This window comes from Asaia sp. VD9 (assembly GCF_037150015.1).
Lineage (GTDB): Bacteria > Pseudomonadota > Alphaproteobacteria > Acetobacterales > Acetobacteraceae > Asaia.
In genome coordinates this window covers 1-57,511 of record NZ_JBBCQM010000014.1, presented here as the reverse complement: position 1 = coordinate 57,511, position 57,511 = coordinate 1, and the positions used below count along the sequence as shown (strand labels likewise).

At 59.2% G+C, this 57,511-nt stretch carries 51 protein-coding genes and 1 tRNA gene (1 of these 52 cut by a window edge); 17 read left to right on the top strand and 35 right to left on the bottom strand.

The genetic code is table 11. The features are described from left to right. Both WFJ47_RS14600 and WFJ47_RS14595 read left to right on the top strand, forming a co-directional pair. Positions 1–576: the 3' portion of an NAD(P)-dependent alcohol dehydrogenase gene (locus tag WFJ47_RS14600; protein ID WP_336763940.1), read on the top strand. The gene continues 456 nt to the left of window position 1, outside the view; only the last 576 of its 1,032 coding nucleotides appear in the window; its start codon lies off the left edge, out of view; it ends in the stop codon at positions 574–576. Positions 577–651: 75 nt separating this feature from the next. Continuing rightward, the gene (locus tag WFJ47_RS14595; RefSeq protein WP_336763939.1) at positions 652–1,194 is read left to right on the top strand and encodes an SIS domain-containing protein; all 543 of its coding nucleotides are present in this window, start codon (positions 652–654) and stop codon (positions 1,192–1,194) included. A gap of 98 nt (positions 1,195–1,292) precedes the next feature. On the opposite strand, the gene WFJ47_RS16575 is transcribed toward WFJ47_RS14595, so the two are convergent. After that, entirely contained in the window at positions 1,293–1,718 is a 426-nt protein-coding gene (locus tag WFJ47_RS16575) for a hypothetical protein (RefSeq protein WP_408868668.1), read from the bottom strand. A 262-nt stretch (positions 1,719–1,980) separates the two neighbouring features. Between WFJ47_RS16575 and WFJ47_RS14590 the strand changes: the two genes are divergently transcribed. Then, entirely contained in the window at positions 1,981–2,352 is a 372-nt protein-coding gene (locus tag WFJ47_RS14590; RefSeq protein ID WP_336763937.1) for a hypothetical protein, read from the top strand. A gap of 276 nt (positions 2,353–2,628) precedes the next feature. Here WFJ47_RS14590 and WFJ47_RS14585 read toward each other — a convergent pair whose 3' ends face one another. The 5 genes from WFJ47_RS14585 to miaA all read right to left on the bottom strand — a co-directional run bounded on the left by WFJ47_RS14585 (position 2,629) and on the right by miaA (position 8,338). Further along, positions 2,629–3,828: a cation:proton antiporter gene (locus WFJ47_RS14585; protein WP_336763936.1), complete on the bottom strand. Its 1,200-nt coding sequence runs from the start codon at positions 3,826–3,828 to the stop codon at positions 2,629–2,631. 136 nt (positions 3,829–3,964) lie between these two features. Next, positions 3,965–4,984 carry a ketol-acid reductoisomerase gene (gene ilvC, locus WFJ47_RS14580; RefSeq protein WP_188425747.1) on the bottom strand — a complete coding sequence of 340 codons (1,020 nt, stop codon included), beginning with the start codon at positions 4,982–4,984 and terminating at the stop codon, positions 3,965–3,967. After that, on the bottom strand, positions 4,984–5,511 hold the full coding sequence (gene ilvN, locus WFJ47_RS14575) for an acetolactate synthase small subunit (protein ID WP_127101603.1): 528 nt from the start codon (positions 5,509–5,511) through the stop codon (positions 4,984–4,986). Before ilvN ends, ilvC begins: the two co-directional genes overlap by 1 nt. Next, entirely contained in the window at positions 5,511–7,307 is a 1,797-nt protein-coding gene (gene ilvB, locus WFJ47_RS14570; protein ID WP_336763932.1) for a biosynthetic-type acetolactate synthase large subunit, read from the bottom strand. The genes ilvN and ilvB overlap by 1 nt, the downstream gene beginning before the upstream one ends. A 32-nt stretch (positions 7,308–7,339) precedes the next feature. Next, a complete protein-coding gene (miaA, locus tag WFJ47_RS14565) occupies positions 7,340–8,338 on the bottom strand; it encodes a tRNA (adenosine(37)-N6)-dimethylallyltransferase MiaA (RefSeq protein ID WP_336763931.1) in 999 nt (332 codons plus the stop codon). A gap of 41 nt (positions 8,339–8,379) precedes the next feature. Here miaA and serB point away from each other — a divergent pair, with 41 nt between their 5' ends. Further along, the gene (gene serB, locus WFJ47_RS14560; RefSeq protein WP_336763930.1) at positions 8,380–9,270 is read left to right on the top strand and encodes a phosphoserine phosphatase SerB; all 891 of its coding nucleotides are present in this window, start codon (positions 8,380–8,382) and stop codon (positions 9,268–9,270) included. A 62-nt stretch (positions 9,271–9,332) separates the two neighbouring features. Here the strand turns inward: serB and WFJ47_RS14555 are convergent, their stop codons facing one another. Continuing rightward, on the bottom strand, positions 9,333–9,521 hold the full coding sequence (locus WFJ47_RS14555) for a helix-turn-helix transcriptional regulator (RefSeq protein WP_336763929.1): 189 nt from the start codon (positions 9,519–9,521) through the stop codon (positions 9,333–9,335). Beyond that, positions 9,518–9,898, bottom strand: a complete 381-nt coding sequence (locus WFJ47_RS14550) for a hypothetical protein (protein WP_336763928.1) — start codon at positions 9,896–9,898, stop codon at positions 9,518–9,520. The genes WFJ47_RS14555 and WFJ47_RS14550 overlap by 4 nt, the downstream gene beginning before the upstream one ends. A gap of 338 nt (positions 9,899–10,236) precedes the next feature. Here WFJ47_RS14550 and WFJ47_RS14545 point away from each other — a divergent pair, with 338 nt between their 5' ends. Further along, the gene (locus WFJ47_RS14545; RefSeq protein ID WP_336763927.1) at positions 10,237–10,731 is read left to right on the top strand and encodes a hypothetical protein; all 495 of its coding nucleotides are present in this window, start codon (positions 10,237–10,239) and stop codon (positions 10,729–10,731) included. Between the two features lie 84 nt (positions 10,732–10,815). Here WFJ47_RS14545 and WFJ47_RS14540 read toward each other — a convergent pair whose 3' ends face one another. Further along, complete coding sequence (locus WFJ47_RS14540) at positions 10,816–11,967, bottom strand: alpha/beta fold hydrolase (RefSeq protein ID WP_336763926.1); 1,152 nt, start codon at positions 11,965–11,967, stop codon at positions 10,816–10,818. A 609-nt stretch (positions 11,968–12,576) separates the two neighbouring features. Between WFJ47_RS14540 and WFJ47_RS14535 the strand changes: the two genes are divergently transcribed. From WFJ47_RS14535 to WFJ47_RS14525, 3 genes are all read left to right on the top strand, one after another. Next, positions 12,577–14,073 (top strand): CoA-acylating methylmalonate-semialdehyde dehydrogenase, encoded by a 1,497-nt coding sequence (locus WFJ47_RS14535; RefSeq protein ID WP_127101619.1) that lies wholly within the window; start codon positions 12,577–12,579, stop codon positions 14,071–14,073. Positions 14,074–14,250: 177 nt separating this feature from the next. Then, a complete protein-coding gene (locus tag WFJ47_RS14530) occupies positions 14,251–14,523 on the top strand; it encodes a DUF3297 family protein (RefSeq protein ID WP_127101621.1) in 273 nt (90 codons plus the stop codon). 21 nt (positions 14,524–14,544) lie between these two features. After that, positions 14,545–15,489 carry a nucleoside hydrolase gene (locus WFJ47_RS14525; protein WP_336763923.1) on the top strand — a complete coding sequence of 315 codons (945 nt, stop codon included), beginning with the start codon at positions 14,545–14,547 and terminating at the stop codon, positions 15,487–15,489. 98 nt (positions 15,490–15,587) lie between these two features. Here the strand turns inward: WFJ47_RS14525 and WFJ47_RS14520 are convergent, their stop codons facing one another. Continuing rightward, positions 15,588–17,762, bottom strand: coding sequence for a TonB-dependent siderophore receptor (locus WFJ47_RS14520; protein WP_408868667.1), 2,175 nt, complete (start codon positions 17,760–17,762; stop codon positions 15,588–15,590). A gap of 204 nt (positions 17,763–17,966) precedes the next feature. Then, positions 17,967–18,623: an SGNH/GDSL hydrolase family protein gene (locus tag WFJ47_RS14515; RefSeq protein WP_336763919.1), complete on the bottom strand. Its 657-nt coding sequence runs from the start codon at positions 18,621–18,623 to the stop codon at positions 17,967–17,969. 585 nt (positions 18,624–19,208) lie between these two features. Here WFJ47_RS14515 and WFJ47_RS14510 point away from each other — a divergent pair. Next, the gene (locus WFJ47_RS14510) at positions 19,209–20,396 is read left to right on the top strand and encodes an outer membrane beta-barrel protein (RefSeq protein WP_336763982.1); all 1,188 of its coding nucleotides are present in this window, start codon (positions 19,209–19,211) and stop codon (positions 20,394–20,396) included. Positions 20,397–20,506: 110 nt separating this feature from the next. Here the strand turns inward: WFJ47_RS14510 and WFJ47_RS14505 are convergent, their stop codons facing one another. Continuing rightward, positions 20,507–21,553 (bottom strand): low specificity L-threonine aldolase, encoded by a 1,047-nt coding sequence (locus WFJ47_RS14505; protein ID WP_336763917.1) that lies wholly within the window; start codon positions 21,551–21,553, stop codon positions 20,507–20,509. A 77-nt stretch (positions 21,554–21,630) separates the two neighbouring features. Here WFJ47_RS14505 and folD point away from each other — a divergent pair, with 77 nt between their 5' ends. Then, positions 21,631–22,527, top strand: a complete 897-nt coding sequence (folD, locus tag WFJ47_RS14500) for a bifunctional methylenetetrahydrofolate dehydrogenase/methenyltetrahydrofolate cyclohydrolase FolD (protein ID WP_127101631.1) — start codon at positions 21,631–21,633, stop codon at positions 22,525–22,527. Further along, positions 22,524–23,282 (top strand): methylenetetrahydrofolate reductase, encoded by a 759-nt coding sequence (locus WFJ47_RS14495; RefSeq protein ID WP_336763915.1) that lies wholly within the window; start codon positions 22,524–22,526, stop codon positions 23,280–23,282. The genes folD and WFJ47_RS14495 overlap by 4 nt, the downstream gene beginning before the upstream one ends. A 12-nt stretch (positions 23,283–23,294) precedes the next feature. On the opposite strand, the gene WFJ47_RS14490 is transcribed toward WFJ47_RS14495, so the two are convergent. After that, positions 23,295–24,386: a putative zinc-binding metallopeptidase gene (locus WFJ47_RS14490; protein WP_127101635.1), complete on the bottom strand. Its 1,092-nt coding sequence runs from the start codon at positions 24,384–24,386 to the stop codon at positions 23,295–23,297. A 41-nt stretch (positions 24,387–24,427) separates the two neighbouring features. Then, complete coding sequence (locus WFJ47_RS14485) at positions 24,428–25,279, bottom strand: transglutaminase family protein (RefSeq protein ID WP_127101637.1); 852 nt, start codon at positions 25,277–25,279, stop codon at positions 24,428–24,430. Positions 25,280–25,610: 331 nt separating this feature from the next. On the opposite strand from WFJ47_RS14485, the gene WFJ47_RS14480 reads away from it, so the two are divergent. Further along, complete coding sequence (locus tag WFJ47_RS14480) at positions 25,611–27,077, top strand: circularly permuted type 2 ATP-grasp protein (protein ID WP_127101639.1); 1,467 nt, start codon at positions 25,611–25,613, stop codon at positions 27,075–27,077. Next, the gene (locus tag WFJ47_RS14475; RefSeq protein ID WP_233582216.1) at positions 27,074–28,105 is read left to right on the top strand and encodes an alpha-E domain-containing protein; all 1,032 of its coding nucleotides are present in this window, start codon (positions 27,074–27,076) and stop codon (positions 28,103–28,105) included. The genes WFJ47_RS14480 and WFJ47_RS14475 overlap by 4 nt, the downstream gene beginning before the upstream one ends. Positions 28,106–28,194: 89 nt before the next feature. Here WFJ47_RS14475 and WFJ47_RS14470 read toward each other — a convergent pair whose 3' ends face one another. The 4 genes from WFJ47_RS14470 to WFJ47_RS14455 form a co-directional block, all read right to left on the bottom strand. Further along, entirely contained in the window at positions 28,195–29,397 is a 1,203-nt protein-coding gene (locus WFJ47_RS14470) for a heparan-alpha-glucosaminide N-acetyltransferase domain-containing protein (RefSeq protein WP_336763911.1), read from the bottom strand. 2 nt (positions 29,398–29,399) lie between these two features. Further along, positions 29,400–31,832 carry a TonB-dependent receptor domain-containing protein gene (locus WFJ47_RS14465; protein ID WP_336763909.1) on the bottom strand — a complete coding sequence of 811 codons (2,433 nt, stop codon included), beginning with the start codon at positions 31,830–31,832 and terminating at the stop codon, positions 29,400–29,402. A 548-nt stretch (positions 31,833–32,380) separates the two neighbouring features. Then, positions 32,381–33,424, bottom strand: coding sequence for a recombinase RecA (gene recA / locus WFJ47_RS14460; protein WP_127101007.1), 1,044 nt, complete (start codon positions 33,422–33,424; stop codon positions 32,381–32,383). A gap of 182 nt (positions 33,425–33,606) precedes the next feature. Further along, positions 33,607–35,055: a gamma-glutamyltransferase gene (locus WFJ47_RS14455; protein WP_336763906.1), complete on the bottom strand. Its 1,449-nt coding sequence runs from the start codon at positions 35,053–35,055 to the stop codon at positions 33,607–33,609. A 200-nt stretch (positions 35,056–35,255) separates the two neighbouring features. Here WFJ47_RS14455 and WFJ47_RS14450 point away from each other — a divergent pair, with 200 nt between their 5' ends. Next, complete coding sequence (locus WFJ47_RS14450; RefSeq protein WP_336763904.1) at positions 35,256–36,026, top strand: DsbA family protein; 771 nt, start codon at positions 35,256–35,258, stop codon at positions 36,024–36,026. 124 nt (positions 36,027–36,150) lie between these two features. Here the strand turns inward: WFJ47_RS14450 and WFJ47_RS14445 are convergent, their stop codons facing one another. Together WFJ47_RS14445 and WFJ47_RS14440 are read right to left on the bottom strand one after the other, a co-directional pair. Beyond that, entirely contained in the window at positions 36,151–37,053 is a 903-nt protein-coding gene (locus WFJ47_RS14445; RefSeq protein ID WP_233581959.1) for a PPK2 family polyphosphate kinase, read from the bottom strand. Continuing rightward, a complete protein-coding gene (locus tag WFJ47_RS14440; protein ID WP_127101003.1) occupies positions 37,046–37,798 on the bottom strand; it encodes an SDR family NAD(P)-dependent oxidoreductase in 753 nt (250 codons plus the stop codon). Before WFJ47_RS14440 ends, WFJ47_RS14445 begins: the two co-directional genes overlap by 8 nt. A 124-nt stretch (positions 37,799–37,922) precedes the next feature. Here WFJ47_RS14440 and WFJ47_RS14435 point away from each other — a divergent pair, with 124 nt between their 5' ends. Continuing rightward, positions 37,923–38,507: a YqgE/AlgH family protein gene (locus WFJ47_RS14435; RefSeq protein ID WP_127101001.1), complete on the top strand. Its 585-nt coding sequence runs from the start codon at positions 37,923–37,925 to the stop codon at positions 38,505–38,507. 6 nt (positions 38,508–38,513) lie between these two features. Here WFJ47_RS14435 and WFJ47_RS14430 read toward each other — a convergent pair whose 3' ends face one another. The 3 genes from WFJ47_RS14430 to WFJ47_RS14420 are packed head-to-tail and all read right to left on the bottom strand — an operon-like array spanning position 38,514 to position 41,277. Next, complete coding sequence (locus WFJ47_RS14430) at positions 38,514–39,518, bottom strand: ABC transporter substrate-binding protein (protein ID WP_336763902.1); 1,005 nt, start codon at positions 39,516–39,518, stop codon at positions 38,514–38,516. A gap of 3 nt (positions 39,519–39,521) precedes the next feature. Further along, positions 39,522–40,289: an ABC transporter ATP-binding protein gene (locus WFJ47_RS14425; protein WP_336763900.1), complete on the bottom strand. Its 768-nt coding sequence runs from the start codon at positions 40,287–40,289 to the stop codon at positions 39,522–39,524. A 1-nt stretch (position 40,290) separates the two neighbouring features. Further along, complete coding sequence (locus WFJ47_RS14420; RefSeq protein ID WP_336763898.1) at positions 40,291–41,277, bottom strand: iron ABC transporter permease; 987 nt, start codon at positions 41,275–41,277, stop codon at positions 40,291–40,293. Positions 41,278–41,558: 281 nt separating this feature from the next. Between WFJ47_RS14420 and WFJ47_RS14415 the strand changes: the two genes are divergently transcribed. Continuing rightward, positions 41,559–42,278: a dihydrofolate reductase family protein gene (locus tag WFJ47_RS14415; protein WP_336763896.1), complete on the top strand. Its 720-nt coding sequence runs from the start codon at positions 41,559–41,561 to the stop codon at positions 42,276–42,278. A 112-nt stretch (positions 42,279–42,390) separates the two neighbouring features. Here WFJ47_RS14415 and WFJ47_RS14410 read toward each other — a convergent pair. The 10 genes from WFJ47_RS14410 to WFJ47_RS14365 form a co-directional block, all read right to left on the bottom strand. Further along, positions 42,391–42,467 (bottom strand) — tRNA-Pro (locus WFJ47_RS14410). Between the two features lie 55 nt (positions 42,468–42,522). Then, complete coding sequence (locus tag WFJ47_RS14405) at positions 42,523–43,104, bottom strand: TIGR00730 family Rossman fold protein (protein ID WP_127099794.1); 582 nt, start codon at positions 43,102–43,104, stop codon at positions 42,523–42,525. A gap of 67 nt (positions 43,105–43,171) precedes the next feature. Beyond that, entirely contained in the window at positions 43,172–44,371 is a 1,200-nt protein-coding gene (locus tag WFJ47_RS14400) for an MFS transporter (protein ID WP_336763893.1), read from the bottom strand. Positions 44,372–44,621: 250 nt separating this feature from the next. Beyond that, a complete protein-coding gene (dinB, locus tag WFJ47_RS14395) occupies positions 44,622–45,722 on the bottom strand; it encodes a DNA polymerase IV (RefSeq protein WP_336763891.1) in 1,101 nt (366 codons plus the stop codon). 90 nt (positions 45,723–45,812) lie between these two features. Continuing rightward, on the bottom strand, positions 45,813–47,327 hold the full coding sequence (locus WFJ47_RS14390) for a glycosyltransferase family 2 protein (protein WP_336763889.1): 1,515 nt from the start codon (positions 47,325–47,327) through the stop codon (positions 45,813–45,815). A gap of 286 nt (positions 47,328–47,613) precedes the next feature. Beyond that, a complete protein-coding gene (hemH, locus tag WFJ47_RS14385; RefSeq protein ID WP_336763887.1) occupies positions 47,614–48,633 on the bottom strand; it encodes a ferrochelatase in 1,020 nt (339 codons plus the stop codon). A 42-nt stretch (positions 48,634–48,675) separates the two neighbouring features. Next, a complete protein-coding gene (locus WFJ47_RS14380) occupies positions 48,676–48,798 on the bottom strand; it encodes a hypothetical protein (RefSeq protein WP_255424145.1) in 123 nt (40 codons plus the stop codon). 127 nt (positions 48,799–48,925) lie between these two features. Then, a complete protein-coding gene (locus WFJ47_RS14375; RefSeq protein ID WP_336763884.1) occupies positions 48,926–49,951 on the bottom strand; it encodes an aspartate-semialdehyde dehydrogenase in 1,026 nt (341 codons plus the stop codon). Between the two features lie 30 nt (positions 49,952–49,981). After that, the gene (locus WFJ47_RS14370) at positions 49,982–50,620 is read right to left on the bottom strand and encodes a 2OG-Fe(II) oxygenase (protein ID WP_336763883.1); all 639 of its coding nucleotides are present in this window, start codon (positions 50,618–50,620) and stop codon (positions 49,982–49,984) included. Between the two features lie 45 nt (positions 50,621–50,665). Next, positions 50,666–51,004, bottom strand: coding sequence for a hypothetical protein (locus tag WFJ47_RS14365; RefSeq protein ID WP_336763882.1), 339 nt, complete (start codon positions 51,002–51,004; stop codon positions 50,666–50,668). A 272-nt stretch (positions 51,005–51,276) separates the two neighbouring features. Here WFJ47_RS14365 and WFJ47_RS14360 point away from each other — a divergent pair, with 272 nt between their 5' ends. After that, positions 51,277–54,150: a 2-oxoglutarate dehydrogenase E1 component gene (locus WFJ47_RS14360; RefSeq protein WP_336763880.1), complete on the top strand. Its 2,874-nt coding sequence runs from the start codon at positions 51,277–51,279 to the stop codon at positions 54,148–54,150. A gap of 602 nt (positions 54,151–54,752) precedes the next feature. Here WFJ47_RS14360 and WFJ47_RS14355 read toward each other — a convergent pair. Both WFJ47_RS14355 and WFJ47_RS14350 read right to left on the bottom strand, forming a co-directional pair. Continuing rightward, positions 54,753–56,963 carry a Hint domain-containing protein gene (locus WFJ47_RS14355; protein ID WP_336763878.1) on the bottom strand — a complete coding sequence of 737 codons (2,211 nt, stop codon included), beginning with the start codon at positions 56,961–56,963 and terminating at the stop codon, positions 54,753–54,755. A gap of 197 nt (positions 56,964–57,160) precedes the next feature. After that, the gene (locus WFJ47_RS14350) at positions 57,161–57,451 is read right to left on the bottom strand and encodes a hypothetical protein (protein WP_127099814.1); all 291 of its coding nucleotides are present in this window, start codon (positions 57,449–57,451) and stop codon (positions 57,161–57,163) included. Positions 57,452–57,511: the final 60 nt, after the last annotated feature.

Here is a 57,511-nt window from a genome sequence, read left to right as displayed (position 1 = left end):
GAGGAGGCCGCCCTGCTCGAACCACTCTCCGTGGGTATCTGGGCGTGTCAGAAGGCACAGATTGGCCCCGGCTCACGCGTGCTGATTGCCGGCGCAGGGCCGATCGGGATTATCACCGCCCAGGCAGCGCGGGGCTATGGCGCTTCTGAGATCATCATGTCGGACCTGCTGGAAGATCGTCGTAAACGCGCTCTCACCCTTGGCGCGACACGCGTGATCGACCCGGCGCGGGAGTCAGTCAGTGATCTGGGCGTCGATGCCTTCATAGACTGCTCCGGCGCAACGCCGGCCATCAAGTCAGGCATTACTGCGGTACGCGGGGCCGGGCATGTGGTACTCGTTGGCATGGGGGCCGACGAAGTCCCCCTGCCCCTGCCGATCATTCAGGTACGCGAACTCACCGTGACAGGCACGTTCCGCTACACGGGGACCTGGCCCATCGCGACGCAAATGGTCGCGCAGGGCAAGGTCGATCTGAATGCCCTTGTCACGGCGAAATTCGATCTTGACCATGTGCAGGACGCGCTCGAAGCGACCTTCGACCCGACATCGCTCAAGCCTGTCGTTTATTTGTGAGACCGGCGGGGCTCTGCCCCGCGCCCTGGAAAGGGGCTCGCCCCTTTCATCCCAGTTTATTGTCGGAATCATGATATGGCACCCCCTTCCACCGAACGCGCCGTAGCCCTTGTGCGTGACGAAACGGCCAAGCTGCTGGAAACTCTATCAGGGCAGGAACTAAAAGATTTCAGCGCGGCCCTGATGCGCCGAACGGGACGACTTTTCTTCACTGGGCAGGGCCGCTCCGGGCTCATCGCGCAAATGGCGGCGATGCGCTGCATGCATCTCGGCTTGCAGGCTCATGCTGTGGGTGAGGTTACAGCGCCAGCCATACGTGGCGACGATAGCCTGATCATCTTTTCCGGCTCTGGCACGACGCCGGTATCGCTGCATTTTGCACGCATCGCCCAACAGCTTGGCGCCACCATCCTGGTGATCACGCGTGAGACCGAAAGCCCACTGGCGTGCATCGCCGATCACACCCTGATTATCCCGGCTCAGGGCTCAGCACAATTTGCAGGCAGTCTGTTCGAACAAGGCGCCCTGCTCACTTTCGACGCCCTCATCGCCTCAATCGTCGCAGACCACTTTATCGCCTTCGACGCCATGCAGGGACGGCATACAAATCTGCAGTAAAAGCGGATCATATTCCCCGTGACTTCGATGATCAGATCTCGCTCCGTTTTTTCTAAACCTGCCTCATATTTACAGAGCTTCTTATGTACGCCTCGAAATCAGGCGCCTCCATGCACAAAAGACTCGAGCGCGCTCACGCTTGTCGACCAAGTAGATATTTTCTGTCCATCTTCATTTTCGAAATGCATATCATTGAGCACGAGTTCGAAATTTATCGCTCGTTTCATGCTATGCTGCCACCTGAATAAAAATTTCTCCTGTATGAAGACTCTGTTTCCCAGTATCTGAAATGGCCATAAGTTGATGAAATTGGCATTTCTTGGTCGATAAACATTAGTCAGAAAATAAGACTTCCCAGTTTCCAAAAGTCTTTTCGCCGAATTTCTCCACGATTCTTCGTGTTTTTCTTTACTGAAAAATCTCAGATTGAAAAAACCTTCCCTTTTTTCTTCTATGTAGAGGGATCCGAAATAGCCATCTTCGTCATACGAAATCGCCCTTCTTCCAAATATTATATCGAACATCCGAGTAACTTCCGCAGCACCAAGAACCATGACATATCAGTCGGGTATAATTCATAATTGCCGCACCAAAAGAATAGGATATTGATTTTATAGTAAAATTTTTGTGCTTATTACGGCTTTGAGCCATAAAGCTTCTTCAGTCACGCCTGTCGCGAAATTAGTCATAATTTCACCAATTCCAAATAAATATTTCTATGCCTTGAGTGTATTATAAGAAACATGCTCGCTTAATTTTCATTTTCCACGCAAGAAGGGTGCCGACATGACAACAGAACTCAGTCCCGAGGGAAAAGCGCTTCTGAGATTTCTCGCCAAAAAGATCCTCCCAGGTGCTATTGTGGACAGACGTGCAGACATCGTTAGAAACTGCATCGGATACAAGCAAGTTCATGAGCAGCTCAGACTCCCAAGACGGTCAGAAACATGGGGAAGAAGTCTCGAATTGAATGGTCTGGCCAACATGGCCGAATGGGTATTTGAACAACATCTTCCTGCTATCAGCGGCCTGATCGTCACCGAGGAGACCAGAGCACCCGCAGTTGGCGGCTATATTCCGCTTATGGAGCGATATAGATCCGACTGGCTGACCGAGATCGAAAAATCCCAGCAGCAAGACTGGACTCCATTCATCTGACCACTGTCTAGTTGTGCAATGGCTCTGAATTGTACGAGCTGGGTTCTTACCCCTGTCCTGACATGCTTGCCTCAGGCGAACCGACGCGTGAAAAGCCCATTTGATGAACGTATATGGGACAATAATGCATTGACTAACGACAGGATGAAGAGCCAGTCGATTTCGAAGTTTCACGTCGCTATTGCGCACAACCTGCCAGTTCAGGGAGAGATCTTCGGATACCCCACCCGAAGCCGCCCCCTACGCGATTAACTCCCGTATGAAGTACGCACGGACTTACACCCTGTCACCGCGCACATAGGCAGAGAGACGCGAAGAGACCATGGGGATAGTCAGCATTGTGCTGCCGAGCGCCATGAGAAGCAGTGCCGTGAAGGTACTGTTCGTGATGATATGCCGATCCAGAAGCACGTTGGCAAAGATGATCATGATCAGGGCTTTTGTCTGAAGCAGCCAGCCAAGCGTGGTCGCCTCGCCTTTGGGCCAGCCGAGCACTCTGCCCGCAATCTGCACACCGATCAGCTTGCCGCCCACCGAGGCGCATAACAGCAAGGCGGCGGCGGCAAAAACAGCCCCACCGCCTATGGTCCACTCGGTGCGCAGACCGGTCGACAGGAAGAAAACCGGCATGATTGTCAAAAGCACAAAGTGCCGGAAACGGTCCATGTCTTCCTGCCTGAACCAGGCGGCATCGAGCACCGCGCCCGAAAGGAAGGCGCCCACTATGAAATGGAGCCCGGCCCAGTCAGCCGCAAAACCGCATCCTGCAAGCCAGACGAGGCCAAGATACCAGCGATCCTGCTCTGCAACGCGGGCCATGAGCGCGCGGAACGCCAGGGTGGCCAGAGCGAAAAGGACCAGAAAGCCCAGCTGGCGCCCCATACGCTCCCAGTCGAGCAGAATGACTGCCAGAACGCCCCAGATGGCCACATCGTCCAGAGAGGCATAGCGCAGGATACGCTGCCCGAACGGCGTCCGCAGAATGGAGAGTTTCTCAAGAAACAGAACGAGGATCGGCAAAGCCGTCACGGCACAGGCAATACCGATACCAAGAACGACCTGCCAGCTCGCCCCTGCCGCGCCCCTCCACCCCGGATAACGAAGCATCAACAGCGCTGCCAGACTGCCCGTTACAAGAGGCACGGCCAGAGCAAGCCCTGCCGTCAGCCCGGTTTCGCCGCGGCGACGCCATGCTTCGCGAATATCCAGCTCGATACCCGCAACCCAGACGAACATCATGACCGCCCACCAGGCAATGCCGTTCAGGGCCGTGATCGTGCCAGGCGTGAAAACGGTCTTGTAATAATCGGGGCAAAAGGCCCCCAGCACGCCAGGGCCGAGCAGAATACCGCCAATAATCTGCACCACCACGAGAGGGGCCCAGAAATCGGTACGCAGCAGACGCCAGACGAAATAGGGCAAGGCATAGATCACCAGCATCGCAATCAGAAAGATCTCGGTGGGTGTTCTTGGCACTCGTTTATCCTCGCACTGGTATTGGTACTGGCAGCCTGCAGAATCTTCTAGGAGAAACCCCGTCATCGCCAAGCATAAAAAAAGCGGGGACCGAAGCCTCCGCTTTTCCATTTCCGATCCCGAAAGGGACAGAAGATCAGTTCTTGGCCTTGTCGACCAGCTTGCCCTTGGCAATCCAGGGCATCATGCCACGCAGCTTTTCGCCGGTCTTTTCGATCTGGTGAACATCGTTACGAGCGCGGATGGCCTTGAAGCCAACGCCGCCCGACTGGTTTTCCAGAATGAAGTTGCGCACGAAGGTGCCGTCCTGAATGTCGGTCAGAACGCGCTTCATCTCGGCCTTGGTTTCTGCCGTCACGATGCGCGGGCCGGTGACATATTCACCGTATTCGGCCGTGTTCGAGATCGAGTAGTTCATGTTCGCGATGCCACCTTCGTAGATCAGATCCACGATCAGCTTCATTTCGTGCAGACACTCGAAATAGGCCATTTCGGGAGCGTAGCCGCCCTCGACCAGCGTCTCGAAACCGGCGCGGATCAGCTCGACCAGACCACCGCAGAGCACGGCCTGCTCACCGAACAGATCGGTTTCGACTTCTTCCTTGAAGCTGGTCTCGATGATGCCGGCGCGGCCGCCACCATTTGCCGAAGCGTAGGACAGGGCGATTTCAAGCGCCTGACCCGTTGCGTTCTGGGCAACAGCCACGAGCGACGGCACGCCGCCACCCTTCTGGTATTCAGAACGCACGGTGTGGCCGGGGCCCTTCGGGGCAACAAGGAACACGTCCAGGTCAGGGCGGGCTTCGATGATGCGGAAATGGATCGACAGGCCATGAGCGAAAACGAGCGCTGCACCCTGCTTCAGGTTCTTTTCCAGCGAGTCCTTGTAAAGCGCGCCCTGACCTTCGTCAGGCGTCAGAACCATCACGACATCGGCCCATGCAGCGGCGTCAGCGGGGTTCATGACCTTGAAGCCAGCGCCTTCTGCCTTGGCAACAGCCGACGACTCAGGACGCAGGCCGATGACCATATCGGTCACGCCGCTGTCCTTCAGGTTGTTGGCATGGGCATGGCCCTGGCTGCCGTAACCGATGATGGCAACCTTCTTGCCCTTGATCAGGCCCAGATCACAGTCACGATCGTAATAGACGCGCATCAGAAAGACTCCTCGATGGATTGAAAGACTTCGGTACCACGGCCTATAGCGGCGATTCCGGTCCGGGACACTTCCGCAAGACCAAGCGGTTGCATCAATTCGACGAAAGCATCGATTTTCTCGGCACTTCCCGTCAGTTCAAAAACGAAAGACCCTGCCGTTGTGTCGACCGCATGGGCGCGAAACGCCTGGGCAATACGCATACCCTCGGTACGCATCTCGCCCTTGCTGACCACCTTGATCAGGGCCAGCTCGCGCGCCACATGCGGGCCGCATTCCGTCAGGTCACGCACGCCATGTACAGGAATAAGGCGCGCAAGCTGGGCCTTGATCTGGGCAATGACCATCTCCGTGCCAGACGTCACGATGGTGATCCGCGAAAGATTGCGCGAGGCATCAATGGCAGAGACGGTAAGGCTCTCGATGTTATAGCCACGTCCTGAAAACAGACCGACGACGCGGGCCAGGGCACCGCTCTCGTTTTCGATCAGAACCGCAATGACGGCTCTCTGGATATCCTGTGCCATCAGACCAGCATCATGCCTTCTTGTGTAATCCGGGCCGCATTGGACTCCTGATCGGGGCCAAGCAGCATCTCGTTATGCGGGGCGCCCGACGGAATCATCGGGAAGCAGTTCTCGTCCTGCGCCACACAGATATCCGCCACCACCGGGCCATCATGACGCAGCATCTCGTCAATCACGCCATCCAGCTCGCCCACGCAGGTGGCGCGCAGCCCCTTGCCGTGAAACGCTTCTGCCAGGCGGATGAAATCAGGCAGCGCCTCGCTATAGGATTGCGAGTAGCGCGAGCCATGCAGCAATTCCTGCCACTGACGCACCATGCCCATATAGCGGTTGTTCAGGATGAACAGCTTCACCGGCAGGCGATACTGCGCCATCGTGCCGAGCTCCTGAATATTCATGAGCGTCGAAGCTTCGCCGGCAATATCGATCACCAGCGCATCGGGATGCGCCACCTGAGCGCCGACCGCCGCAGGCAGACCGTAGCCCATGGTGCCGAGGCCGCCAGAGGTCAGCCAGCGATTGGGCTTGTCGAACTGGAAATGCTGCGCCGCCCACATCTGATGCTGGCCGACTTCCGTGCTCACGAATGTATCGCGCCCCAGCGCCTGCGTGGCTTCATAGAGGCGACGAATGGCATATTGCGGGCGGATGATGGCGCTCGGAGCCTGATCCTGCACAAAGCCGAAAGAGTCCAGTGCGCGCCAGCCTTCGATCTGTGCCCACCAGGGGCTCAGATCCTGACCATCGCCATCCCATGCAGCAAGAAGCGCCTCAATCGTGCGGCCGACATCACCAACCAGCGGCACATCGACGCGAATGATCTTGTTGATCTGCGAAGGGTCGATATCGGCATGGACCTTGAACGAGTTGGGCGAGAACGCATCCACACGCCCGGTCACACGGTCATCGAAACGCGAGCCAAGCGCGATCAGCAGGTCGCAGCCATGCGTGGCCAGATTGGCCTCGTAGCTGCCATGCATGCCCAGCATGCCCAGAAACTGGCGATCGGTGGTCGGGAACGCGCCCAGACCCATCAGGGTGGAGGTCACCGGGAAATTGGTGCGGCGGGCCAGCTCGCGCAGGCCTTCCGCAGCCTTGGGGCCAGCGTTGATCACGCCGCCGCCCGTGTAGAGCAGCGGGCGCTTGGCGCGCTTCATGGCCGCAATGGTCTGGCGGATCGCCTCGCCATCCGCATCGAGATTCGGACGATAGGGGCGATGCAGACGCCCCTCACCCGGAGCAGGCAGCGGCGCGTTGCCGACCGAGATGTCCTTGGGCAGATCAATCAGAACGGGGCCAGGGCGACCGCCAGCGGCCACCTCGAAGGCCTCACGCACGATCGGCGCCAAATCCTGCCCGCGACGCACCAGATAATTATGCTTGGTGGCAGGACGCGTGATGCCGGTCGTATCGGCTTCCTGAAACGCGTCATTGCCGATCAGCGCCGTCGGCACCTGGCCGCACAGGCAGATGAGCGGGATGGAATCCATCAGCGCATCGACCAGACCGGTCACGGCATTGGTGGCACCGGGGCCACTGGTGACCAGCACCACGCCCACCTTGCCGGTCGAGCGCGCATAGGCCTCTGCCGCATGAACAGCGGCCTGCTCATGGCGCACCAGGACATGACGGATATGATCCTGCTTGAACAGCGCATCATAGATGGGCAGCACCGCGCCGCCGGGATAGCCGAAAATGACCTCGACACCCTGCTCCACAAGCACGCGCAGGAGCACCTCGGCACCATTGAGCGACGCTGTCGAAGTTTTTCCGGTCTGCTGTGTTGACGCGTTCATGTGAGCGCACCCCTTTCATTGAGCGGGCGGGTTTATGACGGTGATGAGGATTCGTCAATGGCCGATTGAATGAAAGTTGCGATATTTTCGAATTCTCTTTCCGAAAATTGCGTACTCTCCTCATATCTTTGCAAGGAAATCATGCAATCCTGCTCTGCGCCCAGCGCATGGTGATTGAACCACGTCGCCTGGCGTCGTGTGTACTGCCCCGTAGCAATGACCGCACGGCGTATCGCTTCTGCCTCAGGCAAAGTCCCGGCAAGAACGGCGCTCAGTTCGGGAACGCCATGGGCGCGCATGGCAGGCAAAGAGGGTGAAAGGTCCCGCGCCACAAGACGTTTGACCTCTTCCATCGCTCCGAGCGCCATCATGAGCGAGAACCGCTCTGCGATCGCCGCACGCAACGCCTCGCGTGGCGGATGGAGCCTGACGGAGACAAAGCGAAACGGCGCTGACGGCAGCCCGGGCCGGCTACGCCAGTACAGCAGCCCATGATCCGTCCCACGCAGCACTTCGAGAGCACGTGCCACGCGTTGCCCGTCACCGGGTTTCAACGTACGCGCCGTCTCCGGGTCATCGCGCATCAGAAGCGCGTGAGCGGCCTCGCTGCCCTTGTCCTCCACGAGCGCGCGCGCCCAATCGCGCGCGGCGTCGCCAGGATCGGGCACCTCGACCAGTCCGTCCAGCAGCGCACGCAGATACATACCCGTGCCGCCACACAGGATTGGCAGTCGTCCCTGGGCGCGCGCAGCTTCCATTTCCTGCAATGCAACCTCGCGCCACCAGGCCACGCTGCCCGGCTGTGCAGCGTCGAGCACGCCATAGAGACGATGCGGCGCACGTGCCTCGTCCTGCGCATCGGGGCGCGCTGTCAGCACATGCAGATCGGCATAGACCTGCATGGAATCGGCATTGATCACCGTGCCACGAAAGCGCTCAGCCAGCCCCAGCGCGAGCGCCGACTTGCCGGAACAGGTCGGTCCCGCCACAATAAGGGCGATCGGGGCCAGGGCAATCGGAGCGTCAGCCATTCTGTCTTGCTGTCCCAAGCGTTTCTACCTGATGGGCCAAGATGACCTTACCTTACGTTCTCGTTCTCGTTGCCGACCCTGCACAGGGCACCCTGTCCAAAGATGCCATCGACATTGCGCGGAACATGGTCAAGGGCAAGAACCCTGTTGTTCTTTCACCCGGCGAGGCGGTCGAAATCCCCTGCCCCACTCCGGCGCCGGGCGCGCCAACCATCGCTACCATACGCGCAACACTGGCCCGTCATAAGGTGGATACCCTGCTGGTCAAGACACGCGGCCGTCGCAAGGCCGTGCTGGTGGCCGATATGGACAGCACCATCCTGAACGGCGAAACCCTCGATGAGGTCGCAGCCCTCCTGGGTGTGGGTGAGGATGTCGCCCGTCTTACGCTCGATACAATGAATGGCAAAATGGATTTCGAGGAATCCCTGCGCACACGCGTGGCCCTACTGGAAGGCAGATCCACCGCCTGTCTCGAGGAAGTCTGGCAGAAATCGACCCTGAACCCGGGCGCGCGCGCGCTCGTCCAGACCATGCACGCCCATAACGCCCGCACGGCGCTCGTCTCAGGCGGCTTCACCTATTTCACCAGCCGCGTTGCTGAGGCCTGTGGCTTCGACGAACATTACGGCAATGAATTCGATATTGTGGACGGGGTGTTCACGGGCAAACTGGCCGCCCCGGTTCTGGGCCCTGACAGCAAGGGAGAACATCTCAACCGTCTGCTCGAAGAACGTGGCGTCAAGGCCTCGGCGGCCCTCACAACGGGCGATGGCACCAATGACCTGCCCATGCTCGCCGTGGCCGGTCTGGGCATCGCCTATAAGGGCAAGCCGAAAGTGCGCCAGATGATCGACATGCAGGTCAATCATTCGACCCTGCGCGCGCATCTCTTTGCTCAGGGTTATCCGGCGAGTGTTTTCGTAGAGTAAGGGTTCATGGGGCGCTGCCCCATCCCCCGGAAAGGGGCTTGCCCCTTTCATCCCCCTGCAGGTCAGGGGATAAAGATCGCCTCAATGCTCAGGCCGAAGATTTTCGCAATAGCGAATGCCAGCGGCAGGCTCGGGTCGTAGCGCTCATTTTCGATCGCATTGATGGTCTGGCGCGAGACGCCAAGCGCCTCGGCCAGCGCATTCTGGCTGAGGCCCTGAGTCAGGCGCAGATCGCGCATGCGGTTTTTCACCGGTATCTCCGGCATGCAACGACCATGCCTGCGAGCCACAGAAGCGCCATAAGCGGCCAGATGGCGAAGGCGCGAATATGGGGCGCGCCAGCGTTTTCAGCGAAGCCCCATCCTATGGTGATAAGGGCCGTGCCTAGAAAAGCCGTCGCTATGGCGTCGAACTGAACGCGACGCTGAAGTTCATCCATGCGTCGTAGTGCTCGCATGATAACCCATGCCACGGCCACGACTCCAAGCATGGGCGCCATGCTCAGAGCGAAAAGAAGCGTCCCTGTAGGGTGAAGCTGATGCTCCAACGCACCTGATGTGAGGAGCAGGAAAAGATACAGCAACAATGCCGCGCCGAGCTCGATCCCGTACTGTCTGGGCCTGAACATGCGTTTCTCCATGTAAAGTACACTTTCCATATCCCTCGTTTTGGAGTGGAAAGCAAGCTTTACACAAATGTCGCATTGGCAGGGGCGATGACCACAAGACAACGATCTCTGAGGCGGAGGAGGAGGAGGAACAATTCGGCTATCCCATCTCTTTGTGCCTGAGGGAGTTCCGCGATGGGGCCCAAGCGGAAACTCGCGGGAACAATTGCTCACAACCAGCGTACGATATGTCTGGAATTACCTGCAGGCATTATAGATATCATAGAAATCCTGAATACCATGCGATCTTAAGGAATCTTTGTTTTGCCATTTCATAGAATATCCTTATATCAGCCAGAATGCACCAAGACATAAAATCCGGATTTTCTCGCATCCTGCTAATTTCTTCTGGATTTCTTCTCGCGATAGCGGCAATCGCGCATGCCATCACACTCTGTCTCGGTCCGCCCGCCTATGGGATCATGGGCGCTGGCCCCGATATGGCACGAAGGGCGTTGCAAGGAGATTGGCGCCCGGCAGCGATCCTTGGCGCGATCGGTCTCGTGCTGCTTCTCGGCGCTTATTGTGCGTTCGCAGGGGCACGCTTGCTCCCGCGGCCACCTTTGCCGGCGCTGCGCCTTACCCTCTTTACGGTCACGGCGCTGCTTCTGGGACGCGGCGCCATCGGCGTGTTTCTGCTGATCTTGCTGCGCCTCAATGGCGCTCATATGGAAACTCTCTATATCGCCGGACTGGGCGGGAGCTCCACCTTCTGGATAGGGAGTTCCACCCTGTGCCTTCTCCTCGGCGCGATGCAGCTCGCCGCCACGTCGTTATCACGCGACCTCTATTGAGCGCAGCGCATTACTGGTGAGACCGTTTCCAAAGGGCGATTGCCCTTCGAAGAGTTCGGGGAAAGGCCCTGGAAACCGTTCTTCTCACTGACAATCGGACGAAAGTGCATCTCCCTGAAGACTGCGATCGGCAAAAGCCTGCGCTTCGCTCTCGGCAGCGTTCAGCAGCGGGGAGTGCTCCACACGATAGTGATGCACGCTCACGCGGGTTCCCGCAGAGCATAGGGCCTGCTTCAGCTTCTCCTGCTGGGCAGGGGGAACCTGTGTGTCGCTCGTGGCAATACCCAGCATGACGGGAGAGGCCAGCTTGAGCGACGGGTAGCGCGCCCATTGCAATGCGGGAGCAAGAGCATTTTCCGCGTCGGGCTGGAACGTATTCTCCGGGGTCAGGCCCGCATGTTCGACTGCGCCGAAAAAATCACCGCGGCAGAGTTCGCTGGCCTTGCGGTAAAGCGGCAGGGCCCGTGGCTTGAAGGCACTTGATGGTTCGAAGGAGGCATCTGCCGCGCCCAACGATGCCCCGAGCAGCAATCCGTAAACGACACCGGGTGCGAACCGGCGTGCGCCATGAGATTGCGTCAGGATATGGCCCGAATCACCATCGAAATAGGGCGCCCCGAGCGCAATCGTGCCTTTGACCTGAAGGCTTGGCGCGTAAGAACTGGCGATTGCGGAGGCTGCGAGGACGGCCTGTGCACCCTGATCATGTCCAAGCAGAACCACATGACCGCTCAACGCCGGGAAGCGACGCCGCGCGGCGCGAACCGAATCGAGCACGGCCATACCTTCGGATTTCGCATTGAGATAAAGCGCCGCACCTGGCTCGCCCAGCCCCGGATAATCCGTAGCGACAACGGCGTAGCCTCGACGCATCCAGCTTCCGTAAAAGCTCGCCTGAGGGCCGCCTATTCCCATGATCGAGGGAGCACAGGTCAGGCCAATACCGCTGGTACCATGCGCCCAGGCCATGACAGGCCACCCACCGGCAGGCGGCGTGCCACGCGGAACCATGACCTCGGCGGAGACCGCAACCAGATGGGTGGGGTTATGGGCATCCGTGCTGCGATAAGCCATGCGGTACGCGGCCCCCGGAATGGGTGCATTCTTCTGTTCGAGCGTGATCGCCTGACCGGCCGCGACGGGAGCGTAGCGCGATTCGGCATCCTCATCGGCGTCCATCGCACAGGCGGTGAGGGTCAGGGCGGAAACGGCCATCATGGCAAGAACAGAACGCATCAGACCTCTTTGATCTCGGAGGAAAGGAAGGAGAGAAACCCGCAGGGTGGCGTAAGAGAGCGTTCCGGCGAAGTCGGTCCCGGATCGAGCCCAGGGCAGGCGTCGAGCCGGGCTGCCCGGATATGGCAAACGCTGGTTTTGTCATGCCGGTTCAGAGAAGGAAAGGGATGCTTGACCCAAGAGTTGGGCAGTTTCATGGCCAGGCAGGCACGCTCTCCCTGCGCAGGGCCACGATTGCCGCACACACTCGGCACGCTTGCAATGCCGAACATGCACAGCGCACAGAGACGCCTGCTTCGTCAAGCAGGATAGGGCATCGGCTCCCAGAGCTTGGGCGCAGCAGGAATTGCCGCCCGGCACCGGCGTCGCTATCGGTGCGGCCAGGAACGTCATCGCCCTGCACTCACCGGAACGTGACCCGGCATAACACAAAATGGAATTTTTTTTCTTCTCTGACCAGAAAAAGAGAATATTAATTTCCGTACAGAGTATGGCACAGGCCAGTGGCGAGAGTTGAAATCGGCGCGCGCAACTAGATGCTATAGGGCGGAAGAAGCGCGGTGGTCCAGGAGGATACACCGCAAAGCCGCGAGAGAGAGGAAGACGTACATGAGCAGTCTGATTCAGCATTACATCAACGGGTCACGTACCGAAGGCCATGGCAGCAAGCGCGGCGATGTGTTCAACCCTGCCACAGGCAAAGTGACGGCCCAGCTCGCCCTTGGCGATACGAAGGACGTCGATGATGCGGTTGCTGCTGCAAAGGCTGCTTTCCCTGGCTGGTCGCAGACCACGCCGCTCGCCCGTGCGCGCGTCCTTTTCCGTTTTCGTGACCTGATCGAGAAGCACGCACGTGATCTGGCTGCCGTCATCACCTCGGAGCATGGCAAAGTCCTGTCCGATGCGCTGGGCGAAGTCACGCGTGGCATGGAAGTCGTGGAATTCGCCACGGGAGCGCCCGAGCTGCTCAAGGGCGAATTTACCGAGCAGGTCGGACGCGGCATCGATGCCTGGTCGATGCGCCAGCCTCTGGGCGTGGTCGCAGGTATCACGCCGTTCAACTTCCCGGTCATGGTGCCGCTCTGGATGGCGCCGATGGCTCTGGCCTGTGGCAACTGCTTCATCCTCAAGCCCTCCGAGCGCGACCCTTCGGCCTCGCTCGTTCTCGCCGATCTGCTGAAGCAGGCCGGCCTGCCCGATGGCGTGTTCCAGGTTGTGCATGGCGACAAGCTGGTCGTGGACGCGCTGCTCAAGCACCCGGATGTGCAGGCCATCAGCTTCGTGGGCTCCACCCCCATTGCCCGCTATATCCACGAAACCGGTGTAGCTCATGGCAAGCGCGTGCAGGCACTTGGCGGCGCCAAGAACCATGCGGTGATCATGCCCGATTGCGATCTCGACAAGACCGTCGATGCGCTCATGGGGGCCGCCTATGGTTCGGCCGGCGAGCGTTGCATGGCCATTTCAGTGGCGGTGGCTGTCGGTCCGGTAGCTGATGCGCTCATCGAGAAGCTGATCCCCAAAGTGCAGGCGCTCAAAATCGGCAATGGCACGGATGACGCGACCGAAATGGGACCGCTTGTCACCAAGATCCATCGCGACAAAGTGGCCTCTTATGTCACGCTCGGCGCAGAGGAAGGCGCCAGGCTTCTGGTCGATGGGCGCGATTTCAAATCGGCACAAAACCCGGACGGGTTCTTCCTTGGCGGGTCGCTGTTCGATCATGTGACACCCGAGATGCGCCTCTATCGCGAGGAAATCTTCGGCCCCGTTCTGGCGGTGGTGCGCGTGCCCGATTTCGAAACCGCGCTCAAGCTGGTCAATGAGCATGAATTCGGCAATGGCACCGCCATCTTCACACGCGATGGCGACAGCGCACGCGCCTTCACCCATCGGGTGCAGGCCGGCATGGTCGGCGTGAACGTGCCAATTCCGGTACCCATGGCGTTCCACTCCTTCGGCGGCTGGAAAGCCTCTCTGTTTGGCGATCATCATATGCATGGGGCCGAAGGCGTGCGCTTCTTCACCAAATACAAGGCCGTCACCTCGCGTTGGCCGACAGGAATCCGTCAGGGAGCGGATTTCGTAATGCCCACGCTGGGCTAACACCCCAGGGCATATGGGCTCAGGAGATAATGTCCTCCGGCCGCAAAACTGCCCCAAACGGGCGCGAGGGTGGGTACACCCCGCGCCCGTTTTGCGTTCCGGCGCTTTGCGCGAGCCGGAACTCGGGCTATGTCCCATGACAAGAACTGGAACACGCGCCAAACCGGAGGAAATCCCATGAGCGACACCATGCCAGACCGTCTGAGCGCCACACCGGGCAGCCCGTTCTATGACGAGGCCCTGCTGGAAAAAGGCATCGGCATCCGCTTCAACGGTGAAGAGCGCACGAATGTGCAGGAATACTGCATCAGCGAAGGCTGGGTACGTCTGGCCGTCGGCAAGACACTCGACCGCAAGGGCAACCCCATGACCATCAAGGTATCCGGCAAGGTCGAAGCCTGGATCAAGGGCCCTGAAGGGGATGACGCCGGAGAAGCCGGCAAGGCGTAATCTCTGACAGGGAACCGTTCCATGACGCCCACACGGATCATCATCGATACCGACCCCGGACAGGACGACGCCGTTGCCATTCTGCTGGCGCTGGCCTCGCCAGAGGATATCACGGTCGAGGCGATCCTCACTGTGGGCGGCAATAGCGGCATCGCCAATACCACGCGCAATGCCGCCGCTATTCTGGAACTGGCTGGACGTGCCGATATCCCGCTGCATAGCGGATGCGACCTGCCTATGGTCCGCCCGCCTGTGCGCGCCGAGCATGTGCATGGCGAGAGCGGACTGGACGGTGCGGACCTGCCTGCGCCGACCAAACAAGCCGACTCTCCCCATGCGGCCGATTTCCTGATCGAGACGCTGCGACACGAGCCCGAGGGCAGCCTGACCATCGTAACGCTGGGCCCGATGACCAATCTGGCCACAGCTCTGCAAAAGGCCCCCGATATCGCGCCACGCATCAATCGCGTCGTGTCCATGCTCGGGGCCTGTTTCGAGGGGGGAAACATCACCCCCAATGCCGAATTCAACGCCTATGTCGATCCTGAGGCCGCCGCCATCGTGCTCGCCTCGGGGGTACCGGTGGTTCTGCTGCCGCTCGATGTCACGCATCAGGTGCTGACCACCCCCTCACGGCTCGGGCGCATACGCGCCATCGGCAACGCTGCCGGTCGCTGCGTAGGCGGTATGCTTGGCTTTTCCGAGCGTTTCGACCTTGAGAAATATGGCTGGCCCGGTGCGCCCCTGCATGACCCCTGCACCATCATGTGGCTGCTGCGCCCCGATCTGTTCCAGGGTCGCCTCGTCAATGTCGAGATCGAGACACAAAGCCCGCTCTCGGCAGGCCAGACCGTTGTCGATTACTGGAGCGTGACCGGTAGGCCCGCCAATGCCCTCTATATGCGCGACGTCGATTCAGACAGGTTTTATCAAGTCCTGACAGAGCGGCTGTCGCGTCTTCCCTGAAGGCGTGACACGCATACATGACAAAAACCCCCGGGGCGCTCCTGCGCCCCGGGGGTTTTTCATGCCTGCCGGAATAGTGAGTATCCCGACACAGGATCTTACCAGGCGAAACCGATCGTCGCCTGGGCATTACGGCGCTCGCCGTAATAACAGAAGGCCTGACCGTAGGAGGCGTAGGCCAGACAGTTGGTCACGTAGTTCTTGTCGAAAATATTGCGGACATTAGCGCCGAGCGTCCAACCCTTGAGGGCATGCGAAACCTCGCCCAGATCATAGCGCAGCGTCGCATCGAACAGCGCGTATTGAGGCACATTTGCACTGCCATAGCTGGCCTCACCGCCATAGGCCGAGGCGGAGTATCGCATTCCCGCGCCGAAACCGAGCGATTTGAGCGGCCCCTTGGGCAGCGTATAAAACCCGAAGAGCGAGGCATTGCCTCGACCAGACTGGATCAGCGGCTTGCCGGTCGAATCATCATGGACGCGCTGCACACTGACTGCGGCATCGACCGTCAGGTTATGCCAGTTATCGATATGCGCCTCGAACTCGAATCCGTCGGAATGCACAAGACCATTCTGCACGTTATAGATCGTGTTAGGCACCGAAACGAGCACGTTGGTCTGTTCGATATGAAATCCCGCCGCCGTAAGCAGCACCGGAGTCCCGGGAAGCTGGTATTTCAGACCGCCCTCGAGCTGTTTGCCGATGGAAGGATTTGCCTGGGCCTGGGTCTTGCCGCCGTCATTGGAGACGATGCCCGTCTGAGGCTGGAACGAGGTCGAATAGCTGATATAGGGCGCCAGTCCGAATTTGAAGTGGTAGAGCCCCGCTGCGCGCCAGGTGATCTGGCCCGGGCTCTGCTTCGAGTTCGAGGCCGAATAATACTCGATCTGGCGTGAGCGGAACCAGTCATTACGAATGCTGCCGGTCAGCACCAGACCGCGCCAATGGATCTCATCCTGTCCGTACACGCCGATCTGATGCGAATTCACCTTGTAGCGCGCATAGGTCTCGAGCGGGTTGATCCCCATGTCATAATTGGGAGCGAAGACATCCAGATCGGGTGCCGCGCTCTGTCCGGCCGTCTCATTGGCCCATTGCTGCTGATAATCAAAACCCGCCATGAGCAGATGGGGGAGCGGTCCTGTACGCAGCTTGCCATGAATATTGCTGTCAAAGGCCAGATTGCGCGTGTGCTCGGTCGTGCCAAAGCCATAACGTGGCAGAAGGCTGTCCGTGTCCCAGTAACCGGCATTATAGACGCTGCGATATTGGGTCTTGATGTCGTCATAACGACCGCGCGTCGAGAAATTCCAGTCCTCGTTGAACCGGTGGTTATAAATGTAGGTAAACGCACCGTGCTTGCGGTTGAATTTCTCGAAGCGTGCATCGCCATCGTAGAAATTGCGAGGCAGATAGCCACCAAATGGCGCAGGCTTGAGCGATCCTTCGAGCGGCACACCTCCATAGGTGCCTGCCTCGGGATCATACTGATAATTACCCAGAAGGGTCAGGGTATCGGGTCCATTGCCCCCGAAAGCCACGGAAGGGCTGATCGAGAAACGTCGGCTCCCGGTACGCACGAGCTGCGTGTGCTGACCGTTGATCGTGCCATAAAGACGATAGCGGATCTGACCATCCTTCGTGGCATAGCCTCCCATATCGGCATCGACGCGATAGAGGTCGAACATGCCTCCCGTGGCATTGACAGACCCGTAAGAGGCGCGATCCGTGGGCAGCTTGCTGGAAAGCGCAACCAGACCGCCGGGGCTGGATTGGCCATACAGCGCCGAGGCCGGTCCCTTCAGGATCTCCAGTCGCTCGAGGCGCGACGTATCGACCTGGGCGATGGCATATCCTGTCGGGCTGTCCTGCAGGCGCAGCCCATCCAGAAATTCAGGAATGGTAAATCCGCGCAGCTGAAACAGGTCATAGCGTGTTCCCACACCGCCGCGCAGGTCAGGCGTGATTCCCGCCGCATAGCGTATGGCCTGGTTGAGCGTCAGCACGCCCCGAATATCCATCTCGTTTCGCGTGACAACCGTGACGGACTGGGCGGTCTCGATAAGCGGCGTCGAGGATTTGGTTGCCGAGGAAGCGATCGTCGCCCCCTTCTGACCGCGTACCGTCAGATGCTCGGTTTTGCTGGCCGCAGCCGCGCGGGCCGGGATTCCGGAGGCAGCACGCCCCGAAGCCTGCCGGCCTTGTTTGGGGTGCCCCGCGTCTTTCTGCTGCTGGTCCTGCGCTTGGGCGCTCCCCGCCATAAGCGCCATGAGGGAAACACACATCGCCAGACCCGTCCGGGTGAAATCCGCGCGCATAAGAATGTCCTGCCGTGAGAAAACGGCAGAGCCATACCGATACTGCGAGTCATTCGCAATTTAAGTTAACCACGCGGTCATGTTCTACCGAGAGGGTGTGGCCTAAATATCACCCTTTCGTGATTGTGTTACCAAGGAGATCCAGACGGATCGGCTTCAAGCCAGAATCTCCAGCACTTTCTGCGCCATGACCTCGCCCAGAACACGGTTATTCTCAGGCGTGAAATGCACACCGTCGCTTCCCTCTGTGGTGATATGAGCCCCCGCATCGAGAAAATTCACATCTCCCGCCTGAGCCAGAGCCTGATAAGATTCGGCCAACGCCTCGGATTTCAGCTGCGCCCCGGCAAATTCAGCCGCGAGCCAGGCCCCCGGGATCGGTTTGAGCGCGGGCGGCGCGACAATCAGAAGCGCCGGTGCCGGATAGGCCGTCCCCACGCCGCCTGCGCTTCTGGCAACCTGCATCGCCAATGCGGCCATGCCCCGGGCGATTTCATGGGGGGTTCGACGATAGACGGCCTTGGTGTCATTCGTCCCCAGCATGATGATCACCAGATCGAGCGGCATATGGCTGGCCAGAGCGGCCGGCAGATAAGCCGATCCGTCGAGACGCGGGTCATTGGGATCTGCAATGCTCGTCGTTCGCGCGCTCAGCCCCTCCTCGATCACCCTGAAGCCGTCCCCCAGAGCACGGGCCATGATTCCGGTCCAGCGCTGCTCGAAGGGATAGCGTGTGCTGGGCGTTCCTGAAGGGACAGGCATCCAGCCCCAGGTGAGAGAATCGCCGAAGCACAGGATATGGCGTGTGGTCATGCGCGTCGCTCCATATGGGCAAGGTCGGCCCCTTGGGGTCCGGACCAGCATGATACGAAATGATCAGCACGCCAATCACGTTTCCCGGACAGGATAGGGTCGGGAGGCCCGTATCGAGGATCGGATGAGGAGGTCTGCGCTTGCAAGGCACGCCGATGCCGGCCCGAGAGTCAGGACCGCGCCATCATCATTCCGATCAAATAACGATGTCACATTTTGTCATGATATCGAGAGCAAAGCCTGGCTATCATCACGAGGTTCCGGATTTGCGCGAGAAAATCGTGTCTTGCACCGCGTTTTCCTCCCGATACTGGAAGAGATCGGGACCCTGACGGCTGTCATCCCCTCATGTTACAGCACTGTCATCTGAAAACCACAGTTAAGAACAAATTCTGTTGCCTTGTTGATACAATTATCATTCCAAAATAAAACGATCTTGTTGGATCGACGATACTCCCATGAAGGGCCGATTAGTCCCCCGGGAGCTTACTATAGGGATGGGTTATGAACCTGCTTCGCCAAGTTTCGCGCCATTTCCGCAAAACCGTTGCGGCCGGAGCGCTCACGCTTCTGGCCACGACTGCCATGCAGGAAACTGCCCATGCCCAGATTGCTGTCTTCAAATCGGCAGAGAGCCCGTGGCTGAAGGATATCGTCCTGACCGGGCTGATCGAGGGGGGCATCACCGCCAATCCTGCGCGTCCCGATAATGGCATCAATTTTGGCAACTTCCTTGGGGATCACGCCAACCAGGCCCAGCTCAACCAGCTCAGCCTGACACTGACCAAGCCGATCGATCCGACCAAATCCACCTATCAGGTCGGCTTTACCATTCAGGGGCTCTATGGCTCCGATGCGCGCTATTATCACCTGCTTGGCGTGTCCAACCGGGCTATCGGCGATCGCTACCAGTTGATCCCGGCGCAGGCCCATGTGGATGTCCATGCGCCGCTTCTGACCCCTGGCGGGATCGACATGCAGGCCGGCATCCTGCAGGCCCCCATGGGCGTCGAGGTTCTCGACCCGACGGCGCGCCCCTTCTACACCTTGGCTTATACTTCCCAGTATTCCGTACCCTTCGAGCATCTTGGCGCCATGTTCCACTGGCACATCACCAAGATGTTCGATTTCAACTTCGGCATCGATACCGGCAACCAGACCACCTTCGGCGGTAATGACAACAACAATGCCGCAGCCGGATATTTCGGCTTCAACGTGAACGGCCTCGCAGACGGCAAGCTGAACATCGTCGAATTGTCACGCGTCGGCCCGGAAAACGGCGTGGGCGCGCTGGGGCCGATCGCCAACACGGCGCAGCGCTTCTGGAACGATATCGCCGCCTATTACACCCCGACAGACAAGCTGAGCCTGACGGGTGAGTTCAATTTCCTGCATGACAACGGTCTCCACGCGGAGACCTGGAGCGTGGTCACCTTTGCAGGTTACAAGATCACGCCCAGCCTGACCTTCAACTATCGTGGCGAACTCTATCGCGACAGCACGGGTCTGTTCGTCGTGAGCTTCCTGAACAACCAGGCCTATATGAACGCCTTCAAGGGCGGCTATGCGCCTGCCGAATCCGCTCCGGCCACGACCTATGGTGCGCTTACCCTCGGCGTGACCTACAAGCCCGACCTTGGTCATGGCGTGCGCGTGTTCGCACTCCGTCCCGAGATCCGCTTCGACCGCTCGCTCAATGGCACCACCCCCTTCAATGATGGACGCAACAGCGGCGTCTTCACCTTCGGTGGCGATGCCATGATCGGCTTCTGAATCGTCTGCGCCTTACAGGGCAGCCGGTTTTCCGACCAAAAAAGGCGCGGTCCCGATGGGTCCGCGCCTTTTTCTGTTTCTCTCCTGCCTGACAACCCAGCTGGACGTATTCAGAGCGCTGCGAGAAAGTCATCCACATCGGCGGTTTCCGTGGCCCAGCAGGTCACGAGACGGATAAGCACGCCGTCAATTCCGGGCGGCGTCGACCAGCGATAAAAGCCGAAACCCTGCGCTTCCAGGTCTGCAACGCTGCGCTCTGGAAGGACGACAAAGACCTCGTTCCCCTGCACATCGAAGGGAAGTGAGGCTGCGGGGTGGCGTTGCAGCCCATGGGCCAGTCTCTGCGCCATGGTGTTGGCGTGCCCCGCATTGCGCAGCCACAGATCATCTGTGAGCAAGGCATGAAGCTGGGCGCTGAGATAGCGCTGCTTGGACCAGAGATGACCGCTGCGCTTGACGCGGCGCAGGAAATTCTTTGCCAGATCCTCGCGGAAAATCATCACGGCCTCTGCCGCCATGGCCCCATTCTTGGTGCCTCCGAAACTGATCATATCGAACCCTGCTCGCCAGCTGACATCGGCAGGACGGCAGCCCAGCGCGGCCACGGCATTGCCTAGACGCGCTCCGTCGAGATGGGTGGCGAGCCCCGCTTCACGCGCGCGATCGGTCAGAGCCCTGAGATGATCGAGCGTATAGACCGTTCCCCACTCCGTGCTCTGGGTCAAAGACAGGGTCTGAGCAGGACTCGTATGCACACCATGGCCGATATTCGCGCGCAGGGCGCGGTCAAGATCAGATGGCACCATGCGCCCATCGGCGGAGGGTATCGGCAGGAGCTTGGCGCCATGCATGAAGAATTCGGGCGCGCCCCCCTCGTCATTGGCGATATGGGCACTCTGATCGCAGATCACGGCGCCGAAGGGATCGGTCGCGGTCGACAGGGCCAGGCTGTTTGCTGCCGTGCCCGTGGCTACCGGAAATACCCAGACATCGCGTTCAAACACGTCGCCCGCCAGAGCCCTCAGCTGCGCGGTCCCATCATCTTCTCCATAAGCAGCTGCCGATCCGTGATTGATCCGCTCCAGAGCCTCCATCACCGCCGGGCAGGCTGGCGCAATATTGTCACTGGCGAAGTTCTTGCGTATTGCCTCGGTCACGTCCGTTCCTCACTTCGTTTACAGGCCCGTCAGCAGGTCGTAACCGGCATTGGCCCCCTGCAACAGGAATCACCCTCATGAAACACGATCCAGCGCTGACAGGAAAGCTCATCGACGGCAAGGCTATCGCCCGCCGCCTGACGGACCGCGTCAAGGCCGAGGCCGAGACGCTGCGTGAACGGACGGGCAAGATTCCGGGACTGGCCGTGGTTCTTGTGGGTAATGACCCAGCCAGCGAGGTCTATGTCAAGAACAAGGCCATCCAGACCCATCGCGCGGGCATGCGGTCCTTCATGCACATGCTGCCCGAGACGACGGAACAGGACGAACTGATCGAGCTGATCGCCCGGCTGAATGCCGATCCGCAGATCCATGGCATTCTCGTGCAGCTCCCTCTCCCTCCCCAGCTCGACCCGATTGTCGTCACCAACGCCATCGCCCCACACAAGGATGTGGATGGGTTGGGTGAGGTAAATGCCGGGCGCCTGAGCCTTGGCATTGACGGGCTCGTTCCCTGCACACCGCTCGGGTGCCTCATGCTGCTTCAGGAAACCCTGCCCGCGCTGCGCGGCCTGCATGCCGTCATCATCGGTGCGTCCAATCTGGTGGGCAAACCCATGGCCCAACTCCTTCTGCGCGAAGGCTGCACGGTGTCGGTCGGGCATATCGATACGAAAGACGCGCGCAGTCTCGCGCGTGAAGGCGATATTCTCGTGGTCGCAACCGGCAAGAACGGCCTTGTACGCGGCGACTGGATCAAGCCTGGGGCCACGGTCATCGATGTCGGGATCACACGCATCGCGACGGCAGATGGCAAGACCCGTCTCGTCGGGGATGTCGCCTTCGATGAAGCAGCTCCCATTGCCGGCCATATCACCCCTGTACCGGGCGGTGTCGGCCCCATGACCATTGCCTGCCTGCTGCACAACACGCTTCAGGCCGCTCGGATTGCCCTGGACGCGCAGCCCCGATGACACGACCCTCGAGCCGCGTCGCGATCGAACTGATCCCCCGCGACGCACAAAGCCTCAATGCCGATCTGGACCAGGTGAAAAACCTCGTCCCCGGTGTGACCACCATCAATCTGCCCGATCTTCTGCGCCTGCCCCTGCGCTCATGGGATGGGGCAGCTCTGGCGCATCGCCAAGGCTTTGCCGCGATCCCGCACATACGCGCCACGGACATCGCCCCGACTGCCCCCCTGCCCTGCGCCGAGCAGGAGGACATCCGAGAAATTCTGGTCATTGCGGGCGACCCCCCTCCCGATGACAGCCATCCGAGTTGGCCCAACAGCTCGGCTCAGATCATCGCCCGCTATCAGCGCGAGGCTCCACATCTCAAGGTCTACGCGGCCTTTGATCCCTATCGACGGGCGCCTTGGCAGGAACTGGACGATATCAAGCAAAAGCGAGACGCAGGTGCGGCCGGGTTCTTTACTCAGCCACTCTTCGACGAGCGCTTTTTCGAGCTTAGCGCCTCATGGCTCGAAAATGATGTGGTGTTCTGGGGACTTTCTCCGGTGATTGGCCCCAAGGCACGTGGCTATTGGGAACGCGTGAACCACGTGGTCTTCCCCAGGGACTTCGAGCCCAGCCTTGACGCAAACATTGCTTTTGCCCGTGCGATCCTGACGGAAATTCGCGCGCGCGGGGACAATGCCTATCTCATGCCCCTGCGCGTGGCGCTTGACGCCTATCTCGCGCCGTTGGCCGATCTCCTGAACACCTGAGCAGCACGCCCCTCAAGGGGCGTTCGCCGCCTGGGTCTCGCGAATCACGTCATGAATGAAGCCCAGCTTTTCCCTGATGCTGCTGGTCAGTACAAAGGGATAGAAATCCTGTAGCCCCATCGAGCGATTAAGGCTGTTAACCGCCATGCTGAGCGGCAGCCACGCATTCATGATCTCGTCGAAACCAAGCGTCAGATACGGATCCCCCCCTATGGCTGGAGCCGAGAACTCCGGCGCGGTTGGTGTCAGCGGGGCAATGACGATCCCATAAAGCCAGGCCGTTTCGAGCGTGGAGACAATATGGAGGTAATGCGCCCAGGTTTCGGCGAAATCCTCCCAAGGGTGAGACGCCGCATAGACGCTTACGTGATGCGCCTGCCAGTCCTCGGGCGGCGGTCCCGCATAATGCGCCTTGAGTGCCTCCTGATAATCCTGGCGATCATCACCGAACACCGCGCGGCATCGCTCGATCCTGCCGCCATCCCGTATCAGAAGATTCCAGTAATAATGTCCGATTTCATGACGGAAATGGCCAAGAAGCGTTCGGTAATATTCGCCCATCTCGACCCGCAGGCGCTCACGCTGCGCATCATCCGCCTCGCGTATGGCCAGAGTGATCAGACCATCGCTATGCCCCGTCATGACCGGGGCTGACCCGTCTGGCGCGTCTTCAAGAAAATCGAAAGCAAGCCCGTTTTCCGGGTCCTGCAGACGGCTTACGATGGGTAGTCTGAGTCTGATCAGGGCGTGGAAGAGCCGGTGCTTGGCGATTTCAATCTTGCGCCAGCGTTCCAGATTCCTGGGGTCAGCCAGATCAGGGATCGTGCGATTGAACTGACACGCGTAGCAGAGCGGTCCACGCGCCGATTCCTCCGGGCTGAGAAGCCAGTTACAGGCGTCATGGGCATGATTGGCGCAATAGCGATGCGGCACGCTCTCGAAGCCCGGCTCCATGGGGAGCCACAAATCGGGCTCCTGGCCCGGATTGAGCGCCGTCAGATCGGCAACCTTGTGCAGATAGCCCACAGCGTGGTGGCAAGACTCGCAGCGCGTGTTTTCGAAGAACAGGGGCTGGGCGCAGCATTCGCAGGAAAAGAGTTTCACGGATCGATCATCCCGGTGGCGATACCAGCCGGAACCCGTCGTCAGGGTTTTGGTTCCCTGTGAAGATAATGCGCCTGCATCAGAACATCGAATTCGGCATCGCACCGGTCGAGCAATCCCGAGACAGGTGCTGCGGCATCCGGCGTATCCGAGGCCGCGAGCGGTATGTGATTTTGCGCGGTGATCAACCCTGATGTCGTGTCGAACCCAACCCAGCCCTGATCCGGAACCCAGATCTCGGCCCAGGCATGCAGATCGCAGGTCAGTCGATCAGGATCCACCTGCAAGGCCGAAGGCTCGACGAGATAGCCCGACACGAAACGCGCAGCGTACCCCAGATGGCGCGCCAGAGCGATGAGGAGCCAGGCGCTGTCGCGACAGGATCCGGCCTCACGCGCCAGGGTTTCACCCGGTGCCCAGACGCCGGGCTCCATGCGCCGCATGTAGTGCAGTCTGGTCGCGATACGGCGCGCGAGCGTGGTCAGACGTGCAAGATGCGTCCCCACGGGAGAGGGGTCATCTGCCTGGAGGAAAGCGGTCAGCACATTCGCCTCGACCACGGGGCGCCGATAGGTCGGGTCGAGGGGTTCTGCTGCGCCCCCTCCGGGTGACAAGGCAGGCAACGGGTCATAAGGCGCTAGGTCGACAATCATGCTGACATCGACCACGAATTCGGACATGCGCTCCGAAAAGATCACCTGAGACACGAGATTGTCATGACTGTCCTGCCCCCAGGTCAGCCCGGCGTGACTGGGACCGATCGAGAGGGCGTAGGTCGTGATCGCGTTGCGCATACGCAAGGGTGGCCGCAGACGAATCGTCTGGGGGCCGAGCGAGACCATACGGTCATAACGATAGGTTGTGCGGTGATTGAGCAGGATCGGCCTGCTCATGGCCGTCCCTGCCCCCCGAGGCACGATCTCATGACGTGGACTTCCCAACTCCTTCTGCTCGGCAAGAGCAAACCCATGACGACAAGCCCCCTCACCCGATCAGGATCATGGGGCCCAGCCCTCGTGCAGGTCAGCACACGACGACATGGCAACCATATCGCCCGAACGCGGTTTTTGCACGACTGGTCTTGTGAGTCCTTCGGGCCTCACGATGATTTCTGCCCCGCCGTTTTATATCTTGGCAAGCTCCGGAGTTTGGTAGTTTAATAATAATCCGTAACGTTTCGGACCAGGATACATCACGTCATTCCGAACCAGAAGGTGAGAAAATATGGCGTCTGACGCCTCGCCAATTCAGGAAGCCGGTATTTTTTCAACCTATGACAGGCCACAGTTTTACTGTGAACTGATGAATCGGGGCGATGAATTGCCAGAGGCATTACGGGAGGTGCAGGAAAGACTGTCCCATCTCTCTCTCAAGGACCTGCGCGATCGCACCGCCGATGCAGAGAGTCAACTCTGGCGGCTTGGGATTACCTTCACGGTCTATACCGAGCGACAGGCGATCGATCGCATCCTGCCTTTCGACATGATCCCCCGCCTGCTGACTGCCGAGGAATGGGCTTTCGTCGAACGTGGCGTGCAGCAGCGCGTCAAGGCGATCAACCTTTTTCTGTGGGACATCTATCACGACCGTCGCATCCTTGATGACGGGATCATTCCGTCGGATCTCGTGCTCAAGAACGCCAATTATTGCGAAGCAATGATCGGTGTCGACGTTCCTGGCGGTGTCTATGTGCATATCAACGGCACTGACCTGATACGGGATCGCTCCGGTCGGTTTCTGGTGCTCGAGGATAATGCCCGCACCCCGTCAGGCGTGTCCTATGTGATCGAGAACAGACACATGATGCTACGGCTCATGCCTGATCTGGCCTCGGGCATCGCCCTGCGCTCCGTGGACGATTACGGTGTGCGCCTGCATCGTGCCCTGTGCGACGTTGCCCCTGCGGGTATTGTCGATCCCCAGGTGGTTCTTCTCTCACCGGGCATCTATAATTCCGCGTACTTCGAGCATGTATTTCTTGCCCGTGAGATGGGCGTTCCTCTTGTCGAGGGGCGCGATCTGGTCGTTGAAAATCATCACGTTTATATGCGCACCGTCGCAGGATTGCGACCGGTTCACTCGATCTATCGACGAATCGACGATGCCTTTCTCGATCCTCTCGCCTTCAATCCCGAAAGCCTTCTCGGCGTCCCTGGGCTGGTGGATGCCTATTGCCGGGGCAATGTGACACTGGCCAATGCGTTGGGCACGGGTGTTGCGGATGACAAGGCTGTCTATGCCTACATGCCGCGCATCATCCGATATTACCTGGGTGAGGATCCCATTCTGGACAGTGTCGAGACGCATATCTGCGCCGAGCCAGAAGGACTGGCCCATACGCTGGATAATCTGGGCAATCTGGTTGTAAAGCCGGTGGGCGATTCAGGTGGATACGGCCTGATCATCGGCCCCCATGCCAGCGCGGACGAACTCGAGGCTTTTCGTGAGAAACTGATCGAGAACCCGGCCAATTACATCAGCCAGCCTGTCATCGACCTTTCCGTTGTGCCTACGCTTTGTCCTGCCGGGGTAGAAGCCCGTCACGTAGATCTGAGGCCTTTCGCCGTCACAGGGGCCTCGACCTGGGTTCTGCCGGGCGGCCTGTCCCGTGTGGCGCTGCGCAAGGGCTCTCTGGTTGTCAACTCGTCACAAGGCGGCGGGTCCAAGGATACATGGGTGATGTCCGCATGACACGTTTTTCGCCCCCGCTGCACGGGATGCTCCCCGACCTCAACACGCTGCTCTCGCGCTATGCCGAGAACATGATGTGGCTCGCGCGCTATATGGAGCGCATCGAAAACCTGGCGCGTGTTCTGGAGGTGACAGAAGCCTTCGTGCGAGGACCGGATGGCAGGCCCGTCTGGGACACGATCGTGCAGATCAACTCGGATGAGCAGCGTTTTCGCGAATGCTATCCCAACCCGCGTGAAGACGATTACCTGCGCTTTTACATCACTGACTGCTCCAATCCGGGATCGATCAAGTCCATGGCGCATTTCGTACGCGAGAACGCCCGTTCGGCACGTCCCCTGATCTCGACCGAAATGTGGATGCAGCTCAATGTCTTCACACGCTGGATGCTCGATCTGAGTGACGCCGATATCAGGCGCACCGGCCTTTCAGCGCTATGCAACCGGATCAAGCTCGATTGCCAGTCTCATAGTGGCATCACCTCTGGAACGCTGTATCGGGACCAGGCATGGTTGTTCTATCTCCTGGGTCGACATCTGGAGCAGAGCGACCAGATCACCCGGCTGATCGATACGCGCTATCATACGCTTTTGCCTAACGCCGCTGAGGTCGGCTCCGAGATCGACATGGCGCAATGGGCGTCGGTTCTGCGTTCGGCCGCGGCCTATCACGCCTTTCGCAGGCTCAAGCCCGTCACCACCACCCCGGCAAATGTGGTCGGCTTCCTGCTCAAGAACGAAGGCTTTCCGCGTTCTCTCGCCCTCAATCTGCGCCATGCCGATTCAGTGCTGGGTGCGCTATCGACCCATTACAATCTGCGCCGTCAGTCCTCCCCCGTGCAGGAACGCCTCTCGGAACTGCGTGCCATGCTTGAAGACCAGACCGCGGAAGAGATCATCATTCGCGGGCTGCACGAATGCATGCATTGGATACAGGAGCAGATCGAGGCCTGTCAGAACGACCTGGCAGCTGCATACTGGCCGTCTGCGGATCCGGTGATCGAGCGCACAGCCAGCCAGTCGCAGTGACCGCCGAGGCGAGGTGGGGGCGAAAAACACACACCCGCCTGGAGGAGCTGACGCTATGCCCCGTCAGCCTCTCCGCACGAGACGCTTTTTCAGAGCCTGATGACAATCTTTCGGTGCCAGAGCCAATAGCTCGGGATGAAACAGACCGCGACATAGGCAACCGCATAGATCAGAGAGGCTCCATCGCTGGCAGGAGCCGGACCGAACAGATTTTCGTAGAGCCAGCTCCCGGCGGGAAGGGTAGCGGCAGCCGACCAGTGCCAGCCCATTACGATGGCAAGGATTTCAGAGAACAGATACGCCACGATCGGGTTCGCGCCGAAGACCACCCCGACACGCACCATGCCGCGCAGTGCCGTATTGCCCCGCTGAGCCTGCCTCACATCGACCCAGTCATAGAGCCAGGAGAGGGCAAGCATATCGAGACCACCGCAGACCAGCACATAACTGCTCGTCCAGAGATTCTTGTTCAACGGGAAGATCAGCGACCATACAAGGCCCGTCACGAGCAATCCGCCTCCGGTAAGACGCAAAAAGCCGAGAATACGCCTTGGGTGCTCCCGCTGGTCCTGACGTATGATGATGCCCGACAGAATGCCGAGTAAAAGCGTCGCGCCGCTTGGCACCAGCGTCAGAAGGCCCTCAGGATCACGATCGCCCTCATACAGCACGCCCATGCCGGTCAGGTCATGCAGCGCCCCCATGGCCAGCCGGTCGAGCCGCGCCGCAAGATTGCCATGGGGATTCATGAAAGCAGGACCGCCCGCAGCAGCCTCCGGGAAGGCGAGCAGGAGCAGGTAATAGACCAAAACCAGCAAGGCTGCCGCAACAGACAGGCCTCGCAAACGCAACCCTGCAAGATAGAGTCCCGCCCCGAAAGCGTAGCAGACGCCCAGATGCTGCAAGACACCATAGACACGCAGATCGTGAAAACCGCCGTGACCCAGAGCGTTCAGACCTATCCCGAGCAGGACCAGAGCGACGCTGCGCTGTGCGATCTCGCGCCAGAGCCGCCAGCGTCGTTCCCCTTTCTCAAGGCGCCGCCCGAGCGCGAATGGAATGGCACAGCCCATGATGAACAAGAAGCTGGGGAAAACGAGATCCGCCAGGGTCAGACCGTTCCAGTGCGCGTGAAGCAAGGGCCAGAAGGTATGCGCCCAGTCGCCGGGGTTATTGACCAGGATCATCAGGGCAATGGCCAGACCGCGCAGGACGTCGAGTGACTCGACGCGCCCCCTGCCCAGGGCAATACCGTCGGAGGGGGATGGAGCCCCCCTATACCGCTCGCGCATGCTCAGAACCCGCTCGATACAGTGGCGTAGACACCGAAGGGCGCGCCGATAAGATAGATGGGCGATGAACCCGGCACTACGACCCCGCTCCGGCTGAGCGTGTCACGCGCATTCGCCGTCGTGCTACCGGCCATGGCAAGATAATGATTCCCCCCCAGATTGGTGAAATTGATCTGTATCTGCGGATGCTTCGCAGGGCCGATGGATGACAGGCGATAGCCGAGCGTCAGATCGGAAGTCACATATCCGGGGATATGCTCGTCATTCATGAAGGTCGTGTACTGGCCGCCCGTGTAGCGCAGGTTGAAATTCCCGAAGAAATGCCCCTGATCATATTGCAGGCCGACGGCCCCGGTGAATTTGGGGGAGCCAACCGCAATCTTGCCCCGTGTGGGCAGCACCTGCCCGCTCACCGCGAAGTCGTTATCCATGGTGGAGTGCAGATACTGGCCCGACAGATAGGGACTGAAATGATGCCAGGGCCTCAGGCCGAATTCTCCCTGGATACCCCGTGAGGTCTGTCCGCCCGCATTGATCGGCAGCGCAACAACAAGGGTCGAGCCCGGAATATACCCGGAGGACGAGATGTTGTGATTGGTCATGTTGAGATTGAACGCAGCGATCGAGAAATTCCAGAACCCGAAATGACGGTACCCGATCTCCTCGCTGATCGTATATTCGGGCTTCAGATTACCAACGGCCGAGATCTGCCCGGCATTGGGGTCATAGTCCGGCACGTAAGCCTCGGTCGAAACAGGCGCGCGAAACGCCGTCGTGCCATTGATATAGACCTGATTATGCGGATCGATGTGATAGGTGGCGTAGAACTGGGGCAATGGCTCGAAATAATTGCCACCGCTTTTCCAGGGGCTCGCTCCTGGCACGTTATTCGTCCCTTCGCGTTGCAGCATGACGGCCTTGAACCCAGCGCTGAGTTCGAGCTTCCCGTGAAGCAGCTTGAGCGTATCCGCAAGATAGAGCGCATTCTGCTGCTGCCAGAAATTGAGATTATCGCCGCTCAGAATGTCGCCATTGGCAAAACGGATGGGATCATAGCCATATCCCCCTACCCTCCTGCCTGCATAATCGAGCAACAGGAACTGATAGCGCTCCTCATGGCTCGTATAGGAATACCACCAGCCAAATGTGAGACTGTTATTGCCGTGCGTCCATTTGAGCGCTGTGTTGACCGCGCCCATACGCTGCTCCCAGGGATCGCGTAGAACCGTGCTCAGCATATTGTTGGTCTGATACGGAAGGTTGAGCGCCTCATAGGAAGACGTGCCCATTCCATAAGGGACATTCCCGAAATACCCACCCGAAACGGGGATATTCTCTCCACCATCGGAGGGTCCCCATTGCTTGATGAAATAGGGTGTCGTGGTCAGTTCCAGTTCATGGGACAGGCGAAAATGCGCGGGCAGGATCACATTGATCATATTGTTGTTCTGCCGCGACAACCCATAATAAGTCACGTCGCCGGGGGTGTACTGCCCCGACAGGTTGTAATTATATCCGTATTGTTTCCACTGGGCCAAGGTCGGCGCAAGCGTTCCGTTATTGAATTGCTGGGTAAAGGCGAAGACTGCCTTGACGCTATTACCGTCACCCCACTCCTTTACCCATTTGGAATCAACGTGGTAACGTTCCTGCCGCCCGGGTCCTCGCCAGTTATTGGTGGATGTATGCGAGAACGACGCAAAACCGCGTATGCCGGAATGTCCGATATCTCCCGTATTGAGACGCAGGAACTCCTTGTTGCCGCTATGGGTACCTCCCATCCCCTCGATAAACCCACCCGCCTTGTGAGAGGGATCGATCTCGAAGGCCGCAATCTGACCGCCTGCTGCGTTTATCAGCGGCGCATCGATATCAGGCGAACCTTGGGACACGGTAAGCGATCCGAGATTTTCGCTGTCGACAAGAGTGGCCGTAGAGATTCCGTAGTTAATAGGATCCGCCTCAGGCGCGCCCTCGAAGAGAAAGCCAACCTGGCTTTGCGTCAGGCCGCGCATGGTCATCATGTCGCCTGCCGCCATTCCCAACGGATCCACTTTGGCTGATACGACCCCCGGCAAGCTCGCCATGAGGTTGACGATAGAGGTTGAGGGCGTCTGCTTGGCGATATAGTCACGCGTGACACCGCTTTGCGAACGCGGGGCCGTCTCGCGGGGCATGAGTCCGCCCCCCGGCGTGGTATTCGTGACCCCATCAGCCGTTTTCATGCCCCCATGCACCGCGATTTCCTCGGGCAGAGCGGCCATATTCGTTACCGAGCCAACACGATCCGGTTGCCTCTCACCCCTATGATGGCCACTGGCCGGTTTTTCTGCCGGGACCGTACGGGCCCAGAGACGCGCTGCGCATGAATCGGTGACAGCGCATGAGAGCAGGGTCGCTGCGAACAGCCGATATCGCCAAGGAAAGCTTACCATGAGGCGCTCCAGGTCACTCACCCGAGCGAAGCCCGGAGATCGTTTACATTTCGTTATGAAATGACCATGGTATGCTGCCACTTAGTTCCGCAAGTGAAATAAAGGCGTTCTGACGCTTTTCTCTCTTGCTTGTGATGGATTCCAACCCATGGCGCCTGACGGGGTCTGCAGCCCTCTCGATCAGCCACGCAGAAGCGAGCCCATATTCCAGTCTTTCCGCACGGCTGTGCGCCATTGACGACTGTTATGTGCGTTTAAGACTTCTTGAGGGCTGCGGCTCTCCCGCTGCCTTGAACGGGACTGGAGAGGAGCGCACGACCGCCTTGGAAATTCTGGGGTAGCGCTCTTTCATAGAGCACAAGCGAGCAGAATCCGCCTGTGCCCGGCGCAGGATACCGCTCCGCTTCCCGCCGAGGGGTTTCCAAAGGACGACCGTCCTTTGATGGGGCGTGGGGCAACGCCCAATGTGGAAGCACCCCCATCACGTCAAAGCGCGCTCATTCCTGAGCCTTTTCATGCCAGGAAAAGGCCCTTGAGGCGCGGCAGGATCAGACCTCGCCGTCGTCATCCTGCTGTTCGTCGGGCGAGGTCATCAGAGCCTCGGCCACCACGCCAGCCTGCTCACGGATGCGTCGTTCGATATCAGCCGCCATCTCAGGGTGATCGCGCAGGAACTGCTTGGCGTTCTCGCGGCCCTGGCCAACGCGGGTGCTGTCATAGGAGAACCATGCGCCCGATTTCTCGACGATATTCGCTTTGACACCCAGATCGATCAGTTCGCCGACCTTGCTGATCCCCTCGCCATACATGATGTCGAACTCGACCTGACGGAAAGGCGGGGCCATCTTGTTCTTGACCACTTTCACGCGGGTCTGGTTGCCCACCACCTCGTCGCGGTCCTTGATCGAGCCGATACGACGGATATCGAGACGCACCGACGCATAGAACTTCAGGGCGTTACCGCCCGTCGTGGTTTCTGGATTCCCGAACATCACGCCGATCTTCATGCGGATCTGGTTCAGGAAGATAACCATGGTGTTCGAGCGCGAAACAGTGCCGGTCAGCTTGCGCAGGGCCTGGCTCATCAGACGGGCATGCAGGCCCACATGGCTGTCGCCCATATCGCCCTCAAGCTCGGCGCGCGGCACGAGGGCGGCGACGGAGTCGACCACAAGGACATCGACTGCGCCCGATCGTACCAGCGTATCGGCGATCTCGAGCGCCTGTTCACCGGCATCGGGCTGGCTGAGCAGCAGATTGTCCACATCGACGCCCAGCTTGCGGGCATAGCCAGGATCGAGCGCATGTTCGGCGTCGATGAAGGCGCAGGTCCCCCCCTTTTTCTGGGCTTCTGCGATGGCATGCAGGGCGAGCGTGGTCTTGCCCGAGCTTTCCGGACCATAGATCTCGATGATACGTCCGCGCGGCAGCCCCCCGATGCCAAGCCCGATATCGAGGCCCAGCGACCCCGTCGAGATCACATCGGCCTGCTCCTTGGGGCGCTGCCCCATACGCATGATCGAGCCCTTGCCGAAAGCACGTTCGATCTGGCTCAGCGCACCCTCGAGTGCTTTCGTCCTGTCCACGCTCATCTCTTGTCCTCCGCTCTCGTCAGTCTCGCCGAAACCTGCAGGATCGGCAATCAGCCACGAGGCGATTCGTGTTGATCGTTCACTTTTGTTCTGGGGAACATATCATGATCAAACCCCTTTTGCACAAGGGGGATAGAAGCGAAAATGCCCCCTTGAGGAGGGGGCATTTCCGGGGTTCATAGTCAGTTGTTGACGCTACCGACCGACAGGCCGCCCCCACGGGGATCCGTATCGCCCTGGCAGGTGCCGCCATGGCAGAGCGAGGCATTGACGCGGCCCTGGCCCTCATGCGGTACCGTCGTGCCGGATACTGCTGCATGGGCAGCCTGTGCCAGCGCATCGGCGGCATCGTTCTGGCCGGACGCGGCCAATGCCGCAACCAGGGAGCCCCGGCGCTGCAGGATCGCTGCCGAAAGTAGCGGCGCCGGGTAGCGCCCCGGTGCCGCGGCCAGCAGAACGCCCGTGCCATCGGCAATGCGTCCGGTGCCGAACAGATTATTGTCGGTCAGGGCACAGGCAACCGCGCCGCCCTTGTTATCGGTCACGACATAGGAGGTCGAAGCGGGCAGCGCGGGCAGAGCCCCGGAGCGGCTCGATCCCGCATTGACCAGCGTCTGGGCGGCGCTCAGCAGCGCGTCACCGCTCAGACCGTGTCGGTCTTCGCTGCGCCATGTGCCCACGACGCCCTGAGCCGAGGCCCCCGAATGGAAGGCCGCTGCCGCACCGATACCACCATCGGCGGGCGGCGGCAGAAACGACGCCGTGTAGCCATCCTGTTCGACCTGAAGGGCCGCAAGCTGCATCGGCATGGCCGTGCGCATCGACGCGGTGGTCAGGCCGGCCCCGGCGCGGTTAGCGCCATCGACAAAAATGCCGCCCAGCGCGCCGTTGTAGAGATCGCCCACACCCAGATTGGTCATGCGCTCGAGGAAGCTCGCCAGCTGCGGCTGCACCAGTGCGTCGCCATTCTGCAATGGCGACCCATCGGGACGGCTGAAGATCGTCCGCGCAGCTTCGTCGGCGGAAAGAGGTGTGTAAACGGCCGCGATATCCTGTGCGAGAACACGGCTGACCGTGGTGCCGCTGCGGGCCAGACGCACGGACGGCCCAAGCAGATCGGCGAATTCGACCGAGCCATAGCGCAGTTGCATCGTAAACAACCCACGCGGCGTCATCGGGATCGCCGCCTGTCGCGTGGCGGATGCCGCCGCCGGCGGCGCAGCGGGCAGGAAGACGAACGCCTGCGGCGCCTCGCTGCCGCGGCTGACGAGACACGCACCGCCACCGCCAAGCGAGGCGCGCGACGGCAGTGTCACGGAAAGCGCCATACCCACAGCGGCCGCGGCATCGGCGGCATTGCCGCCATGAACCAGCACGTCACGCCCAACCAGGGCGGCGCGCGGCTCATCGGCCACCACCGTGCCGATATAGCCGGTCACGATGGGCGTGGTCTTGCCGAACAGGCTGTGCCCGATATGCGAGACGTCACTGCACCCGGCGAGCAGCACGGCTGCCGACATGGCGCAGGCTGTGCGCAGGCCGACCGTGCGTGTACGACGCCCTGCCATCGGCTGGGGAGCGGTCGTCCGGGAGGCGGTCGTCCGACGATGCGCCACGTGCTGTGTCTCCATGACCCGGCAAGCCTTCTCTCTTCTGTTCCAGTCAGGATGTCTCCGGGGTCGAAGCAGCAACCGACAGGAAATTGGGTTCGTTAACGCATCTAACCGTGATCCGGACGATGGGCAACCTGCCAGCATCGTGATGGTTTTGCGAAATCGCCCGCCCTGTCCTATTCAGGACCTCCTTGTCTTACGCCTTGCAGGATCGCCCCATGACCCGCCCGACCCGCACCAAGCTCGCCGGCGCCCTTCTGGCCCTCGGTCTGAGCGCCTCGACCAGCATCCCCGCCCTGGCCGAACCCGCGAGCAGTTTCTCGCCCCAGCAACGTGCCGAGATCGTCTCGATCCTGCGCGACGCCCTCAAGAACGATCCGAGCATCCTGAGCGACGCCATCGTCGCCCTGCGCCAGGGCGCTCAGCAGAAAGCTGCCGATGACGCGCTGACCCACGTGAAATCGGATCGCGAGCGCCTGCAGAAGGGGCCCGACTACACAATTCGTGGCAACCCCGAGGGCGATCTGACGATCGTGGAATTCCTCGACCCGCGTTGCGGCTATTGCCGCAGCATGGTGCCCGTGGTCGACGCCTTGCTGAAATCAGACACCAAGCTGCGGCTTGTCGAGAAGCTCGTCCCCGTCCTGAGCGAGAAGAGCGTGCTCGATACCCAGGCCATCTTCGCCGCGGCCCTGCAAGGCGGCTATGAAAAGATGAAGCACGCACTGATGCAGGATACGACGCCTCCTACCCTGGACCGTATTCGCCAGCTTGCAACCGCCAATGGCCTGAATGCCGACAAGCTCGTGACCGATATGCACGCTTCGAGCGTTGCCGCGCAGATCAACGAAAATCTCGCGGAAGCTCGTTTGATCGGCCTGGACGGCACGCCCACCTTCGTATTCGGCACCAGCGCAATTATCCCGGGCGCCATCTCCGCCGAAGAAATGCGCAGCCAGATCAAGACCGCGCGCAGCGCCGCGCGCTAAAGCCGGGACCCGACTTCAGCCCCGATCCCAGCGGGGATCGAGAGCCGTGAACCCCTCGTCGTCGGGCGGCCACCCATGAGAAACCGCCCTCCCGGAGGGGAAGCGGGGCAAAGCCCCGTTTTCCTCACTTGGGAATTGTGCATTCCTTGATCTTCGCCTCGAGCCGTTCAAGATTCTTCAAAATCTCCGGCGACGGCGGCGGTGGTTCCGGACTCAGGCTTTCGAGCTTCTCGATCAGCGCTTCCATCACGACCAGGCGCGAGAACCATTTCTTGTTCGAAGGCACGACGAGCCAGGGTGCGTGTTCGCAGGCCGTCGCCCGGATCGCCTCTTCATAGGCTGTTTGATAGGCAGGCCAGAAGCGGCGTTCCGCCAGATCGCTCTCATCGAATTTCCAGCGTTTGTCAGGCCGATGCAGACGCCGGAGCAGACGCTCCTGCTGGCATTCAGGCGACATATGGAGCATTACCTTGAGGATATGGATGCCCTGGCGGCTCAGATAGGCCTCGAAATCCCGGATATCCTGGAGACGATGATTCCAGAATTCGGGCTTGCCAGGATCACCCTTCATACCATTCGTATTGAGCGTATCGGCATGGACGCGCGCCACGAGAACATCCTCATAATGGCTGCGATTGAATACCCCGACCTGACCGCGCCCCGGCATGGCCATGTGCACACGCCAGAGGAAATCATGCGAAAGTTCGATGTCACTCGGCTTCTTGAACGAGACGACCTTCGTGCCTTGCGGGTTCATGCCTGTCATGACGTTCAGGATCAGGCTGTCCTTACCGGCCCCGTCCATGCCTTGAAGCACCACCAGAAGAGAATGCCTGTGCTCCGCAGCCAGACGCTCCTGCAGCGCGCCCAGATGCGCGCGCCGCTTGGTCAGCCAGGCCTCTACATGGTCCTTTCCGAGCCCGCCATGGTCGTCAGGCTTGACGGATTTGAGCTCGAAGTCGCGTCCGTCCTTGATGAGGTAACGCCCGGGGAGTTTACGGGCCACGCCGAGAGTGAGTTCAGTCACTTTTTCTATCCACTGCAAGACCACCAGCTGCCTGACACACAGGCATCATTTCGATGGCGTTGATATTCACGTGGGGGGGCAGGCTGAGGAGCCATGAAACCGTTCCCGCAATATCCTCGGGCGTCAGCGGATCAGTGCCTTTGTACACATCCGCAGCCTTCTGGTTGTCGCGAAGCCGGACATTGCTGAACTCGCTGCCACCGCACAGACCGGGTTCGATCGTGCTCGCACGGATACGCGTGCCCAGAAGATCCGTGCGCAGATTGCGCATGAACTGGGCGACAAACGCCTTGGTCGCACCGTACACATTACCCCCGACATAGGGATAGGTGCCGGCAATACTGCCAAGGGTAATGATATAGCCGTGGTTGCGTTCGATCATTTGTGGAAGAAACGCGCGGGTAACCTCGACAACACCCGTCACATTCGTGTCAATCATCGTTTTCCAGTCTTCCAGCTTGGAATCCTGGGCTTTACCAACCCCGAGGGCGAGCCCGGCATTGTTGATCAGCACCTCGACCTTGCGCCAGTCCGCTGGCAGGGTCTCCGGCAGTGCAGCCACCTTTCCTGCGTCGGTCACATCCAGCACCTGGGGCAGAAACGCGTCGCCCAGTTCACGACGCAGGGCGTCCAGACGATCGGCGCGACGGCCCGTGCCGATCACACGATGCCCTTCTTTCACCAGACGTACAGCAATGGCCCGACCGAAACCGGCCGTTGCACCTGTCACGAGAATAACTGCCATCGTCTTTTTCCTCTCTGCCTCAGGGTCATGCGGATGTCGCTCCCGTTCTGACGGGTCACGTCCGTGATGGTTGCCGAATTGCCCGGACTTGCAAAACCCCATCCAATGGCCGACATTTTCTCCCATGGCTTCTGATTTCACAACGTCCACCGATGCGCTGACGGGGCGCCTCCTCATTTCGAGCCCCGTTCTCGGCGATTCAGACTTTGCCAGAAGCGTGATCTATCTCTGCGCCCATTCCGAGAAGGATGGCGCCATGGGGCTGATCATCAACAAGCGCGTGCCGCACCCGACGCTTGAAACCCTGTTCGACCAGCTCGAAATCACCCCCTCACCGCCCAAGCGTCGCATCAATCTCTGCGCCGGTGGGCCGGTAGAGCCGACGCGTGGCTTCGTGCTGCACTCGGCAGACTGGCAGCGCGACGATAGCCTGGTGGTGAATAACGAGAATTGCCTGACCGCGAGCCTGGACATCCTGCACGAGATCGCCAAAGGCGAAGGCCCTCGACAGGCACTGCTCGCGCTGGGTCACGCCTCGTGGGAGCCGGGGCAGCTGGAAGACGAGATCATCCGTCAGAATGCCTGGCTGAGTGCCCCGGCGTCGGATGATCTGATCTACGGGATCAATCACCTGTCCAAATGGCGCAAGGCGCTCGCCACGATCAATATCGACCCGCTTTCATTGTCCAATCTTGTCGGGCATGCCTGAGGCGCCTCAATGGCATTTTTCGGCCTCAGGCGGACGCGCATCCAGAATACGCGCCGCTTCGTTCTCATCGATCGGGTGGCGGTAGAATTTCTCGTAGAAGCTCTGGATCTGAGTGATCATCGCGCCCCGGTCGATATGACCGTCGCGGATGATCCGACGCGCCCAGATCAGTTGCAGCATGAGTTCAGGGCTGTAGCGATCCCAGTTGAATACCCCTGAAGGATTGCGAAAGACACGATGACCCTGTACCGCCGACAGACGGGACCAGAGGGGGTCTCCGCTCAATACGTCCGTCGATCCGGCATCGGCCCCCAGGATAATTATCTCAGGGTTCCAGCTCAGGATCTGCTCCATGGAAACAGGGCGCTTGTTGCCATGCACATTCTGGGCCGCATTGACGCCGCCGGCATCGCGTATCCATTCATCCACGATACTGCGATCGCCATCGACCGTCAGGGGGTCGAGCGACGCGATATGCAGGATACGGTGCCGTGAAGCTGCGGGCGCGCGCGCCCCTCGAGCCAGAACTTTTTCGAAATCGGCGCGATAGGATGCGGCCTGTTCTCTCGCCAGTTTCGTGCCGAGCCGCGACGCGGTGTCATCGATCGTTCTCAGCATCCCCCCGAAATCGGTAAACCCCACAGGGGCAACATCCAGTCCCACAGCCTCGAGTGAGGGGGCCACCCCGGAATCGCGCGTGACGAAAACCAGATCGGGATGAAGTGCCAGAACCGCCTCGGCATTGAGCGCCATGCTGTCGAATATCCGCGCCTGTCTCAGGGACGGCGCCACGCAAATCATCCAGGGGAAACGGGCGGGTGTGACGACACTGCCAACGATCCTGTCGACCGCGCCCAGCATGATGAGCGTGGCATTATGGGCGTACCAGCCATCGACGATGCGTACGGGTGCAGCCTTCGTGGGAGCGGACTGCGCCGGGATGATCCCGCAAGCCCCAGACGCCAGGACAGCACAGAGCAGGGCAGAACGCCCTTTGGAAAAAAGGGTCATGATTTAGCTCTCCCCCGCAAAGAAACGCGCCTCCCCGATATCATGATGGGTGAGCGAGACATCATAGAACGTGCTGAGACGCCTCTCCTCCAGAATGGTGTCGGGTGTGCCCTGTGCGAGAACCCTGCCCTGCTCGAGCAGCACCACATGCGTGGCATGGCGATAGACCAGATCGGGCTGGTGCGCTGTCATCAGGATCAGCCGCCCTGCCTTCCCCAGAGCCCCGAGCAGGACCATGAGCCGGATCTGATGACCGAAATCCAGCCCAGAAAGCGGCTCATCCAGCACAAGGATCGGTGTTTCCTGCACGAGGGCGCGCGCCAGGAGCACGCGCTGATATTCCCCGCCCGAAAGGGATGTGCAGGGTCGGTCGCGCAGCGCATCCAGCCCGAGCTGCATCAGGATGCGCGTCACAATGCACTGGTCTTCAGGCCGACTTTCCCGCATGAGCCCCGTATAAGGCAGACGCCCCATCGCCACGATCTGTCCGACGCTGTAAGGCGGCGGGGTTTCGCGGTTCTGCGGGACATAAGCCAGGATGCGTGCGAGATCACGCCGCCCGAAATCATGTACTGCACGCCCGTCAAGCGTGATCCCTCCGTCACTCGCCCGCAGGAGCCCGAGAATCAGGCGCAGCAGCGTGGTCTTCCCCGCCCCGTTTGCGCCCATCAGGCAAACCAATTGGCCCTCTGCGAAAGAGAGCGACAGATCCCGCAGGATGACCCTTCCCTGACGGGTGAAACTCAGTTTTTCGAGCCTCAGATGGGGCATCCTATAGACGCCCCTCGCGGCGGAGCTGCCTGAGCACCAGAATGAAGCCCAGTGCCCCGAAAAGCTCGGTCATCATACCGAGCGGTATCTCGGAGGCGGAAAGGCTCCGCGAGGCCGTATCGGCGAGAAGCAGGCAGGATGCCCCGAGCAGAGCCGCAAGAGGCAACAGAATGCGATGAGAGGGACCCACCATGATCCGTGCCATATGAGGGATAATCAACCCGACCCAGCCGATGATTCCCGCCATGGAAACCGTCAGGGCTCCGAGGGACGTCGCGAGCACCAGGACGACCATACGCAATACGCCCACCGGCAGACCGAGGCTCCGCGCCTCATCATCGCTCAGGGAAAGCGTGTCGAGCACCCGTGCCCCCATCCAAAGAAGTGCCATGCCAAGGCAGAGCATGGGCGCGACCACCGCCAGTTCTGCCCAGCTCGTACGGGCCAGACTGCCCAGCAACCAGTAGATGATGGCGGGTAACTGATCATAGGGATCGGCCACGTATTTGAGCAGGGAAAGCAGCGCGGTGAACAGCGCACTGCTGATCAGGCCGCCCAGCAGGAGAGGTAGCACCCCCGCCTGTCCGACCAGACGGGCAATGGCAAAACCGCAGGCCACGGCACAGCATCCGCCGCAGAAACTTGCCAGCCCGATGAATGGGCCGGTGGCATGAAGCAGGATGGCTCCAGCGGCCCCGAAAGCCGCCCCGCTGAGAACGCCCAGCAGATCGGGCGACACCAGCGGATTGCGAAACACGGCCTGAAACGCGCCACCCGATACGGAGAGTGCCGCCCCGATCACGATAGCGCCGATAATACGCGGCATCCTTGCCTGGGTCAGAACCAGATGCGTCGAGGCATTTCCCTGCCCGAGGCAGAATTGGAACAGGGCAGAAAACGAGACGGGATAACGGCCAATCATCAGGCTGGCGCAGCACAGAATGCCGAGCCCTATAAGCGCCGCGAGCAGATAGACCCGATGACTCACGCGCTCCTGTCCTTCCGCCCCTCAGACCTCGTTCCAGCGATAAAGGGCCTTGGCCGTCTTGGCGAGAGCCAAAGCAGCGGACGGTCTGAATGCCGGACAGGGAACAGCATCGCCGCGCTGAAAAGGAAGTTTCATGAAACGCAGGCATAACGCCTTATCGAAGGCGCCCACTAATCGCGCGCTCACCACCGGTCTAGGTTCTGGACGGCAGGCGTGAAGCGGGGAGAAGCTTTTTTCCACGCTCATGCCGCAGGAACACGTGTCGAAGAAAGAGGTCTGGCATGAACCGCCCCCATATTCTCTGCCATATGATGAGCAGCATCGATGGACGGATCGACACTGACCGATGGTCGCTTCCGGCTGACGGTCAGGCGCGCGACACGCTGGTCAACCAGTATTTCGCCTTGGAAGAAAGCTTCGACGCAGATGGATGGATCATCGGCCGAACCACAGCCTCGGCCCATTTTCTGAAAACGGACGATCCGATGCCCCAGGGGGCGCGCCTGCTGCCCCGAATGTCCCATATCGCCGCGGCATTCGAGAAAAAACTGGCGATCCTGATCGATCCTTACGGCAAGCTTCGTCATGAGCGCGCCGATCTGGATGGAGATCCCGTCGTGGCCATTCTGGGCGAGAGCGTGGCCGATGCCTATCTGGAGCATCTGCGTGGGGTGGGGGTGTCCTATTGCTTTGCCGGGGAGGACGGTCACGACCTGCCTGCCGCGATGCGCGCCCTTCATCGCGATTTCGGGCGTCGGCGGCTTCTGCTCGAAGGCGGTGGGCGGATCAATGGGGCATTTCTGGAAGCAGGACTGGTCGATGCGATCAGCCTGCTGATCTATCCCGGTCTGGATGGACAGGCTGGCATTGCCAGTGTCTTCGATTACAGCGGCACCGCCACGACACAGCCGGCTCAAGGCGTGAGCCTGCGCCTCGATCACGTGGAAACCCGAAACGCTGGGGTCATCTGGCTACGTTACTGCGTAAACAGTCCGCCCTGAACGACAACAGGATCGCCCTACGGAAGATATTTTTCATGCAGAAAGGCGCCGCCAGTAATCGCATGCTATTGCCGATTGCGGCGCTGAAAAGACCTGATCTTGAAGGAAGATCTGGTCGGAGTGAGAGGATTCGAACCTCCGGCCCCTGCGTCCCGAACACAGTGCTCTACCAGGCTGAGCTACACTCCGAACCGATGGATGGGGCTATACTGCCTGAAGCGCCCCTCCGCAAGGGGGTGCCCCCTCAAAGTCGATGAGTTTGCGCTTTTTCCTCGCGCTTTTTCTCTCGACCGAGCACCGCCAACGCCTCGGACACGCTCTCCACCACCTCATAAAGCCCGCGCGCCGAAGGATCGGCCAGTCCCTGCTCGATCGCCGCTTCCAGAGCAGCCACGATATGCACGGCCCAATTGGCGATATTCACGATCACGATGGGTTTATCGTGCAGGGAGAGCTGACGCCAGGTCATGATCTCCATGAGCTCATCGAAAGTACCCAGCCCGCCCGGCAGGACCAGAAAGGCGTCGGCCTTCGCAAACATCAGGCGCTTACGCTCATGCATCGACTCTGTGACAATCAGATCCGTCACCTTGTCGTTCATGACCTCGCGATCATGCAGAAAAGTCGGGATGATACCGGTCACGTTTCCACCCGCCCTGAGTGCGGCGTCAGCGACCACGCCCATGAGCCCTACTGCACCACCGCCATAAACCAGATGAATATTTCTCTCGGCCAGCCCGGCCCCCATCTCGCGAGCGGCCTCACCAAAGGCGGGCACAGAGCCGTGGCGCGAACCGCAGAACACGGCGGCGGCAGCGATCGTCATGTCGATTACTTCCTTTTGAACCATATTGGGCCAGTCAGGGGAGTGGCCCCTTCTTCGCTTGGGGATGTCAGGCTCTAGCCGCGCGTTGCAACCTCAGAACCTGCACGATCCCCAGGAATGTAACGCAAGCCGTGAAGATGAACAGAGCCTCATATCCTGCCGAATGAATGACAAGGCCCAGAAGCGGTCCCGAAATCCCGATGGCGAGATCCAGAAAGACCGAGAACGCACCAAGCGCTGCGCCGCGGTTCTGCGCTCCCGCGCGATCCACCGCCAGCACCCCCAGAGCAGGAAAAACAAGGGAGAATCCGGCACCCGTGACTGCTGCACCCAGAGTTGCGGCCTCGGCAGAAGGCATGAAGGCCAGGATCAGCAGGCCAAGCGTTTCGACCCCAAGAGAGATCAGCGCGACATTCGTGCCGCCAATGCGCCCGATCTGACGCGCAAATACGAAACGCACGATCACGAACACCATCCCGAAAACGGCCAAAGCCTGCGCGGCGTCAGGCCAGTGCTCCGCCGCGAAATAGAGGGCAAGGCAGGATGAGATAGCACCGAAGCCGACCGAGCCCGCAGCCAAAGCGCAGCCATGCGGCAGGACGAGCCTGAATACCTTAGAGAAAGGCATGGCAGGCGCATCATGCTTGATGGGGGCAACGGCTGGGTAGGCACGGGCCAGCGCCGTGCCAATCGCTGGCAGGATAGTAGAGACAACACCCAGCGTCACGAGCCCGCCCCAGCCGCCGCCGAGATGGGAGAGCTGCTCGCCGATCGTGGCGCCCAGGGCAATACCGCCATAAGAGGTGATGCCATTCCAGGAAATGACCTGCGCCGTATTTGCAGCGCCTACCCGTCGGATATTCCAGACGATAGCAGCGGTCGAGGCCCAACTTTCAGCCCAACCCAGGGCCAGACGGCTAACAAAGAGACAGAGCAAGGACAACGGGATAAGGCGTGCGCTCAAGCCAGATGCCAGAACTAGAGCACCGGACCCGATTCCGAGAGCCAGGCCGAGAACTGCTACGGGCTTGGGTCCCTGGGTGTCGATACGCCGACCCGCTGAAGCACGCGAAGCGAATGTCGCGAAATACTGAAGGGAGACGGCAAACCCTGCGATCACCGTGTTGCAGTGCAGGACGTCATGGACGAAAATCGGGATGACCGCCATGGGCAGACCGATGACGACATAGATGATCAGATTGAGGGAAACGACCGGCATGATGCGTCCGGTCGTGGAACGCAGTGCCCGAGCCTGCCCCGCTTCCATCACGATTTCCTTGAAGCTTTATCCGTGGAATATGGCTCAGCTTTGCCAGCCCCTGCGCGCCCTGTCACCTTGCGTGTTTGTAATCAAGCGCATTGGGCATGGTTTACCCCGCACCGAGGGCGCAGATCACGACCGAAACAAGAGCGCCGAGCCAAAGCGAAGAGGTCGAAAACACTGAGAGCATGACGGCTGTTCCTTTGGCCGGAGGGGGATGCCCTCACCCAACGTTCAGACCAGTGCTAAAGCTCCGTCAGGATTCACCAAAAAGTGTGAGCTGCGCCATTTTTTCGCCTTCATCCTCTGTAGCCAGGCTCGTCAGCGCCACACCCATGAGCCTGATCGGGCGCTCGAGCGGAAAAAAACCCTCGAGCAGGCTCATAGCCTGCGCACGGATCGCGCCCTCACTCTCGAACGGCGACAAATTGGAACGCGTGCGCGTGGTCATCTGGAAGTCAGCGTATTTCAGTTTGAGGACCAATGTCCGCCCCATCAGCCCATGGGCCTGGCATTGTACCCAGAGCTTAGCACATAGCTGGTCGAGAATGCACCGCGCAGGGTCTAAAGCGCTGACGTCACTTTCGAAAGTGGTTTCCGTGCCGATGGATTTGCGTATCCGGTCCGCGACTACGGGTCGGTCATCGACACCGCGCGCAATCGAGGCATAGAACGCCGCTGCCTTGCCAAAATGACGCGAGAGAGTCTCGACAGGAATCTCGCGCAGATCGGCCCCTGTGAAGATGCCCAGCCTGTTCATCCGCGCCCGCGTGGCCGGTCCAATTCCGTGAAACTGTTCGACACGCAGGGAGGCCGCGAAATCAGGCCCGATGGCGGGAGTGATCACGAATTGCCCGTTAGGCTTACGATGGTCTGAGGCGAGCTTGGCGAGAAAGCGATTATAGGAAATACCGGCCGAAGCAGTCAGGCCGGTTTCCTGTGCGATGGCGGCCCGGATCTGACGGGCGATATCCGTGGCTGAACCATGATCTTCATAACAATGGGTGACGTCGAGATAAGCTTCATCCAGGGAGAGCGGCTGTATCAGCGATGTGTATCGCGCAAAGATTTCGTGGATCTGGCGCGATACAGCACGGTAGACATCAAAGCGTGGCGGAACGAAGACGAGTTCAGGGCAGTGTCTCAGGGCCGTACGCGAGGGCATGGCGGAACGAACCCCGAAGCGACGCGCCTCATAACTCGCAGCGGCGACAACCCCGCGCCCCTCACCACGACCGACCGCGACGGGACGCCCAAGGAGATGCGGTGCGTCACGCTGCTCTACCGATGCGTAGAAAGCATCCATATCGATATGGATGATGCGACGCACAGTTCCTGTCTCGGCTGTCTCGACCATGGACCCTGTATGCCATCAGGGGCAGGAACAAAACAAGATCATCCGATACGCAATGGGGAGCGTTACGCTGTGGAATGCTCCCCTGGATGCTCAGGCGAGCACGTTCCAGAGCAGGCCCGGCACATAACGCGAAACCTCAGCCCGCACCGCTGGCGAAACGGAATAGAGGACCCGCAGAAATTCATCATTGCTGGGCGCGGCAGGCGCGTTGCGTATCCAGCCAATAACGTCGCTTGCGGTTGTCTCCAGGTCAGGCTTGAAAGGAAGAGGCGACGCGAATGTGCGCGGCGGGGCAACATCGATCGGTTCGAGGGTAAGTTGCTCCCATTCACCTGCCTGATGCCTGTTGGCCTCGGTTACGCCCTGTCCATCGTGCGGCGGAAGAAGGGCGAGATAGAGGTTCTGAACTGGGCTTAACAGCGCGACATGGTCTGTTCCTTGCGGGACGATCCGAAACGCAATCGTTTTCATCGCTCTCGGATCGAGCGGAAACTTGATGAACGTATCGACCTGACTGGGCACATAGAAAGTGATGAGATGTGGCGTCGCAGGATCAATACTCCCCACAACGGGTGCCAGACCCTCGCGCTGAGCATGAGCTTCCTCAGCGTGAACAACCTGGCCCGCACGCGGCGAATAATAGAAATATGTTCCGAAGAAACTGCGCAACCGATAAACTACGGCGTGAATCTCGCCAGCATCTTCCTGGTTTTGCAACGTCTGACTTGAAAGTACCCCAGAAGCCAAAAATCCCGCACGGAGATGCTGGACGGCGCTCCGGACCATTTCCTCATAAATCGGCGCAATATATCGCTCGACGCGCGGCATCAATGCAAGCGGCTCATGGTCGACGACATCGTTGCGATTGAAATGATCCCAATACCCCGACGAGTCGGAGAGATCGACATTCAGCCGGCGTTTGATGCGCTGGATATAATGCTCCATGCTTCGGCAGATGTAGTGCATGACAAACGCGTGCGACCACTCGATTTCCTGAACCGAGTTGGCGCTCTCGACGTATTTTCCACTCGGTCGTACATAGCGCTCGACCGCGACGTCGAACCAGTGCGGCGTTCCATAATTCGGGCCTAGCTTTTCCGGTCGCACGAAGCTCTTGACAAGAACATTATCACCGAGCTCTTCGGTAGAGTGCTGAGTGAAGACCTCGACAGTTGGCAATTTGGGTCTGACGACCCTGTTCGAGCTTCCATGGATGCGCCAGGAAAAGGCGATGGCGTCTGCATGTTTGAACCCACGCAGGAACTCTGGAAGACTATCGAAGTGTCGGCAATAGACATATTCATCGCCATCCAGGAAGCCAAGCCAGTCATATTTGCCCCGGCTCTCCTCCGCCGCCTCCATGAATGAATCACGCTGCCGCCAATAGAAGTCCGGCTGCGTCACCGGATCCGTTCGCTTGAGAGTGATATCATAGCACCGAGCTGCAGATTGCAGGATCTCCCATGTGCCATCGGAGGAATAATCCTCAAAGATAAAAAACTTCTTCACACCAAGCGCCGCATGCCAGGCAATCCAGCCCGCGATATCCGAGAATTCGTCCTTCACGAATAGCGCAAGGGCGACACTGGGAAGATTCTCGGCCATAAAGCAAACTCGCTCGTAAGAATGAAGATAGCGAGCTTATTGCACAATATGCGGTTCCGATCTACAGCGATGACGCTATTCGGATATTTCACACAACGGACTTGTTATGAAACATCAAGTCATTGCGTGACTATATTTTCTGTGTCGCAGTCAAGAACATAAATCCGGTCGCACTTGTTTCATGGCATCTACTGGCACACAACCCACCTGGGCAGGCTGGTTTCGTCTTGAGGAGAGGCATTATCGCTTTACCTCCCCTCGCCCGCGCAAAAAGCCATTTGCGCGATTACTTTTGGGGCAGGCCTTCTCGTAGGAGCGCCTCGAGCAGATCGATAGCGCCATCACTGTCATTGAGGCACGGGATCAGTGTGAGCTCTTCTCCACCAGCCTCGATAAATTCCTCGCGAAGCTCATTACCGATCTCATCCAGTGTCTCGATGCAGTCACTGATGAAACCCGGCATGATCACTGCAATGCGGGTTATGCCCTGCGTGGGCAGAGCCGCCACATAGGGGGCGGTGTAAGGTTGTACCCATTCCATAGGGCCGAAGCGCGACTGATAGGTGATGGGCATCTGCTCTTCACTAAGGTCGAGCGCCTTGCGCAGGGCGCGCAGGGTGCGCTCACAATCCTCGGGGTAATAATCCCCCTTTTCGACGCAAAGCTTGGGCAGACCATGAAAAGATGCCACGAGCCTCTGAGGCTTGCGAGGCAGCGTCGCAAGATGATTACGCACAGATTTCTCAAGCGCGGCAATATAGAGTGGATGATCGGGGAAAGCTGGCAGAGTCTGCACGGCTGGTTGACGTCGCAACGTCATGAGCGTGCGAAAAAGCTGATCGTTCGCCGTTGCCGTCGTCGTGGCGCTGTATTGCGGATAAAGCGGCAGGAAGATCAGACGATCACAGCCCTGATCCATCAATTCCTCCACCGCCTCGGCAATGGACGGCTTTCCGTAGCGCATACCCCAGCTCACCGGAAGATCCGCGCCGAAACGCTCGGCAAGCTTCTCAGCCTGATTGCGCGTATAGACACGCAGAGGACTGGCATCTTCGGCGCGATCCCAGATCCGGGCATAGGCCTCGCCGCTCTTCGAAGGGCGCGTTGTCAGGATCACGCCCTGCAAGATCGGCTGCCAGATCGCCGGGGGCGCCTCGATGACGCGACGATCTGACAGGAATTCGCCCAGATAGCGGCGGACCGAAAAGTAATCCGTCCCGTCGGGCGTACCAAGATTGGCAATCAGGATGCCGGTCTTGCCACCGGCGGGTACCGGATTTGCGGGGAGCTTGTTATTGAACGCCATGTCTCTCGATCAGAACGGGGAAGAGGAGAGACTTAGAACCGTTCAGCGGGAGTTCGGTTTCCGTTTGACCCGTACCGGCACCATGCGAGGCGCGGGGGCAAGACGCAGAGCACCCAGAGCCAGAAGCGCCAAAAACCCGGCGGCAAGCGTGTCGATAACAGGCATTGTCATCTCCGTTCAGGCCCTTGCGAGAGAATCCCGCATCCACCCTTGAACAGAGTTTGGCACTGCTTGTTGCACACGCAATGCCAAACTTGCTTTGATGACAGAGATGTAATCTATCTGGATCTGATCAACCCTTCGACTTGATCAGATCGAGCGCAATCAGCGCCTCTGCGATCTGGACCGCGTTCAGTGCCGCCCCCTTGCGCAGATTGTCCGAGACGCACCATAGCGCGAGACCGTTTTCGACCGTGTCATCGATACGCAGACGCGAAACATAGGTCGCATCCTCGCCCACGCATTCAATCGGGGTCACATAACCGCCATCATCCCGTTCGTCTCGAAGGATCACGCCATCGGCCTCACGCAGGGCTTCACGGGCACGGGCCAGATCGACCGGCTCCTCGCATTCGATATTGATGGCTTCTGAATGGCCGATAAAAACCGGGACGCGCACGCAGGTCGCGGCAACCTTGATATCGGGGTCGAGAATCTTGCGTGTCTCGACCGCCATCTTCCACTCTTCCTTGGTGGAGCCATCCTGCATAAAGCTGTCGATATGCGGGATGACGTTGAAGGCAATCTGCTTGGTGAATTGGGCGATCGTCGGCGGGTCGCCCACAAAGCTGCCTTTGCACTGGGCGAACAGCTCATCCATGCCATCCTTGCCCGCGCCCGAAACTGCCTGATAGGTCGAGACCACGATACGCTTGATCGTGAACAGGTCATGCAGCGGCTTGAGTGCCACAACCATCTGAGCCGTCGAGCAATTCGGGTTGGCGATGATGTTGCGCTTGATCTTCTTCAGCGCATTGGCATTCACCTCAGGCACCACCAGCGGCACATCCGGATCCATGCGGAAATGCGATGTATTATCGATCACGATGCACCCTGAAGCGGCCGCACGCGGGGCGTGCACAGCCGATATAGAGGCACCGGGGGAGAAAAGGGCGATATCCCAGCCGGTAAAATCGAAGGTCTCGAGATTCTGGATTTTCAGGACTTTCTTGTCACCAAAGGACACGTCCTGCCCCGTCGAACGGGCCGAGGCGAGCGCCGCCACCTCTGAAACAGGAAAATCTCTCTCGGCAAGAATGCGCAGGAGTTCACGACCAACTGCACCAGTCGCACCTACGACCGCAACGCGGTAACCCATTATCTCTTCACCCCAGTCAGACTCAGATTGTCATCGCGCGAAGGAGAGGCGCTTGAACAGCGCCGAGAGGCGATGACGGCGCAGTTCATAGCGCGCCTTGTTATTCGTGGCCATGTAATTCAGCTGTATAGTATAACGCGGCCCGACATATTGACGGTGCCCGTGCCAGGTTTTCGGTCCGTTGGGGAAAATAAGCAGCGTGCCGTGGGCGGGCTTCACCTCGACATTGTAATCCTCGATGTCATCAGGGCCATTCAGCAGGCGCAAACACCCCTCCTGAGCCGACCAGGCCGCGCTTTCCGGGTTGAGGTAAAGCAGGATCGTAACAAGCTTGGCCTCGGAGTCACGATGAATACGCCCGTCCTTCTCCCGGGTGCGCCCGCGCAAGGTGAGCATCGACGGCGCTTTCTCGACATCGAGGCCGAATTTCTCAGCCACGATTTTCTTCAGCTTCGGCCCCTGCAACTCCTTAGTCAGCGCCTTGACCGTTGGGTGCAGGCTCAGCCCCTCCGGCGGAAAGGACCCGCCCGAACGCATGGCCGGCATCAGATTGATAAGGGTCTGGAGGTCCTCTTCGCGCACGAAGTTCGGAACGACCACATGTCTGAACGGGGCCTCGCTGATCGGGGTCCGTTCAAGGGCTTCATATTGAAGAGCGATCTGTGACATGGAAGGCGAGCCTATTCCTGCTCACCCAAGCGCACAAGATGCTTATCAGCCCTTCATGCGGTGATGGGGGTGACGCACAGCGCTGTTGCGCACAAACTGGGTGTATCCCGCGCCAATGCGGTCCGTGTCGCTGAAGCACGCGCGCAGGGAAACTGGCTTGCCCGTGTTGTCGCCTGCAGCCGGGGCAGCATCTGTTGCGGTACCTGGCTCGTACGCCGTGCGCACCAAATGAGGTGCCGTTGAGCACCGCAGCGGCGCGCGGTTATCAAAATCCAGATGGCGCCCCTGCTGTTCGACCGGACGCTCGGGCGTCGCGTGGGCGCAGGGCATGACCTGGACCAGTAGCGAAATCGTGACCACCGCGAGTGCGGGCATGCAACGCATGACAGACCCCTCCAAACTGCAATATCGGAACGCCCCATATTAGGTTAGACCACTGAGCGCTCTGGTGCGGAGTCTATAGACGGGATCGCGGAATGAAAGTTTCGACTCTTTCTCGCCCCGTCTTCAGAACGTGCGATTGTGAACTGAAATCGTTCGGAAAAGTTTTATGCTTGTTGCTGATCGGCAAGAGTTTCATGGTTGTTGCCGCCATGAGAGTGCCATTTTAAGTCGATATCCAAATCCGGACGAGACAGCCGGGGAGGGCTGCAAGCATGGGTGAGATCGGTTCGTTACCAACAGCGTTGAACGGGGCCAATACCGTCTATCTGGCTGACTTACATGCCAAATGGGCCGCAGATCCCCGCAGCGTGGACCCCTCCTTCGCCGATCTGTTCAAGGCGCTCGACGCTGAACAGGCTGCGGCCCTTTGCGGCGCAGACCGGGCGGCCTGGGGCGAGCAGGCCTCGCTCCTCGAGGCACGCGGAAAGAGCGCCCCTGCCTCACGGCCCGGAACCGAGTTCTCCGCCACCGATCTGCTTTCGAGCGTGGATGACAGCGTCCGCGCCATTCAGCTCGTTCGCGCCTATCGCGTGCGCGGTCATCTGGAGTCACGGCTCGACCCGTTGGGTCTGCAGGTTCCCAAATCCTATACCGAACTCGACCCCGCCACTTATGGCTTCGGCCCCCAGGACCGCGACCGCCCAATCTATCTCGGCCAGATGGTCAGTTCGCTCCTGCCGGAACGTGCGAGCGCCACGATCAATGAACTCCTCGCGGCCCTGCGCCAGACCTATTGCGGGCCGATTGGTGTGGAATACATGCACATCCAGGACGCCGCCCAGCGCCTGTGGCTGCAGCATCGCCTGGAGGGCGATGACTGGCGTCACATGTTCTCCGCCACCGAAAAGAAGACCATTCTGAACCAGCTCACCGAGGCTGAAGGGTTCGAGAGCTTCTGCCAGAAGCGCTTTACCGGAACCAAGCGCTTCGGTCTTGAAGGCAGCGAAGTCACCATCCCTGCCCTGCACGCCATCATCGAGCAATCGGTTCAGCATGGCACGCGCAGCGTCTCGGTCGGCATGGCCCATCGCGGCCGTCTGAACGTGATGGCGAATGTGGTACAAAAGCCTTTCGCCGCTATCTTCTCAGAATTCGCTGGTGCCTCGTTCAAGCCAACCGATGTGCAGGGTTCGGGCGACGTAAAGTACCATCTGGGGACCGCCGCCACGCTGCATGTCTCCAATGAGAAGGTGCGCGTCACCCTTCTGCCCAACCCGTCTCATCTCGAGGCCGTCGATCCGGTCGTGGTGGGGCGTGTGCGCGCCATTCAGGACTCCGAGGGCTGCGTCGGACTGGAAAACCGCTACCGCCATCTCGGCCTGTTGATTCATGGCGATGCCGCCTTTGCAGGACAGGGCATCGTCTACGAAACCATGGCGATGTCGCAGTTGATCGGCTACCGCACTGGCGGGACCATCCATGTGGTCACCAACAACCAGATCGGTTTCACCACGATCTCGGCCCATGCGCATTCTGGCTTTTACTGCACCGATATCGCCAAGGCGGTCCATGCGCCGATCCTGCATGTGAATGGTGACGAGCCCGAAGCCGCCGCCTATTGTGCGCGGCTTGCGGCCGATTATCGTCGCGAATTCGCGGCTGATGTGGTGATCGATCTCGTCTGCTATCGACGCCATGGCCATAACGAGGCCGACGAACCTGCTTTCACCCAGCCCACCATGTACAAGGCCATCGCCGCGCGTCCGACAACGCGTGCGCTCTATGCCAAGAAGCTGGCCCGCGAAAAGATCATCGATGCCGAGACGGCCGATGACCAGTTCCAGTACTTCCAGGACCATCTCCAGGAACAGTTCGAAGCTGCGAAATCCTACGAGCCGAGCCGCGAAGACTGGCTCGAATGCAATCAGGATCCGTCGCGCCTGTCCGATGAGCCCCTGCGTGAGCAGCCCGTCACCGGGATCAGCATCTCCGGCTTGCAGCGCGTTGGCGCCGCCCTGACGCGCATCCCCGAGGACTTCGCGATGCATCCCCGCCTGCGTCGTGTGATTCAGGCACGCGGTCAGGCGATCGAGACCGGCAGCGGCATCGACTGGGCGCTGGGCGAAGCGCTGGCTTTTGGTTCCTTGCTGCTGCAGCATCACCCCGTGCGCTTGTCGGGTGAAGATTGCCAGCGCGGCACGTTCAGCCAGCGCCATGCTGTGCTCGTCGATCAGCTCAACCAGAGCGACTATGTTCCGCTGAACAATATCGCCGATGGTCAGGCCAAGATCGAAGTCTATAATTCTCTGCTCTCCGAGTTCGGTGTTCTCGGCTTCGAATATGGCTACACCCTTGCGGCGCCGAACGCGCTCGTTCTGTGGGAAGCCCAGTTCGGCGATTTCGCGAATGGTGCTCAGGTCATCATCGATCAGTTCATCGCATCCGGCGAAACCAAATGGCTACGCACCTCCGGTCTCGTGATGCTCCTGCCCCATGGGTACGAGGGTCAAGGCCCCGAGCATTCCTCCGCGCGCCTGGAACGCTACCTTCAGCTTTGCGCCGAAAATAACCTGCGTGTGTGCAACATCACCACGCCGGCCAATTATTTCCACGCCTTGCGTCGTCAGATCGCGCGTGAATGCCGCAAACCCCTGATCATCATGACGCCGAAATCCCTCCTGCGTCACAAGGAGGCGGTCTCCGAGCTGGCTGATTTCGGGCCGGAAACGCGCTTTCGTACCGTTCTGCCTGAAACCGACGCCTTGCTGCCGGATCAGGACATCACCCGCGTGGTTCTCTGCTCTGGCAAGGTCTATTACGATCTGCGCGCTGCGCGTCGTGACTCCAATCGTCAGGATGTCGCAATCATTCGCCTTGAGCAGCTCTATCCCTTCCCGCGCGACGTGCTGTCACAGCAGCTTGCCCGCTATCCGAATGCGCAGATCGTGTGGTGTCAGGAAGAGTCGCAGAATGGCGGCGCCTGGGCGTTTGTCGATAGACGCATCGAGAACTCGGCGGAGCGCGTCAGTCACGCCCATCCCCGTCCGATTTTCGTCGGGCGCAAGGCTTCTGCGTCCCCCGCAACGGGTCTGGCCAGCGAGCACCTCGCCGAACAGGCAGCCCTCGTTCAGGACGCTCTGGGCTGATTTCAAACGGGTGGAGCATCCAGCAGGCTCCACCCCCACCAACATACCGCCCCTTTTTGACGACCCGTTCGGAAGAGCCGGATGGAAGGGACGTGCCCTTTTCCGAAAAAGCGGCGTGGCGCCCCACAGGGGCGTCGCATAACGCGATCCCTCCTCGTGATACTGTGGAGAATGATTGCGCGGACTTGTGCCCTTTGTCTGAAGCAAAGCCTTAGAGGGGCTCTCCGCGCCCCCAAGTCGAAAGCGCAGAAACACACTGTTTGGTTGGCCATAAAAATGGCAACGGATGCCGCCCCCTGCCCCTGGTCAGGTCTCACCTGAATCATGCCTGCAAGTAACTGCCAATCATAACCTGGCAAGTCGACCGCCAAGGGTCGGCTCAGTCGATAGGAGCCCGCTGATCAAAGCCCACTACGCGTCCATCACGCCAATTCGATCCTTCCGGGTTCCCCTAAGATTGCGGCTGTAATGCGATCTCGTGGTGCCCCATCAGGCCTTTGTTGTAATCGCTGGCGAAGACTATACGCTCCTAGAGCAAGGTAACGGATCAGATCGGTTCGTGAAGATAACCTCGGTACTTGTCCAGGATCCCGCTCGGATGATTAAGCAGGAACCTGCAAAACCGGAAGCTCTTCGCTCGAACGGAAATGATCAGTGTGATATGGCTCAACATATGGCCCGGCACTGATTATTTCGATCGCGAGAATTGCGACACCGCTTGCGTCATACGGCTGGAGGGAAAGCTGTGCGTTCCCAGAGGTCCAACGCCGGTCCTCAGCGTCGACAGCGCACCAGCCCATCAAGGTGTCATCCGACAAATGCGCCGTAATCTCAGATTTGGAACTTCTATCATATATTGTCACATCACCGACCAGCACGCCGAGTTTGCGGCGATCATCGACAAACGGGCCGACAACGTCGCAAGGTCGACTGGCATTAGAAACAATACGAACATTTTCGACACGTGGCGGAATTCTGAATATCGCTCGGGATCCGACCATGCGGGCAGGACGTATGACCTCGCCGCCATCCGTTTCAAGGCGCAAATCTGCATCCTGATTCAGGGTAAGTAATGGCGCCTGAGGCGCGAACCCAACGCTCTTCGCACGAGCAAGTATCGATCGATATATTGGCTCAACGAACTCCCTTGCGACACAGAGGGGCGCTGCGGCCTCATCCCAGTTCACTACTTGCGGTGCGCGAGCCGGAACAACTCTGCCGACACGACGAAACACGGCGTGATTACCTGTATTAAGGAAGGATTCAGAAAGCACATCATTGGCTATGAGCACAGAGTGCTTTTCGGTTTCGATATGATAGACCGGGAAGCGATGGAACGACCGATCGTAAAAAATCGATCGGCCATTGACGAGCATACGAGCCGGAATGAACGCCCTGTCAAGAAGCACACAATGTTCCGCCGTTACGAGTAGGTCCTCAGAGGGAGAGCCAATATCGAACGCGTCTTTCCGAATGCGTATTGGAGCCCCCGACTCATCGTCAACCACCTTGGGAAGGACAGTGACAGTCCGCGAGCCTACCCATACAACACGCATGGCTGCTTGTTCACCTGTAGTGACATCATGCACCAAAACACTGTCACCTGACTCAATTGTCTCGACCGCAACCTCGCCATCGGGTGTTCGAATCATCGTGCCTGCCAAATAGCACGGCGTATCGCCACTATATGTGATAACACCCAAAATGGAGTCAGAAAAAGTACCTCCGTAATTTTTTCCAACGTCATAAGTATACTTTCTGAATGCGGTAGATAACGTTAGTATACCAGACGACCTGTCATAGTATAGATCTCCCGTCACACCTGTATATAACTGATCACCAGCACTGAATCCACGAATTTTCCCGGAGAACATACCTGCGGTATTGAAAGAAGAAATATCTAGCCTGTTGTCTCCGCCGCTAAAGTAGAAAGTTTGCCCCGAAGCCGCAGTATTCGCAGCGCTCAGAGCCAGGCTCGAGCCATCAGAAAGGTTGAAACTCCCCACGCCGGTGACGTCTCCATCCCCAATACGCAAACTCGTAGCTGTCAGGTTAACGACTCCGTTATTCGCCAGTCCCTTACCGTCAATGACAACAGTAGCACCAAAATCAGATCCGGAAGCAAAGCTGAGAGTGCCACTATTATAGACGCCCTTATTCCCGCCATGCAGATAGACCGTAGACGCGACAGGATAGTTCAGACTGAGTACACCGCGATTGATGATTCCACCCTGAAAGTTGAAATTGATTGTGGCGCCGGTAGTACCATCAGAGTCGTCGATCGTGAATTTTCCCGTGTTATTGAGTATGGCGTTACCTCCTGCGCCCCAATTCGAAGTCATACCTGTACCACTGGTGTCCACGATTTTTATTGTGCCCGCGTTCGATAAGCTGTGCACATATGGCGCACTGATGGTCGATGCCCCGGCCGCCTCTAGATCGATCGTACTACCTGAGTCATTTGTAATGACTCCGTATTGGAGATAGATACTCGCGCCTCCGGTCGCATTTGTCTGATCAAATACTAGATTTCCATTTGTTTGCTGTAATATACTCAGAAAATTCGTTCCGGCATTGAATATGTTTCCTGGGCCGGGATTCTGAGAGCGAAAAGAGATCGTTCCGCTATTGGCAAGGTCACCGTACAAATTGACAGTGGAGGAGCCACCGACGGGCTCGAACAATAATTGCCCTGAGGTGGTCACGCGTAAAGTCGCATTGTTTCCATTATTAAACATGTTATAGCTATCGCCATACGTCTCTGTATCTGAGACTATACCGCCATTAGTATACTTGTTGGCCAAAGCACTCATCCTTCATTCATGATTACGAATAAGAGAAGCAAATAACTCGTGCACCCGCACACATATCTGTATTCGTCACAGCGCCACAGAAAGACCATTTAAAGATTTATGACTTATTTTTACTTTTCACAGATACCCAAACATAAGCATAAGTACTCAAGATATAGATCTATTAATTATTTTTTACTTGTGCGTTTGATGTGATATTAATTCATCGTCTCTCGAGAGGGAGCCCGCTCGTCGAGCATCGCCAGGGCGGACATCAGGGAGGTTGCCAGCACTTTCGCTGCATCCCGCGTAAGGCGTAGATGCACCGTCGCAGATATTGCGATCCCCTCGCCAACGGGCCGCTCAGCTGCCAGAGTGGTCGTAACGACATCACCGATCGTGCCGTACACAGGGACCTTGTCCGCGAATATCATTGGCGCGTTATCAATATTTGTCATTGAGGTTCGTTTAGTATCTTTATTGCGGTTTATCTTGGTCATATTGTTCATTTTAACCTTTTCCGATCATTGTATACTGCGAACACACTTGGGGTTTCGGGGCCCTTCGAC

Excerpts from the sequence above, each read along its gene's own strand:
- WFJ47_RS14525 (WP_336763923.1), top strand. The coding sequence starts at position 14,545 with ATGACGCCCACACGGATCATCATCGATACCGACCCCGGACAGGACGAC.
- WFJ47_RS14455 (WP_336763906.1), bottom strand. The coding sequence starts at position 35,055 with ATGGAGACACAGCACGTGGCGCATCGTCGGACGACCGCCTCCCGGACG.
- WFJ47_RS14400 (WP_336763893.1), bottom strand. The coding sequence starts at position 44,371 with ATGGAAGCGGGGCAGGCTCGGGCACTGCGTTCCACGACCGGACGCATC.
- WFJ47_RS14480 (WP_127101639.1), top strand. The coding sequence starts at position 25,611 with ATGGCGTCTGACGCCTCGCCAATTCAGGAAGCCGGTATTTTTTCAACC.
- WFJ47_RS16575 (WP_408868668.1), bottom strand. The coding sequence starts at position 1,718 with ATGTTCGATATAATATTTGGAAGAAGGGCGATTTCGTATGACGAAGAT.
- WFJ47_RS14510 (WP_336763982.1), top strand. The coding sequence starts at position 19,209 with ATGCAGGAAACTGCCCATGCCCAGATTGCTGTCTTCAAATCGGCAGAG.
- ilvB (WP_336763932.1), bottom strand. The coding sequence starts at position 7,307 with ATGAACGCGTCAACACAGCAGACCGGAAAAACTTCGACAGCGTCGCTC.
- WFJ47_RS14475 (WP_233582216.1), top strand. The coding sequence starts at position 27,074 with ATGACACGTTTTTCGCCCCCGCTGCACGGGATGCTCCCCGACCTCAAC.
- WFJ47_RS14520 (WP_408868667.1), bottom strand. The coding sequence starts at position 17,762 with ATGGCGCTTATGGCGGGGAGCGCCCAAGCGCAGGACCAGCAGCAGAAA.
- WFJ47_RS14450 (WP_336763904.1), top strand. The coding sequence starts at position 35,256 with ATGACCCGCCCGACCCGCACCAAGCTCGCCGGCGCCCTTCTGGCCCTC.
- WFJ47_RS14485 (WP_127101637.1), bottom strand. The coding sequence starts at position 25,279 with ATGAGCAGGCCGATCCTGCTCAATCACCGCACAACCTATCGTTATGAC.
- WFJ47_RS14440 (WP_127101003.1), bottom strand. The coding sequence starts at position 37,798 with ATGGCAGTTATTCTCGTGACAGGTGCAACGGCCGGTTTCGGTCGGGCC.
- WFJ47_RS14465 (WP_336763909.1), bottom strand. The coding sequence starts at position 31,832 with ATGGTAAGCTTTCCTTGGCGATATCGGCTGTTCGCAGCGACCCTGCTC.
- WFJ47_RS14425 (WP_336763900.1), bottom strand. The coding sequence starts at position 40,289 with ATGCCCCATCTGAGGCTCGAAAAACTGAGTTTCACCCGTCAGGGAAGG.
- WFJ47_RS14415 (WP_336763896.1), top strand. The coding sequence starts at position 41,559 with ATGAACCGCCCCCATATTCTCTGCCATATGATGAGCAGCATCGATGGA.
- WFJ47_RS14360 (WP_336763880.1), top strand. The coding sequence starts at position 51,277 with ATGGGTGAGATCGGTTCGTTACCAACAGCGTTGAACGGGGCCAATACC.
- WFJ47_RS14540 (WP_336763926.1), bottom strand. The coding sequence starts at position 11,967 with ATGCGTTCTGTTCTTGCCATGATGGCCGTTTCCGCCCTGACCCTCACC.
- WFJ47_RS14355 (WP_336763878.1), bottom strand. The coding sequence starts at position 56,963 with ATGAGTGCTTTGGCCAACAAGTATACTAATGGCGGTATAGTCTCAGAT.
- WFJ47_RS14550 (WP_336763928.1), bottom strand. The coding sequence starts at position 9,898 with ATGTTCAGGCCCAGACAGTACGGGATCGAGCTCGGCGCGGCATTGTTG.
- WFJ47_RS14470 (WP_336763911.1), bottom strand. The coding sequence starts at position 29,397 with ATGCGCGAGCGGTATAGGGGGGCTCCATCCCCCTCCGACGGTATTGCC.
- WFJ47_RS14380 (WP_255424145.1), bottom strand. The coding sequence starts at position 48,798 with ATGCCTGTTATCGACACGCTTGCCGCCGGGTTTTTGGCGCTTCTGGCT.
- serB (WP_336763930.1), top strand. The coding sequence starts at position 8,380 with ATGACCTTACCTTACGTTCTCGTTCTCGTTGCCGACCCTGCACAGGGC.
- WFJ47_RS14375 (WP_336763884.1), bottom strand. The coding sequence starts at position 49,951 with ATGGGTTACCGCGTTGCGGTCGTAGGTGCGACTGGTGCAGTTGGTCGT.
- WFJ47_RS14535 (WP_127101619.1), top strand. The coding sequence starts at position 12,577 with ATGAGCAGTCTGATTCAGCATTACATCAACGGGTCACGTACCGAAGGC.
- WFJ47_RS14530 (WP_127101621.1), top strand. The coding sequence starts at position 14,251 with ATGAGCGACACCATGCCAGACCGTCTGAGCGCCACACCGGGCAGCCCG.
- folD (WP_127101631.1), top strand. The coding sequence starts at position 21,631 with ATGAAACACGATCCAGCGCTGACAGGAAAGCTCATCGACGGCAAGGCT.
- WFJ47_RS14430 (WP_336763902.1), bottom strand. The coding sequence starts at position 39,518 with ATGACCCTTTTTTCCAAAGGGCGTTCTGCCCTGCTCTGTGCTGTCCTG.
- WFJ47_RS14495 (WP_336763915.1), top strand. The coding sequence starts at position 22,524 with ATGACACGACCCTCGAGCCGCGTCGCGATCGAACTGATCCCCCGCGAC.
- WFJ47_RS14370 (WP_336763883.1), bottom strand. The coding sequence starts at position 50,620 with ATGTCACAGATCGCTCTTCAATATGAAGCCCTTGAACGGACCCCGATC.
- WFJ47_RS14545 (WP_336763927.1), top strand. The coding sequence starts at position 10,237 with ATGCACCAAGACATAAAATCCGGATTTTCTCGCATCCTGCTAATTTCT.
- ilvN (WP_127101603.1), bottom strand. The coding sequence starts at position 5,511 with ATGGCACAGGATATCCAGAGAGCCGTCATTGCGGTTCTGATCGAAAAC.
- WFJ47_RS14365 (WP_336763882.1), bottom strand. The coding sequence starts at position 51,004 with ATGCGTTGCATGCCCGCACTCGCGGTGGTCACGATTTCGCTACTGGTC.
- WFJ47_RS14405 (WP_127099794.1), bottom strand. The coding sequence starts at position 43,104 with ATGACGATCGCTGCCGCCGCCGTGTTCTGCGGTTCGCGCCACGGCTCT.
- WFJ47_RS14435 (WP_127101001.1), top strand. The coding sequence starts at position 37,923 with ATGGCTTCTGATTTCACAACGTCCACCGATGCGCTGACGGGGCGCCTC.
- recA (WP_127101007.1), bottom strand. The coding sequence starts at position 33,424 with ATGAGCGTGGACAGGACGAAAGCACTCGAGGGTGCGCTGAGCCAGATC.
- WFJ47_RS14350 (WP_127099814.1), bottom strand. The coding sequence starts at position 57,451 with ATGAACAATATGACCAAGATAAACCGCAATAAAGATACTAAACGAACC.
- hemH (WP_336763887.1), bottom strand. The coding sequence starts at position 48,633 with ATGGCGTTCAATAACAAGCTCCCCGCAAATCCGGTACCCGCCGGTGGC.
- WFJ47_RS14590 (WP_336763937.1), top strand. The coding sequence starts at position 1,981 with ATGACAACAGAACTCAGTCCCGAGGGAAAAGCGCTTCTGAGATTTCTC.
- dinB (WP_336763891.1), bottom strand. The coding sequence starts at position 45,722 with ATGGTCGAGACAGCCGAGACAGGAACTGTGCGTCGCATCATCCATATC.
- WFJ47_RS14595 (WP_336763939.1), top strand. The coding sequence starts at position 652 with ATGGCACCCCCTTCCACCGAACGCGCCGTAGCCCTTGTGCGTGACGAA.
- ilvC (WP_188425747.1), bottom strand. The coding sequence starts at position 4,984 with ATGCGCGTCTATTACGATCGTGACTGTGATCTGGGCCTGATCAAGGGC.
- WFJ47_RS14515 (WP_336763919.1), bottom strand. The coding sequence starts at position 18,623 with ATGACCACACGCCATATCCTGTGCTTCGGCGATTCTCTCACCTGGGGC.
- miaA (WP_336763931.1), bottom strand. The coding sequence starts at position 8,338 with ATGGCTGACGCTCCGATTGCCCTGGCCCCGATCGCCCTTATTGTGGCG.
- WFJ47_RS14390 (WP_336763889.1), bottom strand. The coding sequence starts at position 47,327 with ATGGCCGAGAATCTTCCCAGTGTCGCCCTTGCGCTATTCGTGAAGGAC.